The following is a 47210-nucleotide window of genomic DNA, read 5'->3' as shown; positions in this document are numbered from 1 at the left end:
GAAATCTAAATCCTGTACTTGACTTGGAAATGTCGGTATAGGACATTTCTATTTGGTTTTAAGGTAGGACATTTCTACTTGGGAATAACAGATTTTTAAAATATTATTGTTTGTCAAACACTTAAATCCATAAATCCCAAACCCAAGAGATCAAAAAACACACGTTTTAACAACTCGTGTATTTTTTAGCCGGATATGTAATGTTCTGTCAATTAAATTGATCAATAAAAATTCAATTTTATAATTTTTGGTGGGTTATTAATTCTTCCGGGACAAAAAGAATGCCCATATTTTATGGATGAAAAAATGTCCGTTTTTGTACGCTTTGGCGAACATCAATTTAAGGATTTTGCGGATGGGCGCAGCCGAGTTTTTTTCCTATGATGAATTCATACAGGAACAGGATGTTCTGGAACATAAAACAACAATAAAACGTTCATACACCAGGATTGTGAAGCAAGACAGGAGTCATGCTTAACTACCCCATACGAAAAAGCCCGACAGGATGTCGGGCTTTTTTATATCATTTTATTCAGCCACAATTACTTTGCTGCCTGTTCTACGGCAGGTAGTGAAGTTACAGGCTCTTGGTCAGCAGAAGCGGGACTTATCTTTTTATTGATGGGCCTATGATCCATCATTGTCCCGATGGGCGATACGCGCCAAATCATATTGCCCACATCATCAGCGACCAATATCGCTCCGAAACGATCAACCGCTACGCCAACCGGCCGTCCAAGTGCTTCACCTTGATCATTTAAAAAACCGCTTAATACATCTTGGGGCATACCCGAAGGTTGGCCATTTTGAAAGGGCACAAAAATAACCTTATAGCCGCTATGCGGTTTACGGTTCCATGAGCCATGCTGACCAATCAGCGCACCACTGCGATATTGCGGCATTAATTGAGCCGTATAAAATGTCAGGCCTAAGGAAGCCGTATGGTTACCCAGAGCATAATCCGGTTTAATCGCACGTGCGACCAGCTCAGGATTTTGAGGTTTGATCCGCGTGTCTACATGTTGGCCATAATAACTATAGGGCCAGCCATAAAAAGCACCATCCTTGACTGAGGTCAGGTAATCGGGCACCAGATCATTGCCAATTTCATCGCGTTCATTCACGACTGTCCATAACATACCACTCTGTGGTTGCCAGTCCATTCCATTAGGATTCCGCAGTCCTGTAGCAAAGGGCCGTGTTTTGCCACTGGCAATATCAAATTCCATAATTAATGCCCGACCAGTTTCCTGGTCTAGGCCATTTTCTGCCACGTTACTGTTTGAACCTACGGTAATATAGAGTTTGCTGCCCGCAGGGTTGGCAATGACGTTTTTGGTCCAATGATGATTGAGCGGGCCACCGGGTAAATCCAGTACTTTGCTGCCGCTTGCGGTAATTTGAGTTGCACCTTTTTGATAAGGAAAGCGCATTAAAGCATCCGTATTGGCTACGTACAGCGTATTGCCGACCAGCGCCATACCAAACGGAGAGTTCAGATTTTGTAGAAATATGGTTTTTTGATCAGCGACACCATCGCCATTACGATCACGCAGCAGGCTAATACGGTTGGCACTCTGATGCGATGATCCGGCACGTTTCATCAGCAGTTGCATGATTTTGCCCCTAAAGCCTTTACTGTCATCTGGTTTGGGTGGTGCATCGGTTTCAGCCACCAGCACATCGCCATTTGGCAATACATACAGCCAGCGCGGATGTTGCAGTTCTTTGGCAAAGGCCTGAACTTTCAAACCTGGAGCCGGGGTGGGCATGGTGCCGGCAGGCCAGCCTTTGGCTGGTGCGATATTCACTGTAGGAAACAGACTGGATTGGGGTTCAGGCAGATGAGGGTATGGACCATAACTGTCTAAGATTGGAGACCTGGATGACGAGGCACATCCGCTTAATGCCAGTACAATGGCAGCTCCCGCAAGGGGCAGTAAGAATTGAGCAGACATCTTTATTTCCAGCTTATTTTTTGCCGCTATCGCCTTACTTTAAAATTTTGTTGCGGCAGTCACCATGCTGTTCTTGTTTTTTCTGGTTGCCGATTGGTTATTGCGTTCGGTTTGAGCGAAGGTAGCTCTGCTGCATAAGCAAAAAAATCCCTCAAGCCGAGTCTTGAGGGAAGATTGGAGATGCCTTTGATTCTTGTTTTTTAGCTCATCAACTGTCGCTTAATCATTCAGCTTAAGCGGACTTGGCGGTCACAACGGATAGCTGTTGCGCTTCCAGTTCACGAACCAATGGCAATACTTTTTGTCCGAAATATTCCACTTCTTCAATGAAATGCAAGAAGCCAGACAAAATCAAGTCCACACCGACTGCTTTCAGTTCAACAATACGTTCTGCAATTTGCTGCGGCGTACCAATTAAATTGGTCTTAAAGCCATCGTTATACTGCACCAAATCTTCAAAGGTCGATTTTGCCCAGTTGCCTTCACCCTCTGCTGTTGCAGCACCCGCTTCACGGGTAGCATCAGCAAAAGATTTCACTGCCTGGACATTGGCTTTGGCCACAATTTCCTGCAGCACGGCTTGGGCTTCTTCTTCAGTATCACGGGCAATAATGAAAGCATTGACCCCAATTTTCACGGCATGGTTATTGGCCTTGGCTTTTTCACGGATATCATCAATCTGCTTTTTCAGCTCTTCCACTGTGTTGCCGTTGGTAAAGTACCAGTCCGATACACGCGATGCCATATCACGCGCTGCACGTGAGCTACCGCCTTGAAAAATTTCAATATGCGGTTTTTGTAGCGGTTTTGGACTGAGGGTGTAATCTTTGAATTGATAGTATTGACCATCAAAACTGAAATGATCCTGCGTCCAGATACCTTTAAGGCTACGGATAAATTCTTCTGAACGTGCATAACGCTGGTCATGTTCAGACCATTCTTCACCAATGGCATCAAATTCGCCGCGGAACCAGCCACTGACCACGTTAATGGCAATACGGCCATTGGTCAGGTGGTCAATGGTCGCCAATTGCTTTGCCGCCAGTGCCGGTTTCCACGGACCCGGCAAAATTGCAGCAATCACTTTGAGTTTTTCAGTTTTGGCCAGGATGCCATGGCTGAAGCTAACCGATTCATGCTGGTTTTCTGCGTTATAACCGGCAGTAAAACGAATCTGGGTTAAGGCATAGTCAAAACCGCTTTTTTCCGCAGCTTGCGCCAGACGGACATTATAGTCATAACTCCAGTCCGTACGCTGTTCAATATCGCTGACCACCAAACCGCCGCTGACGTTTGGTACCCAATAAGCAAATGTAATGTTCTTATCTTGTATCGACATTCTGTATACCCTCAGGATGTAATTTTTTAGCGCTCTTAAGCGACTTGTGACTTCGGTGCTTTTTTGCTGTGCAGGCGTGCTTCTGCGGCATCAAGGCTTGGCACTGCAGCAGAAGGAAGGACTTCTTCTTGTTCAATTTGCTTGTTGATACCCAGATTCTGGTTGGCTAGCTGAGATTTCTCTTTGACCACTTCAGCACGCTGGCCTTTGGCAGGAGCCCATTCAAGAATTGGCAATGCACGTGCTACTGCGAGGGTAATGCGGTCACGCAGCAGTTCACTGTGAATGGTATATTCAGGGGTAAAGTCACGGTCTGTTGCATAAACACCAATCGGTAAGGTTTGTGCCTGGAAGAAGCTGAATAATGGACGCAACTGATGTTCAAGCACCAAGGCATGACGCTCGCTACCCCCTGAAGCTGCCAGCAATACCGGTACATCGACCAATGCCGTCTGTTCTACAAAGTCAAAGAAGTGTTTGAAAAGCCCGGTGAATGAGGCACGGTAAACTGGTGTGCCGACAATCAGGGCATCTGCTGCTTCAACTGCGGCTAGATCATCCTGTACACGTTGTGGCAACTGGTTACGGTAAATTGCACCGCCCAGTAAAGAACCGATTTCGCTAAATTTGATAAAGTGAACATGAATGGGGGTTGCTTCACCGAGTTCATCAATAATGGCTTGTACCAGTGCCTCGGTTTTAGAAGGATTGTTTAAGCCGCCTGATACAGCAACAATATTCAACGGTTTTTGCGCATTTAAAATAGACATTTGGGGATAACCTAAAACATAAAATCTTGGAATAGCTTTATTAATCAACAGCAGGCATATTCTGTAAAATAAGCAAATCAAGAAAAGTTATCTTATTTTGAGATATAAAGGAAAAAGTCACCAAAATGTGCTTTTATATGATTTAGTACGTTGATTTATATATTTATATTGCTTATTGATAAGTATTTTAAATTGGCCGATAAAATTTATATCAAAATATGATTAGGTTTGATGATTTTGCGAAAAACCTTGAAAAAAGGGGATTTTTGAGAAAATAATCTCATATCAGATGAAAAAAGTTATTCATTGCATATCCTTAATAGCACTAGTGTGGTTAGAATAGCTCTTAATGTGCACAAGATCTTTCATGCTGCTTATGAATATTTTAATCGTTGATGATCATCCACTGTTTCGTCATGCCTTGATTCAAGCCGTTCGTTACAGCTTGCCGCAAGCGCAAATTCAGGAAACAGCTGCAGTAAATGAGTTTTATGAACGCTTAGATAATGGGCCGGAACCAGATTTGGTTTTACTGGATCTCAATTTGCCGGGAGCTTCGGGCTTTTCGGCTTTGGTGCATGTTCGTGCACAATACCCGTCCATTCCGATTATTGTGGTGTCTGCACATGAAGAAGTGTCAATTATTCAACGTGCCATAGCCCATGGTGCAATGGGTTATATTCCGAAATCTGCGCATCCAAGCCATATTGGTGAAGCGATCCGTCAGGTACTGGAAGGAGAAATCTGGTTACCGCCAAATTTACCTGCCAACATGAATTTTGACCCGCGTGCAGCGGATGAAACTGCACTGGCAGAACGTATTCAGTCACTTACACCGCAACAATTCCGTGTATTGATGATGGTGGCGGAAGGTTTGCTGAATAAACAGATTGCTTATGAGCTGGATGTTTCTGAAGCGACCATCAAGGCCCATGTCACGGCCATTTTCCGCAAACTGAATGTGCAAAACCGTACTCAGGCAGTATTGGCCATCAGTGCCCTGAATATTGAAGAAAAGAAAATGTAATCTGCTGAATACAGCATTCAACGAAAAAGGCACTTGATCAAGTGCCTTTTTTTGTAATCAGTGCTTTAGATCAGGCAACACAGCTTTGTCTGGGAGTACTGTCGGTGCAAAATAAAGGATTGAGTGCACATTGCAGATCATCAATTTGCTCTTGAGAGACATAGGCTTTCTCTTTCAGATATTCAGCCACACTGTCATCGCGTAAACTTAAAAATGCGGCATCATAAACGCCCAAATCGACAAACAACGCTGCGGTTTCCAGACTGTTAAAGCGGTCTAAATAGACATCACTGCCATACAGCAGGAAAATATGATCTTCATTGGCATGGGGATTGATTCCTAAATGCTTTGCCAATTCCAGTGGTGGGGTTTTAATAAACAGCAGATCAGAGAGTTCATCAAACTGGGTGGTATCGAGCAGATTCTGATCGGTTTTGACTTTTCCAAGCCATGCCTTAAACACCAGCACCGCACCACCACGCAATAGCATGCTCCAAATTTGGTGACGTACTGTATCTGTCAAGTCTCTAGCTTCGGCTGCTAAAGACTGAATCAACTTGTCTTCCTGTTCAGCGAGGCGATCAAATAAACCTAAACCTTGCGGTTTATAGGCTGCAGGGCTAAAGACATCAAAATTCAACTCATCGAAGACCTGTAAGGCAAGCGGGACAGCACTTTGATACAAGGTATTCAGGGCTTGAATATGAGTGTCCTTTAAGTGGCTGGGTTTAAATAGTTCGGTCCATTGAATTTCGGGTAACAGGGCATTGGCCCCATATTGACGATAAAATTGTTGCGATTGATCTATGCCATAACTTCCGGCTTCAGAAATGTTCATCTTAAACTCCTGTATTTTCTATGATGATCAGTTTCGTGGGCCGTGTTTTGAGGCAGTCTGATAGACAGATTAAACTGACCATTGATTACTCTCATATATGAGCTTGGCTGACCGCAAACGAAATACGACTAAAGTTATATAATGGATTTTTACTGTAAAAATATTTTTAATAATAATAACTTGAAAAATTGTAACTAATTATACAAATGTATATTTAAATTTTGATCATCTTTGCCATAGGAAATATGACATTGAATTTTCTGGTCAATAAAGCGGTAGCCAAAATAAAGAAATTGAGCAGTTTTGCCTAAAATGAAAAATAAATTGCCAGTTAGGTTAATAGAGGGTGTTTTTATGTAATGAAAACACCCATTTCACATACATGAAATGGGTGTTTGATCTGTAGTGATTTCTGAATAAAACGCTTAAGAACCGGAAATTTTTAAGCCCGATAACCAGGAACGCAGCGATGCTGGTTTTAACGGTTTTTTCAGCAGCACAATATTGAGATCTTTCAAATGCTGTGGCAGTTCAGGATCGGAATCTGCGGTAATCAATGCCACAGGAACCTGTTCCTGACGGTTGGCCAAAATGAAATCCAGACCAATTTTATTGTTGTTCAGGTGCTGATCGACCAGCCAGACCTGAATATTTTCTTGCTGGATCAGCTCTAGGGCCTGTTCGGGTTCAGTGGCTTTAAAGACCTGATAACCCCATTTGGTCAGTAAGGTCGTCATCCCTTCCAGAATGGTTTCATCATTATCTAGGCATAGAATCTTGTAGGCCTTGCTTTTCAGTGGGGTGGCCTGTACAGGTGCTGCCACGACTTTAGGTGCATCCACGATTGGCACTTCAATCATAAAACACGAGCCCTTGCCATATTCAGAATAGACATGTACCGGGTAGTCCAGCAGGCTGGTCATACGCTGCACAATCGCCAGGCCGAGTCCAAGACCTTGCTCGCCCCAAGGCGAAGTATGGCCACAGCGTTCAAATTCCTGAAATAGTTTAATGCGCTGTTCTTCGGCAATCCCGGGGCCGGTATCCCAAACCCCAATCCGGATATGGCGTGGTTTTTCGCTAGAGCGAAGTACACCAACTACAACCTTGCCTTTAGCGGTATAGCGCAGGGCATTGCTGACAAAGTTTTGAATAATCCGGCGAATCCACTGTGGATCGGTGTCGATCCAGAACTGTGCATCATGCACGCTGAATTTAATGCCACGTTGTGCGGCAATAGATTTAAATTGCAGTTCCAGATCACTTAACAGGTCATGTAAGGGATAAGGCTGACGTTTCGGCTGGATGGTACCGCCTTCGAGACGGGCAATGTCCAGCAGGGCAGACAGCATGCTTTCCGCACCATGCAAGGCACGGTCCAGCTGTTGCAGGGTTTTACGGTCTTCATCCGACTGTACGCTTTGTTCTAAAGCGGTACTGAACAGACGTGCTGCATGCATTGGCTGCAACAGGTCGTGACTGGCTGCTGCAATGAAACGGCTCTTGGACATGTTGGCACGGTCAGCCTGTTCACGGGCGAGTTGCTGCTCGGAAAGTGCATCGGCCAGCTGTTGGGTGCGGTCTTGTACCCGCGCTTCAAGTACGGCCTCATTTTCACGGAAAGCGGTAATATCGGCAAAGGTGGTGACGAAGCCGCCGCCTTCAATGGGATTACCTCGCATCTGGATGACGCGGCCATCTTTACGGATCCGTTCAAATTCATGCGCGCTGCCCATGGCCATCCAGTGAATCCGTTTGCGCACGTGTTCTTCGACCGAACCCGGCCCGCATTCACCGCGCTCGGCGTTATAACGGATCAGGTCGGCAATCGGACAGCCGACATAGACAATATCTTTAGGATAATCAAAAAGTTTAAGGTATTGATTGTTCCAGGCCACCAGACACATATTTTCATCGACCACGCTGACCCCCTGGGTCATATGGTCAATCATGGTCATGATCAGGTTCTGGTTAAAGCGTTGCCATTGTGAGGCCTGATCCAGAATATTGGCGACCTGACCGAGTGCCAGACCATTATTCACCATGGCTGTGGTGAGTAGGGTACGCGCCGAAGCAGCACCAATGGTTCCGGCCAGATACTGTTCGGTAAAACGCCACCACATGCCATTGGCATTGCTGTTTTCATTCAGGATTACGTTGTTTTGAGCACAGAACTGCTGAAAGGCATGAGTGGCCGGTCCTTCACCGGTAATCCTTTTGGCCAAGGTAATTAAATCGCCTACTTTCAGGCGGGCAACATCCTGGTGAGAGTAATTGATTTCACTTGAGGCATTGTGGGTCGGCAAAGGTTTGGTTTCATAATAGAAGAAACTTTCCGCCTGAATTTGCTCGGCAATACTGGGACGGAAAATTCGTGACACCCACACATACAGCACGATATTCAGACCCAATGCCCAGGTCACGCCATGGGTGAGGGGAGCAAAAGACTGAAAACCAAACAGTGCTTCGGGGCGTAACCAGTCCATGCCTAAAGGCCCTGCAAGCAAGAACTGCTGGCTAAAATGGCTGTATTCAGCAGGCAGGCTGCGCAGTACGGTAGGCAACAGCAAGGTATAGGCCCACATGACAAAACCGGCAATTAGACCTGCATATACGCCCTGTTTACTGCCACCACGCCAATACAGACCACCAATCAAGGCTGGAGCAAATTGGGCCACGGCACTGAAGGCCAGCAAGCCAAATACTGAAAGCTGGTCGATGTCATTAAAGAAATGGAAAAACAGGAAACCCAGCAACATGACCGCTAAAATACACACCCGGCGGGTAAATTTCAGCACCAGAGGCAGACGTTTGTCATGACGCGAAAGTATGCCGGTACGCCATAAGGCAGGCATAATCAGGTCATTACTAAGCATAATCGACAAGGCGACTGAAGAGACCAGCAGCATTCCCGTAGAAGCAGAAAACCCCCCCAGGAAAGCCAAAAGTGTCAACCACTCCTGATCATAACTGAGCGGCAAGGACAGTACAGCGACATCAGGAATCGCAAGAAAATGCGGTGCAGCATGCAAGGCCCAGCTGGCAATTGGAATAATCGCCACTGTGGTCAGAATCAGATAAGTGGCAAACCAGCGACGTGCACCGCGAATATGTTTTTCATCCCGCAGTTCAACCACCGCGACATGGAATTGTCGTGGTAAGCAGATAATCGCCAAGGCTGCGAGTAAGGTTTGCACCCAGAACGTTTCGGGAACACCAAACAGCTGAACCTGTTTAAAGGTTTCTGCGACATCCGTGGAAATTTGCCCCAGGTTTTCGGGGGCATCAAAGACAAAGAACAGAGCCACACACAGCAGGGCAAACAGTTTGACAAAAGACTCAAATGCCACGGCCAGCATTAAACCGCCATGCTGTTCGGTATTGGCAATTTGTCGGGTACCGAACAGCATGGCCAGAATGGCTAAAATTCCAGTCAAAAACAGCACACTATTGGTGGTGCTTTGTATGCCGGTATTCTGTTGCAACACTACAGCAGCACTCAAGGCAATCGCTCTGAGCTGCAAGGCTAAATAGGGAATAATTGCGATGACTGCCAGAATGGTGACCAAGGATGCCAGAGGGCCGCTTTTGCCATAACGTGCAGCCACAAAATCTGCAATGGAAGAAATGGCATGATGCTGGCGCACACGTCCCAAACGGCGCCAGATATCATAACCCACACCGACAAAAATCAGGGGACCAAGGTAAATGGGCAGGAATATAATGCCTTCACGCACCGCAGCCCCGGTTGCACCGTAGAATGTCCAGGATGAGCAATATACCCCTAAGGTTAGACTAAAGAGAAACATGCGACCGCGGGTACTTAGGCGACTGGCGTGTTTTTCACCAAAAAATGCACAGATAAAGAGTAACGCGATATAAAGGGCGAGCACGCCGATAATGAGCCAACTATTCATATTGCCTACAGCATAAATTTATGTCGTAATAATAACCTATCTAGTAATCTTGCCGCTTTAATTGATCAAAATTTAACACCAAAGTAGTAATTACAAGAACCTAATAAGATTGTTAAGTTAGATAACGAAATAATTCGAATTAAAAAAATCACCTATGGCTGGGTGCACACAGGAGCATGATTATGGATGAGGCACATGTAGAACGTATTCTACAGAATCCCAAATTTAAAGAAATGGTCAGCAGAAAAAGCAGATTAAGTTGGACATTAACAATCATCATGTTGATTGTGTATGTCGGCTTTATGCTTTTAGTTGGTTATAACAAAGAATTCTTAATGAGTTCGGTTGGCGGCGGCGTTACCACTTTGGGTATGCCACTCGGCTTGAGCATTATTGTATTGTCTTTCATTTTATGTGGTGTTTATTCGTATATTGCAAACAATAAACTGGATGCATTAAATGAAGAAGCGATGCGAGAAGTTGCAGCAATTGCGAATGAGAAAGGACAGTAATTAGATGAAATGGAATTCATTGAAAGCGAAAGCAGTTGCTGCTTCTACGCTACTGATGTCAGGTATGGCAATGGCTAGTCCAGATTTGGGTGCTGCTGAACAGCAAGCAACCAACTGGCATGCAATTATTATGTTCGCGATTTTCGTGGGCTTCACCTTGCTGATTACCAAATGGGCAGCAAGACAAACCACCAGTACTGCAGATTTCTATACTGCGGGTGGCGGTATCTCAGGTTTCCAGAATGGTCTGGCGATTGCCGGTGACTATATGTCAGCAGCATCATTCCTGGGTATTTCCGCAATGGTATTTAGTTCAGGCTTTGACGGTTTACTTTACTCACTAGGTTTCATGGTGGGCTGGCCAATCGTATTGTTCCTGGTCGCAGAGCGTTTACGTAACCTGGGTAAATTCAACTTGTCTGACGTGGTTTCATTCCGTCTGGAAGAAAAACCGGTACGTACTTTGGCAGCTCTTAGCTCTTTGGTTGTTGTTGCCTTTTATCTGATTGCTCAGATGGTAGGTGCAGGTCAGCTGATCAAATTACTATTTGGTCTGAACTACAACATTGCTGTCGTGATTGTGGGTCTTTTGATGATGGCTTACGTAATCTTCGGCGGTATGCTGGCAACCACTTGGGTACAGATCATCAAAGCGGTGATGTTACTTTCAGGTGCAACTTTCATGGCTTTCATGGTAATGAAAGGCGTGGGCTTCAGCTTCACCAACATGTTTGAACAATCGATTCAGGTATTCTCTAAAGTACATGAAATCAGCCTTGCAGAAGCAGGCAATATCATGGGCCCAGGTAAACTGGCAGCGAACCCGATTGACGCGATTTCTTTGGGTCTGGCATTGATGTTTGGTACAGCTGGTCTTCCACATATCCTGATGCGTTTCTTTACCGTAAAAGATGCTAAAGAAGCACGTAAATCAGTGGTTGTGGCTACAGGTTTCATCGGTTACTTCTATCTTTTAACTTTCATCATTGGTTTCGGTGCGATCCTTTACGTATCAAACAACCCGCAATTCATTGATGTGGCGAAAATGGCTGTAACTGGCAAGTTAGAACTTGTTGGCGGTAACAACATGGCTGCGGTTCACTTAGCTGATGCTGTTGGCGGTGACTTGTTCATGGGCTTCATTTCAGCAGTAGCATTCGCAACGATTCTTGCGGTGGTAGCTGGTTTGACATTGTCTGGTGCTTCAGCAATTTCACACGACTTGTATGCAAACGTATTCAAGAAAGGCCAAACTACACCTGAATCTGAACTACGTATGTCTAAAATTGCAACTCTAGGTCTTGCGATCTTTGCGATGATTTTAGGTATCCTGTTCGAGAAACAAAACGTGGCGTTCATGGTGGGTCTGGCATTCTCGGTTGCTGCATGTGCGAACTTCCCGGTACTGGTATTGTCAATGTTCTGGAAAGGTTTGACCACTCGTGGTGCAGTAGCTGGCGGTGTTGCAGGTCTTGTTGCTGCAGTAACTCTAATCGTACTGTCTAAAGCGGTTTGGGTAGATACTTTGGGTGTTTCTGAGACACCAATCAACCCATTCAATGGCCCAGCAATCTTTGCAATGCCATTATCGTTCCTATGCTGCTGGTTATTCTCTGTGACTGACAGTTCGGCACGTGCGCATGCAGAACGCAAAGCTTTCGATGCACAGTATGTACGTTCACAAACAGGTATTGGTATCTCTGGTGCATCAGATCACTAAGATACAGTTACTTTAAAAAAAGCCCCATCAGGGGCTTTTTTTATGACTTGAGCAAAGGGAACACAACGTGATTGCAAGGCTGGGCTTTGGTTCTCAATCCTATTGTTAGCATGGATGAGACTCTCTTTTATCAAACATAAATCTGGCAAAGAAGAGGGCGACTTTTATCATTTTTCTACAAATGTTTTACTTGCAGCTTCAAGCATTCATGCTAAGTTGATTAAAAGAAACATAAAAAATTCAGGCATAAAAAAGCAATATTCTGGAGCAGTACATGCAGGCGATTATGGATGTGTGGAAGGTATTTCGCGTATTGCCTTCAGCTTGGCTACTTTTATTACAATTTATTATTTTAATTCTGTCGGTTGCCGTCAATTACAGCACGCCTTACCGTACGCTCAGCTGGTTACTGGGGGTGCTGGTTTTACTGGTGATTGCCAAAGTCATTCGGCAAACACCGATGTTTACCATTTTGGGCTTAAGTTTTGTCAGTGGCGCCGTGATTTTTTCTTCCCTGATTATATTAGGTATAAAAAATCCATGGCTGCAAGTCATTGCCCATGGTTTTGAAGCAGCAGCTTACTTTAGCGCGGCCTATGGTTTGTTGCGTTATATGTTTGAAGACCGCTATTTAACCCGAGATGAACTGTTTGCTGCAGGTGCGGTATTTACGTTGCTGGCGTGGGCATTTGCTTTTTTATATAACGTTTGCCAGCTGTTGGTGCCGGGCAGCTTTCAGAACCCCAATGTTACAGGTTTACAAAACTGGCTTGATTTATTGTTTTTGAGTTTTAGTTTGCAGTCTGCAACCGGCTTATCGGATTTAATGCCCCTAAGTGCCCCTGCACGGGTACTGGCACTACTGCAAATGTTTTCCGGGGTTATGTATCTGGCCCTCATTGTTTCACGCTTGATTGCCTTGCAATATATTGCCCATTTACCCAAGCATTCTAAAGACAAAGAGCCATAAAAAAGGACGCATCAAGCGTCCTTTTTAAATTCTTTATCTAATTAAAAATTAGAAACGGAATTTAGCGTTAACGCCTACAGTTTGCGTATCAAGCGCAAGCTGTTCAGCATTCGCATTTACGTAAGAAGCGCCCACTGCAACGGCAGGAGTGATGAAGTAATTTACGTTTGCACCCCAAGCTGAGTCTGGTGTACCAGCAAAGCTAGATTCAGCATAAGAAGCACCAACGCTTAACTTAGGCGTAACGAAAAGAGTTGTACCTAGGTTATAAGCAGTGTCGTCACCGTAAACTAAACCAGATTCAAAACCGATTGCCATGTTGGTTCCGTCAATAGCACCAACATATTTGGTACGTGCAGTAATTGCATCTTGATCTTCACCGATCGTAGCAGTTTCACCAACTGATTTAACAACGCCATTAGCCATAACATTGAATGCATCAAGAGCAGTTTGATCAGCAACGCTCGTATAACCTACTGCAACCAAGAAATTAGGCGCAGCAAATGCACCAAGTTCTAAGGCATAACGGTCGCCTTGATCATCAGTGGCGTTGTTATTTTTGCTGTCTAAAATTGTGTGGCTATAAGAAGCGCTAGCATATACAGGTACAACTTGAGTTGGCACATAAGCTTCAGCTTTAACGCCATAGTTATGAGCGATAACGTCGATATCGTCTGAACCTAACTCGCCGTAATTATAAGCAACAGATACGTTAGATGCTTGGTTTAAGAAAGCTGCTTCAGCCAATGGGCCTTTAGAAGAGTCAACATCTTTAAGGTAATAAGTACCTTGCAAACCACCGGTGAAATCTTTGTCATTTGCTGTGGTGTCGATGTATTCAGACTGACCTTGTACTTCTACTTGATATGCTTGAGCACCGGTCATGGCTAATAATAAAGCAGTGGCTAAACCGAGTTTTTTCATATTAATTTCCAATTCTATTTTCTATTGCAGGTGAATTAAACTACTTTCATTGTATTGTAACAAAACATTAAGTCAATGAACTAAAAGAACATTATTTTGTTGTTTTTTTGTTATACATAATGTTATTGGTTAAAAAAAGTACGATTAAACTGTGTCAGGTCAACTTGAAAAATTTGTTTTTAGAACAAATGAATATGAACATTTTTAAAACTTATTTTTTCAGAAATATGCAAAAACTAGGGGCTTTGTATAATGTTAAATTGGATTAAATTTAAAAATTAATTGTAAAATTCAATTGAAATATACTTTATTGCACGATCTGTATAGCATTTTAAGGCTATTCATTTGATTCTAATAATAAAATTCACCTAAAACGGGATGGTGTTGATTGAAAAATACACAAATTGTAATTTATTTAGTACAAATATCGTGCTGTTAAGATGAATTTTAAATCTTACTGTTTTGATAGGCTTTACTTTTATAACGGTTTTTACGATAATATATCTATCAATTCATACTACATTGCAATAATGTGATAATGATCTGATTCTCCATAAACAAGTTTTTGTTTTATATGCCCAACTTTCCCCAAGGTTGGGTTTTTTTTATGTCAGAAAAATATTGCAGTTGGCTGCGAAGTAAGAACAGGCAATAAAAATGGAAGCATAATCATATTAATAGCAAAACTTATTTTTAGTCATTAGAGATTGAATCCTTAAGTAGAAACCCTAGAATTAACTTTTATTGCACTAATATGGTGCTTGATTTGTAGTAGGGGATTAGATTTTTCTTGAAATTTAAGTATAAAAAACCCCAATTTTCAAAGAAAACTGGGGTTTTTCGCCAAAATCTTCGGAAAAATTAAAAAATCTGCTGAGAATATATTTAATTTGCCCTAATGCAGTGCATTATGCACTTATTTGTGGCATGTGTAAATATTTTCTTATCATGCAAGTAGCAATATTTAGATAAGCAGGTAATTTAAACAATATAAATTGGGGGCTTCCTAGAAATAGTCCTGCATTATTTTGTCGAGATCTTTAAGGGAAACAGGATTTTCTATTTAAGCGGCTTGCTTAACTGTAATTTATAGATATGCAAAATTTTTAATTGCACTCAATGAAAAGCAGGTTGCTACTATCTGAAGGAAAGAATAAAAATTGAGTTGAAACCCTACAGATATGCACTGGATCTTAAAGCTTTATTAAAGAATTTAGATTTTTTTTAACTTTTATTTTAAAAAATATTATAAGTGATTGATAGAATGCAGATATTTAAAAATATTGATTAATTTTTAACTCTTTTTAGATCAAAATCGTGTAATATATTTATATATAATTTGAGTATGATCACAGGTCATTTGGTGTGTATGGTGAGTAATTAATTTATGTATAAATTACGCTCGGAACATATCAGCCGGCGACTGTTTTGGTCGATGATCATTATCGCACTGTCTCTTTTGTTTTTATCTGTTCCCTTAATTGTCAGTAGTTATCAGAGCTATCAGAAAGCAGATCGTGCCTTAACTGAAATTTCTGCGCTTCGTGCTGTAGCTGATTTAGCCAATAAAATTTCCCGTGAACGGGCACCTGCTAATAAGGTGATGTCGAGTAGTGCCGATGAACTCGAAGAAAATATAAAAGAATTAGAAGCTTACCGGAAAGAAGTAGATCTGCAGATTGAGCAGACAAGTGTAATTTTAGCTACGGCAGGTTTTTCTGTTCAGGCTCAAGCCTTATCTTCTCATGTAAAAGGGGCTTTGGCTCAAGGTCGTCATGCGGTCGATGTTTATAGTGCCTTGCCGCGATCTGAACGGAGTGCAAGACAGCTGGATCAGGCGATTCAGCAAATGTTTAAGGCATGGGATAGTTGTAAAGCAATTATAGAAAATGTATTGGTACATTCTGAAGCTGAAGGAACTTCAGTCTCAGACTACTATACGCTGATTTTAATTTTGGCTGATTTACGTGATCAGGCTGGTCGAACTGCCTCTAATATTATGGCAGCGGTGACTTTTAATGAAAAAATCCCCGAAGATAACTTGGCGCGGTCATTGCAGACGCAACATCAGGCCCATTATTTATGGGCTTTAGTGAATACCATACAGCCTGCGCAGGATAAAACCCCAGAATATCTAGCTTTACATCAGCAGGTAAAAGCACAGTTTTTAGATCAAGGTATTCCAATAGTTACTCGCCTGATGAATGAAAGTATCCGTAATCAGGCCTATTCATTGACCGGTACGCAACTCACAGAAGCAATGGTTGATAAATTCCTGACAGTAGTCAATTTGCAAAGCTATATTCTGGATTACAGTGTTACGGTCGCTCAAACCCAGAAGAAACAAGCCCAGCAAAAACTGATTTTAACTTTACTGGTGGCACTGATCTGTTTGGTTGCGGTTTCTTTTACCATGATCTATGCGCGCAATCATGTTTTTATACCGTTACTTAAAGCCAGAAATACCATTCTTCGACTGGCACAGCATCAGGTTATAGAGAGTAAACAGACACCATTATCTGCTAAGCCAATCACCTTATTAGACGCCCTTAAAGAATTAAAGCGGGTACTACAGCAGCGTGACGCACTGGAATTTCAGCTCAGAAATATTGCCAATACGGATAATTTGACGGGTGTATCTAACCGTTTGGCTTTAGAGGAATATATCCGTTATCTGGAGAATAAGCCGAATCAGTTCAAGCACACTGGCTTAATCATTATTGATATCGATGACTTTAAGCATGTGAATGATACTTTTGGGCATATTGTCGGTGATGAAGTCATTAAACTGATTGCAGAAAAATTGCAATTGAATGTAAGAGCTTCGGATTTAATTGTTCGTTATGGTGGTGATGAATTTTTGGTTTTAATCGAGCACATTAATTTTCCGGAGGCTTGGGCTATTGCCAATAAAATTCTTCAGGAGATTGGCAGATCTGAACTGTATATTGCTGAATTAAACCAGAATATTCGTATTTCTGTTAGTGCTGGAGTAGTGGTAGGGGGAGCATCGTGGATGTCACTACTGGAAAAAGCCGACAAATCATTATTTCAGGCTAAGGCAAATGGTAAAAATAAAGTGGCGGGGTGATCTAGTACAAATAAAAACCACCCTCACTATTTTAAATCTCCCAATCATCTAATGGTCGATTTAAGTTATTAGCTTCTACAGGTGCCCAAGAAACTAACTTTTCCCATAGTTTAGTATCGAATCTATCATCCAAATATGTATATCTTAATATTCTGATCAGCTCTGAACGATATCCTTTACCTCCAAACTTATTTTCTAGATCATAAAACGAGTATAGGTTTCCCTTGAGCCATTCTTCATCAATATAGTTAACAATTTTATTTATTTGCTCTGATGTAATTTTATAACAAGATATAAAAGGATCTTTGTCTCCTTCATGTTGAAAAAAAGGGAATAAATCATTTGCTATCGCATAAATATAGGATTGTGAAAAGCCAATTTTTTCTCCATAAATTCTATAATTCATAGTAATACTTAGTTTTCTATTTTCGTACAAAGCTTGGATTAGTTGCTCATTAGTCACCATCTTTTACGACTCCATCTATATTTCTTAAAATTTCATTGATTTGACTAACTATGCTTTGAATAGCTAATTGGATAGTTTGGACATCAGCATTAATATCGATAGTCTGAATATCCGATTGAATTTTTTTGATTTTATGTTCGTAAGGGTGGAAAATCACTTGACTAGAAATTTCATTTAGAAGGTGGTTAAGCTGACTTAGATGTGTATTTAATTTTGAGCCTCTATTGTTGTAATTTCGGGTATATTTTTCTGAAAGTATACTTCTAATTTCTTTTAGTCTCTGAGCATCTCTATCTAATTCTCTACGATTAATAACATTCTTAAGTTCTTGTTTTATATTTTTCGCATGTTTTTCTGCATCCAAAGCTGAATTCTTAGAGTTTTGTGAAGCTTTATATGATTTGTGAGCTTGATATATGCTAATTCCAGTTGCAATACAAGTAGCAACAACCCCAATAAAGGCTATCCAATTAAAAAAATTTTCAGGCATATCGAGTACAAAGAATAGTTATATTGGTTAATTCTTTGTACTCGATTTTTATTGTTATTTCAACAACGGCTTCAAGAACTTAGCTGTATGTGAAACTTTAGATTTCACCACTTCTTCAGGTGTACCTTCAGCAATAATCATCCCGCCACCAGCACCACCTTCAGGACCCAGGTCAATCACCCAATCCGCAGTTTTAATTACATCCAGATTATGCTCAATCACCACAATGGTATTCCCCTTGTTGCGTAGCTCATGCAGAATGTCGAGCAGCTTGGCAATATCGTGGAAATGCAGACCCGTAGTCGGCTCATCCAGTACATACAAGGTTTTACCGGTATCACGTTTTGCCAGTTCACGCGCGAGTTTGACCCGCTGTGCTTCACCACCGGAAAGGGTGGTTGCAGACTGACCTAAGCGAATATAACCTAAACCCACCTGATTCAAGGTTTCCAGACGGCGGTGAATCACCGGGATGGCCTCAAAGAAATGCATGGCATCTTCAACGGTCATTTCCAGTACGTCGGAAATGTTTTTGCCTTTATAGCCGACTTCTAACGTTTCACGGTTATAACGCTTGCCATGACAGGCATCGCAAGGCACATACATATCCGGTAAGAAATGCATAGCTACTTTAATCATGCCATCACCTTCACAGGCTTCACAGCGGCCGCCTTTCACGTTAAACGAGAAACGTCCTGCGGCATAACCGCGAGCTTTGGCTTCAGGGGTTTGGGCAAACAGTTCACGAATCGGGGTGAACAGACCCGTATAGGTTGCCGGGTTAGAACGTGGGGTACGTCCAATCGGGCTTTGGTCAATGTCCACGACTTTATCAAGGAATTGCAGACCATCAATCGAGTCAAATTTTTCTGCGGTTAACGTGGTTGCACCGTTCAATTGTGTTGCGGCCAGTGGTAACAGGGTACGGTTAATCAAGGTTGATTTACCCGAACCCGATACACCGGTGACACAAGTCATCACGCCTAAAGGAATGGTTAAATCGACATTTTGCAAGTTATGACCGGCCGCGCCCATCAGCTTGATTTGCTGTTCCGGTTTTGGCGGCTGAGTTCTGACTTTCGGTACTTCAATTTTTAACTTGCCGGACAGGTACTGACCCGTTAGCGAATTTTCATTGGCTGCCAATTCTTCATAGGTGCCTTCGGCAATGATATGGCCGCCATGCACACCCGCACCCGGACCAATATCAATAATATGGTCGGCGGCACGAATCGCATCTTCATCATGTTCAACCACCAGGACAGTATTGCCTAAGTCGCGTAAGCGCACCAGGGTTTCCAGCAGACGGTCATTATCGCGTTGATGCAAGCCGATGGATGGTTCATCCAGCACATACATCACGCCCATCAGGCCGGCACCAATTTGAGAAGCCAGACGGATACGCTGTGCTTCACCGCCAGACAAGGTTTCGGCAGAACGGGACAAACTTAGGTAATTCAAACCGACAGAGACCAGGAAGTGCAGACGTTCACGGATTTCCTTGAAAATCTTGTCGGCAATTTCGCCTTTAGCCCCTTCAAGATTTAAATCCTGATAATAGCTTTCGGCATCACCAATCGACATTTTGGTGATCTGGGCAATGGTCTTGTCTTTGACCCGGACATTGCGGGAAATTTCATTCAGACGTGAACCGCCACAGGCATCACAGGCTGCATTAGACAAATATTGTGCTAAATCATCACGGACATAGTTCGATTCTGTTTCACGGTAACGGCGTTCCAGATGCGGCAAAATACCTTCAAAAGGTTGCACCCGGTTATGTTTACGACCGCGTTCATCAACATAACTTAAATCGACTTTTTCTTTGCCGGTCCCATACAGGAATTTCTTTTTGGTCTCAGCATCCAGCTCATTCCACGGCGTATCCAGCGAAAAGCCAAAATGGGCGGCGACTTTTTCAATCATGCTGTAGTAATAAGGACGCTGTCTGTCCCAGCCACGAATCGCGCCTTGGCTAATCGAAATTTCAGTATTGGGAATCAGCTTTTCTGCACTGAAATGGCTACGCGTACCTAAACCATCACAGACCGGGCAGGCCCCAAAGGGATTGTTGAACGAGAACAGGCGTGGTTCCAGTTCGGCAACCGCACGGTCACATTCCGGACAGGAGTGTTTGGCAGAGAATACGCGCTCAGGTTGCTCGCCTTTCATCCAGGCCAAAATGGCAATATCACCGCCCAGGCGCAGCGCAGTTTCAAAGGATTCGGCAATCCGGTTACCCAAGTCATCACGTACTTTAAAACGGTCAACCACCACTTCAATGGTATGCTTTTTCTTTTTGTCCAATTCCGGTGGAGTATCAATTTCAACAATTTCACCATCCACACGCGCACGGACAAAGCCCTGACTTTGCAGCTGTTCAAACAGGTTGCTGTATTCACCTTTACGCTCACGCACCACAGGGGCCAGCAGCATCAAGGCTGTACCTTCTTCCAGACTTTTTACCGCATCGACCATTTCTGATACGGTTTGTGCCACCATCGGCAAGTCATGTTCAGGGCAATAGGGTGTGCCGACACGAGCATATAGCAGACGTAAATAGTCGTAAATTTCCGTGATTGTTCCCACAGTTGAACGCGGGTTATGGCTGGTCGATTTCTGCTCGATAGCAATGGCCGGACTTAAACCTTCAATCGAGTCGACTTCCGGTTTTTCCATTTGCGAAAGGAACTGGCGTGCATAAGCAGACAGTGATTCCACATAACGGCGCTGACCTTCGGCATATAAGGTATCGAAGGCGAGGGATGATTTACCTGAACCCGAAAGTCCCGTAATCACCACAAACTTGTCGCGTGGAATATCGAGAGACACATTTTTCAGGTTATGGGTACGTGCACCTCGAATACGGATGTGACTTTGGCTCATGCAATGATCCTAGAAAATTCATCAAAAACCTATATATGATAGCGCATGAAAAATGTTCAAGCTGTATTAAAAAGAATTTAAACGACATTTTGTGTCGGACTGGTCAAGGATTGAAACTCAATGCATGGAAATGGTCTTTCTCTGTACCTGCAAGTCATAGATTTAGATATTGAAATTCAGTATTTCGACCGATTCACCGTTAAAATGCAAAATATCGTCTGAAAAATAAAAAACGGAAATCTCATGATTATTACAAAAGTTCTGATCGCCCTGATTGCGGTGTTGCATCTTTATATTTTAATTTTGGAAATGTTTTTGTGGGATAAACCTCTGGGTATGAAAGCCTTTGGCAATACTGCAGAAAAGGCAAAACTCACCAAGGTGCTGGCACAAAATCAGGGTCTGTATAATGGTTTTTTAGCCGCAGGCCTGATCTGGTCGCTACTTGCGCCTGCAAGCTATGCACTTGCACTGGCAAATTTCTTTTTGGCTTGTGTGCTGGTTGCTGGGATTTATGGCGGTATTACCGCAAGTAAAAAAATTATTTATATTCAGGCATTGCCTGCACTGCTGGCTTTGATTGTGCTGAACTTAGTTTAAGTAAACGATATTTTTCAGCTTAGACTATGCGGTTTAATAAATTGATCAGTTCGGATGGGTCGGGATGCTGGCTTTATTTTTGAAATGTATTTTAGGGTAGCGGTTGTACTTATTATTTTCCTTCTGTCCAAGAGTAAAGCGTTTTATATCGCCGGTCTGGTGTCACTCTTTCCGACTTTTGCCCTGATTGCCCATGTGATTGTGTCGCAACAGTAGGGTGCAGAAGCTTTGCGTAAAATGGCATATTGGGTTTATGGTCTTTAATTCCCTATGCCATTTATTTGCTGATGATTTATATGCTGGCAAGCAAAATGTTGATGTGGTCCTGTTTAAGCATAGCAACCCTTTGCTGGATTGTGGCTGCGGCAGGGCTGATTTATGGCTGGCAGATGTTTCAGCAGTAATGATTTAATAAACAAAAATTAAAGCATCAAAAATATTTGCTATCGCGGAAGAGCCATTCGCAACTGTTCGAGGCAGAACTACTTTTTTAAAGTAATGTTTCTGCGAAAAATTTTATATTTTTCGGTAATCGGCGAGTTTTGCGAATGGCAAATGCCTTTGGTTACTTTGGGCGAAACCAAAGTAACGAATGAGCTGTTTCAATTTATGTTATAGCTGTAAGACTCCGCCGAAAAGAAATAGGTATTTTGGATTAATCATCCACACCTAACCACTGACGTTGATCATAAGCACTATCCCAGAACAGCCATTCCAGTTTGGCAGCCGTGGTATAGGCATGATGCATTTTCTCTAAAGTATCTGCATCACAACGAGCAGCTACGCTATCAACCGTCGCAATTACGTTACGAACTGCCTGATTAAACTCTTCACCGGCATAGGTATCAATCCAGGCCTGATAAGGATTATTCGGAATGGAATGTTGAACAATCGCTTTACCGACTTCAGCATAAATCCAAAAACAGGGCAGTAAAGAAGCCAGAACCACCGGATAGCTTTCTGACCAGGCTGTGGCGGTTAAAAATGAAGTGTAATGATGACAAGCCAGAGTCAGTGGCGTGGTTCTAAATTCTTCTTGGCTAATGTCAAATTCCTGCATAAAGTCAGCATGCAGGCTGCGTTCTACCACAATGGCAATCCTGGCAGCATCTGAAAACTGCATGACATCCTCTGCTGTAAATGCTTTGGCAGCACAGACCGCCAATGCACGGCCATAAGCCAGTAAATAATGCGCATCCTGAATGACATAATGACTAAAAATATCTTTGCTCAAAGTCCCTTGTGCAAGTTCTTGGTTAAATGGCAGGGCTAAAGTTTTTTCGTATAAAGCCAAGTTGCGTTGCCATACATCTTGAGAAAAGCTCATGTCATCATCCTGTCGATGTTAAAAGAAGAATTTACAGAAGGCGGGACTATAACAAGAGTTTTCAGCTCAAGATATGCAGTAGAAAAAATAGTGTATTTGTACTCAAAAAAAATCATACCAAGAACTTTGGATTAAAGTAAAAAAAGCCGTCATAATTGAAGCGATCAAATTTCAAGTGCTCTCTTTTAGGTTCTGTCCAATGCACTTGATATAAATTATTTGTCTATAGGTCGATTTATCATAATGAAACATTTTGGTTTCTCCATTATTTTTACCATCGTGTGTCTGGCTATATCTGCATACTGGGGTTTTACCCATGGCCCGGAAGCAGGTTTAAAGACCATGTTCACGGCATTGACCATTACTGCCATTCTCGCAGTCATGGAAGTGTCACTTTCTTTCGATAATGCGGTGGTGAATGCCTCGGTACTGCGTGGCTGGGATCATTTCTGGAAAATGATCTTCTTGACGGTTGGTATCATCATTGCCGTATTTGGTATGCGTTTGGTGTTCCCGATTGTCATTGTGGCCGTGACTGCTGACATGGGTATGTTCGAAGTTGTGAAAATGGCCCTGAATGATCCGATCAGTTATTCCGAAAAGCTGATGGCCCATCATGCCGAAATTGCAGCCTTTGGTGGCTCATTCCTATTGCTGGTATTCCTGAATTTCTTTCTGGACAGCGAAAAAGATACCCACTGGTTCAAATGGCTGGAAGCACGTTTATCCAATCTGGCGAATGTACCGGCAATGTCAGTTTTTCTGGCTTTAATTGGCTTGCTGATTATGGCAGCCAATGTAGAAGAAGCCACACGTTTAGTGGTGACCATGGCCGGGATTTGGGGAATTGTGATTTACATTGGGGTTCAAGTATTGAGCCACTTGTTAGGCGGTGAACCTGAAATTGATGAAGATGGCAATGCAGTGGCACATGATGCCAGTGGTGCATCTACAGGTGTTATTAAAGCCGGTTTAGGTGGTTTTATTTACCTGGAAGTGCTGGATGCATCGTTCAGTTTTGATGGTGTAATCGGTGCTTTTGCCATTACTTCAGATGTAGTGATCATTATGCTCGGTCTGGCGATTGGTGCCATGTTTGTGCGTTCAATGACCATTTATCTGGTAGAAAAAGGCACCTTGGATGCTTATATCTATCTTGAACACGGCGCGCATTATGCTATTGGGGCTTTAGCCTTCATTATGCTGGCCAGTGGTACCGGTGTGCATGTGCCGGAAGTAGTCACCGGTTTAATTGGTGTAGCGTTTATTGTGTGGGCAGTCATTGCTTCCATTCAATATAGCAAACGTCAAGAACGAATCCATTAATGGTTTTTTAAGAAAACCGAGTACAATAGGGATGCATGAAAATGCGTCCTTTTTTATGGTGGTTCATTCCTGAAAAATCAGCATTTATAATATGAATGTTGTAGGATAATCCATCGAAATGAAATTTATAGACCCAAGCCAATTAATATGATGAATGCTTTAGAACGCCGTTCAACCTTTGCCTTAAGCAGTATTTTTGCACTGCGTATGTTGGGCTTGTTCATGATTATTCCTGTGTTTTCGGTGGCAGGGCAGTCATATCAAGGGGCAACCCCTGCACTGATTGGTTTAGCTGTTGGGGTCTATGGTTTAACTCAGGCCATTTTACAAATACCATTTAGTTTGCTGGCCGACCGCTTTAGTCGTAAGCCTTTGATCATTATTGGTCTGTTGCTGTTTGCCCTTGGTGGTGCGGTTGCGGCGATGTCCGAGACCATTTATGGCGTAATCATTGGCCGTGCCATTGCCGGTGGTGGTGCTGTTTCTGCGGTGGTGATGGCACTTTTGGCCGATGTGACCCGTGAAGAACAGCGCAGTAAAGCCATGGCAGTCATGGGCATGAGTATTGGCGTATCCTTTATGGTGGCCTTCAGTTTGGGGCCTTGGCTGACCAGCCTGGTGGGAATTTCTGGCCTGTTCTGGGTGACGACTATTATGGGTGTGGCTGCCATATCGATGCTGTTATTTGTTCCTAAAGTGACTCGTCATCATAAAAATTACCAGCAAGGTTATGCTGCACAGTTGAAACAGGTATTGAAAATGGGCGATTTAAACCGTCTGCATGTTTCAATTTTTGCCCTGCACCTGTTGCTGACTGCAATGTTTGTATATATGCCATCGCAACTGATTCAGTTTGCTGGTATTCCTTTATCCAGTCATGGTCTGGTTTATCTGCCCCTGCTCGTTATTAGCCTGTTTTTTGCTTTTCCGAGCATTATTCTGGCTGAAAAATATCGCAAAATGCGCGGCATTTTCCTGACGGCCATTGCTGGAATCGTATTGGGTTTGCTGGTACTGATTTTTGGTTATGAATCCAAATATGTTTTATTGGCAGGCTTAGGATTATTCTTTATTGCCTTTAACGTCATGGAAGCATTGTTACCTTCATGGTTATCCAAATCTGCACCAATCCAGTCCAAGGCGACAGCCATGGGTGTAAATTCCAGTAGCCAGTTTTTAGGGGCATTTTTCGGTGGCATGATTGGCGGTCAACTCTTGTTACTCAATAATACCTCATTGGGCTGGAGCATTTTGGCGGGGATCGCGGTGGTCTGGTTATTAATCAGCTTTGGTTTGGCCCAGCCGCGTTATCTTTCTTCATTGGTATTGGCCTTGCCCGAGACAAAACAAACGGATGAGTGGACTTCTCAACTTTTGGCAATTCGTGGTATTGAAGAGGTTGTGGTGATGTCCGACCAGCAATTTGCTTATGTTAAAATTGATAAACAGCTGATAGATGAAGCTGCGCGACAAGATTTAACGCAGTTGTTGGGTAAAGAGGTAGCCATTTAAGCATAACTCTTATAAAGTAAAATATAGAAATGAATAGGAAGTGTACGTCTGATGCGTGGTGTTAATAAAGTTATTTTAGTTGGAACTTTAGGTAAAGATCCTGAAACCAAAACTTTTCCAAATGGTGGGTCTCTGACTCAGTTCTCGATTGCAACCAGCGATTCGTGGACTGATAAAAATACCGGTGAGCGTAAAGAGCAAACCGAATGGCATCGTATTGTGTTGCATAACCGCTTAGGTGAAATTGCACAGCAATATCTACGTAAGGGTTCAAAAGTTTATATTGAAGGTTCACTGCGTACGCGTCAGTGGACAGACCAAAGTGGTCAGGAACGCTACACCACAGAAATTCGTGGTGAACAGATGCAAATGCTGGACAGTAACCGTCAGCAAGGTGAACAAGCTGCGAGTGGCGATAACTCGGGTTATAACCAGCCACGTTTCAACAATAATCAAGGCGGCTATAACAACAATAATAACAATAATAACAACCAAGGCGGTTATGGCAATCAGGGTGGTTATAACAACAACCAGAACAATCAGGGCAATAGTTATGGCAATAACAACCCGGGTGGTTTTGCACCAAAACAACAGCCTGTACCAGCAGCAGCTGCACCGGCAGATTTAGATGATGATTTACCGTTTTAAGTTGTAATTAGAACGGCAAGTCATCATCCAAACCCTTTGTAACAGCAAAGGGTTTTTTATCGGCTAAAACAATCCACTTTAAAAACAGGATAGAAATTATAAATCTAAAAATCCGATAATTTTTATAAAAAAGTACGGTTTTACCTATTTTAGAATCTTTCTTATTCTAGCTTCACCAAATAAGCAATCCCGAAAACGAGCTAGAGGAATATCTCATGAGTTTAATTAATACTGAAGTGAAGCCATTCAATGCAACAGCATATAAAAATGGTGAATTCATTGAAGTGTCTGAACAGGACATGATCGGAAAATGGTCAGTAGTATTTTTCTATCCTGCAGATTTCACTTTCGTTTGTCCAACAGAACTCGGTGATTTGGCAGATAACTATGCTGAATTCCAGAAAATGGGCGTAGAAATTTATTCAGTATCGACAGATACCCATTTCACTCACAAAGCCTGGCACGATTCTTCTGATGAGATCAAGAAAATCCAGTACACCATGCTGGGTGACCCAACCTGGACCTTGGCGAAAAACTTCGAAGTGTTAATTGAAGCGGAAGGCCTGGCAGACCGTGGGACTTTCATCATTGATCCGGAAGGCAAAATCCAGATTATCGAAATCAATGCTGGTGGTATTGGCCGTGATGCGCAAGAACTTTTACGTAAGGTCAAGGCTGCACAATATGTCCATGCTCACCCCGGTGAAGTTTGCCCGGCAAAATGGAAAGAAGGCGATGCAACCCTTGCACCTTCAATCGACCTGATCGGTAAAATCTAATCTTAAGTTAAAATACTCTCTTAAAAAAATCCAGGACTTCGATTCTGGATTTTTTTATGCAGGTTCTGGGTAAAAGAGCAAGATAGATCATTCTGACTATATGACAATGATGATATTGATCTGAATGAAATAATTTTTTGTATTAAATTTGAGGGGAAAAAATCCATTATTCCATTCTTGCGACGCTGTATATTGCGCTGTGGCTAGGCTGGAATCTTTAAAAAATCTAAGATAAGTGCATATTGTTTCCTAGAGATAGGAGTTTGAAATGAAAAAAATAATTGGCGTTTACCGCAACCAGAACATGCATTGGGTGGGTGACGGTTTTCCAGTAAAAAACCTGTTTTCCTATGATCGCCTAGGGCAGGCAATCAGTCCATTTTTACTTTTGGATTATGCAGCACCCTACCATTTTAGCCCAACGACGCAGCAGCATGGGGTCGGCTCACATCCACATCGCGGCTTTGAAACCGTGACCATCGCCTATCAGGGTGAAGTGACACATAAAGACTCGGCAGGTGGTGGTGGAACCATTCAAAGCGGTGATGTGCAATGGATGACGGCAGGAGCAGGTCTGGTACATGAAGAATTTCATTCAGCCGAATTTGCCCAAAAGGGTGGCCTGTTTGAAATGGTGCAGCTTTGGGTCAACCTGCCTGCAGCAGACAAAATGACCGCACCGAAATATCAGGCCATTACAGCAAAAGACATTCCAGTCATTAAGTTTGAACAGAATGCAGGGTATATCCGGGTGATCGCCGGAAACTATGCCGGGCATACAGGTCCTGCTTCAACCCATAGTCCGGTCAATGTCTGGGATGGTGAATTAAAAGCCGAGCAGATTCAGCATCTGCATGTACCTGTCGATCATAATGTGCTGCTGGTGTTGCTGTCGGGTGAAATGCAGCTGAATGGAACGCAGCAGGTACAGGACAGCTCGATTGTGATGTTTGCTCAAGATGGCGAAATTGATATTCGACTTGAGGCACTGCAAGACAGCAAATTCCTGCTACTGACTGGCCAACCGCTCAATGAGCCAATTCAAGGCTATGGACCCTTTGTGATGAATAGCAAAGATGAAATTATTCAAGCATTTAATGATTTTAATAGCGGTAAGTTTGGTGAAATTCCGGTTACAGATTAAGTCGGTATTCACTGGATTGATTCAAAAAGAAACAGCCCCTAAAAATTGAGGGGCTTTTTTGCGAACTGAATTTTTTGTTGTCGGTATATTTGTATAGTTGTGGCTGATGAAAACGTGATGGAGTTATCAGGTTTTAACTTTTTCTATCATAAAAATATTGAAGGGTTTTGTAAAACGTTAGTTAAAAAAATGGTTAATATATATTACTTTTTTTAAAGGTTTTTTGTTTTTTATGCTTTAAAAATAAAATAATTTATTAAATTTATTTCAAGGTTTTTTCTATATAAATAAATGTAATTTTTGACTTTATGTGCATCATGATGAGTTTTGTTAAAAACATACATTCTGGAATATTTTAATACCGCCTTTTAAGCTGGCTTGGTTCATAATTTCAATAATCTTATGTGTAACTGACGGATAATAATTTTGGATATTGCAGTTATTGGCAGTGGCATGGCTGGGCTAGCTACCGCAAGAATTCTTAAAGATGCAGGACATAGCGTTACTATTTTTGAAGCCTTGGCAGGTCGTGGTATGGATAGCCATAGCATTGAATTCGAGGGCGGCCTGATTGATGCCCCCCTGCGTGTCATGAACCCGCATTTGTGGAAAAACACCCTCAGTCTGGCGGCCTATCTGGGTATCCAGACCTTTCCTGTACGTACCTATATGGCATGCAGCTGGTTATTTGAAGATCGCACCGAAACCTGGCTGACCACCTCACGCAGCCGTATTGGTAATTTTCCGATTATTAATAACCGTAAAGGCATTCAGCAATATGGCTGGCGCATGGTGAAAGGCATGCTGCAGTTGAAGACGGCGATTGCGAAATTCTTCAGATCGAAGCACCAGGACATCACCTTGGCTGAATTCATTAATCATAATGATATCGAAGAAGTGTTCTGGCATGGTGCCGTAATGCCGGTGCTGTATACCATTTGTACTTGTAACCCGAAAACCATTGGCGAATGGCCTGCCAAACCCTTGCTGGTTTTCTTGCGTCAATTGACCGATGGCGATGCCTTGCTGCGTCTGCAGGGCGGTACACCAGCCCTGGTCGACAAGCTGATTGAAGGCATTGAAATTCGTGGCGGTTCTGCCATTACCCATATTCAACAGCAACAAGAAAGGGTATTGATTGAAAATGAGCAAGGCGAACAGCAGCTGTTTGATCGTGTGATTGTCGCCACACCGACCAATAAAATTGAAACATTCCTGGATAACCAACAATTCGCTGATGATATTGCGCTGTTAAAGAAATTTAAATTTGAGCAGGGCCAGCTGGTGATTCATACCGATCAATCGGTAATGCCACCAAAACGCAAAGATTGGGCCGTACTCAGCTACATGATGGACCGTAAATTTACCCGTCAGCAATTTACCGTCTGGCTGAATTCGGTTGAGCCAACCTTGGTCGGTAAATCGCCAGTATTCCAAACCTGGCAGCCGGTGACAGAGATTGATCCGAAAAAAATCATCTCCTCAGTGAGCTTAACCCGTGCTGTAGTAGATTCACAAACAGTAGCTTTAAATAAAGAACTGCAAGCCCGTCATCATGATTTAAACCGCAAAGTGTTCTATTGCGGTTCATGGTCTTGTGATGGATTGCCTGTACTGGAATCTGCCGTAACTTCAGCCATGCATATTGCAGAGATTTTAGGTGCACCATTGCCGTTTGCCGGATTAAAACCTAAAGTTGAGGTTGCTCCACAACTCGGCTACTAAGATATGAAATGGCTTCAAGCGATTCGGCAGAAACTTCCTCAACATAAATACGCAATCAATGCGAAACAGTTAGGAGATGATGCCGTACTCGCCTGGAGCAATCTGGGCTATTGGGATGATGCAACGTCATCCTATCCAGAAGCTTGCCGTCAGTTGGCAGATCAATTGGCGCAAGCTGTATCTTTAAATGCCAAAGATCGACTGCTGGACCTAGGCTGCGGGCAGGGGGCAAGTTTACTGTACTGGCAACAGCACTATCGGGTTAAGCATATTGAAGCCGTGGAACTGCAAGCCAGTTGTGTCATGCAAATTCAAAAACATTTTCCGCACATTACGGCCATTTACCCGCAATCCTTTTTAAATTTCAAACAGATTCCTTTTCAACAGCGCTTTGATGTGGTGCTGTGCATTGATGCTGCTTACCATTCCAATTTAAATTCATTTCTCGATTCAGTGGACAGTGTTTTAAATTCAAAAGGACGACTGGGTTTTCATTATTTAATCTTGTCCGGGCAATGGTTGAATTTAAATGCATTACAAAAGCAGAAATACAAGTGGCTACTCAAGGCTGCAGATGTGAATCTGGAGTATTTGATGACCGCATCGGGATTAGAGCAGACCTTGCAGCAGCATGATTTTAGCAACATTGAAATTCGTGATTTGTCCAAAGCCGTTTTATACGGATTTGCAAACTACTTTCAACATTTGCGGCAATCGCCAAAGCAGGGCACAGGTGTGGATGCCTTTAAAATTCGCATGACCGCAAAGCTTTGTCAGCAGCTGTATCAGGATGGGTTGGTCAATTATGTACAGATTAGTGCAACAAAGAATGCCTGAGCATGGTGCAATTTTTAATTTTTAAAAGCTAAGTGCAAAAACAACAAAGCCTCACTAAAAAGCGAGGCTAAGTATAAAATGGTGCCGGCACACGGATTCGAACTGTGGACCTACTGATTACAAGTCAGTTGCTCTACCAACTGAGCTATGCCGGCAACGTGCAGAGAATAATAGCGAATTTTGTTGAAAACGCAAGCCAAAAAATGAGCGGTTGAAAGAGATGACTTGGTCTTGATCTGTTCAATTTTTCCCGGTCATCTCGTCAATTGAATAATTGGTTCTCAATTTAAAAGATTATTTACTCCTTAAAATCTGGTCCAGATCTTGTGCACATTCTTCCAGGGTTAAAGCCATATCGATTTGCATTTGAGGGTTAAGTTCGCTGGCCAGTTTGCGCCATTGTTCGATCAGTCGGAGGGCTTTTTGAATTTTATGTTTATTCATATCCTTGGCAATCGTTGGAGTATAACCACCACGTTTAGCATTCTTAATTTGTTTGACATAATTATTGCTGGTATTCATATCTACTCCCGAATAGCAGTTTTTCTATGTGTTTAATGTGCTGTTACAGGTCGACTTAAGGCTCTGTTATATGATTGTTATCATGGAAATATTGCATTTATATGATCATATCTCAACAGGTTTTTTACTTTCTGAGCTTGAAATAATAACGTGCAGTAATTGTGCCATTTAGGTGACATGTTAATGAAAGATCGGACTTTGCAGGCTTTTGGTAATCAATGTGAAGCTGATTTCATCGCGGTTGTTGCAGATCAATCATCTAGAGATATTACATTTACAATGATGGAAATTGAAACATGGCTGGAGTTGGAAGATTAAATTTAAGGCGTAGATTAATGCTGATGTAGCGCAACTGATTAATGGTAATGCACAGGATAGATAACCATGACTGAACAAGATAATTCACAACCAGATCAGCAGAAACACCCTAATCCACCCAACCCACAACCGGACCAACCCGACCAGCATATCGGGACAGCCAATCCGCAAAAAAATCCGGACGAACAGCCTGAAAATCCAATCAGACAACAAAAATAAAGGATTTTCTGTGGGTCTTGAATGAGGCATTTCGTTCTTATCATTTCATCGGTAGGGATAAGTAACTTTTTTCTGGCAAAGTGCTCTGATGAGGATTGTTTATCAATAGGCTCAAGGAAAATATATAAGATGACAAAATGGACCAAAATGATCAGTACTGTCGTGGTACTTATGTTTATCGCCATTGCTGCATTGCTGTATTTTCAGTCCAACAAGGAACAGGAATTTGGTGGCTTTGAGGAGGGGACAGAGCAATACTATGGCTATCGCTATGCACAAGACAATCTTAAATCTGTAGATCAATGTGATGATGATAAAGATGATCCGTCCATGAATTTCAACGAGGAATTTTTTCAGGGATGCCAGAAATATTTTGAAGATAAATAATGTTTCAAAAGCAGAGAATATAAAAACCTCAATCTTGACGATTTTTCCCAGTTTATTTTCATGGTTTTAGAACTGCTGGGTATTTTTGCTGAATAGTATACGATAAAAAAAGGCCTAAACCATTATAGTTTAAGCCTTTCATCACTGCTTTGGATTGCAGTTCTTTCGAATTTGGCGAAAGAGGGAGTCACATTATTAATTTAAGTTATTGAAATAGAAATACATTGATATAGCGCATTTTTATTTTTACCCCCAATTATACCCCCAGATAAGTTAAGGTACTTCAGTTTATTTGAATTCATTTATTAGTAAATGATTAAAGGTTTTGTTATGGCGATACTGGTTACCTAAGTTCTTGATATAAATTAGCAATACTTGTACTGATTGTTGGTTTGGATTAGAAAAGATCTAGACGTAAGCATTTTACTGTCATGAGAGAGGGCATACAAGTAAATTGCCTATTTGTATTTTAGGTTCTGATTAATATTGGATCATTAGAAACAATCTACATTAAATTTTATAAGAAAAATGAGATAAATATAAAAATAGTTAAGTTTTTCTAAATTTAATTTAAGACAGAGTAGTCCCATCAAAAAATAATCTGCATTGGCTAATCTTGAAATCGGTGGGTAGTGATTTTTAATGATAGATGAAGAAGAAGGAAGTGATTGAATTGTTCTATGGGCATACTTTTAGATTTTATTAAATGTTAATGATTATCAATTTTTTTTGTTAATTAATTTCATTTAATAATTTATTTTATTATTTATAGCTTTTATAAAAATTGAAAGTATAAAAATATAACACAATTATTTATGTCAAATTAAATACAAACTTATATGTTTAAACATATAAATTTTTGTTTTATAGTACGTTATTTTTAAGTGAAATTAGGCTTGAAAGCTATGAATTCAGCGGAAATTAACTATGTATTTGATGAGTTGATAAGTAAATATCAGCAACTTAGTAATTCCGATAGCAATCATCTAATAGAGTATTTACAGAAAACAAAAAACAAAGAGCATTTTATTGCTGATATTTTTCGCTCAAAAGGGGTGATGGTACAAAAGTCAAAGTTACAAGAGGGCGTAGATTTTAGTGAGCCTGAAAATGAATATATTCCAGTTTTTAAATTCAGACCAACAACCTTGGCAAAGAAATGGTTTCCTTACGAAATTATTTTTGAATCTTTTGATGTTAATAAAGAAGAGGGGTTTGATAGATACGAATTATCTATAGAATTGGTAAAATTTTTAAGAATAATTAATAAATATGTGAGAGGGGCAGGAGCTAATTTTACGAATGGAAAAGCCTCAATAAGTGATATTTTATTATTCGAAGCTATTGATAATAGGATTGGTCAACTTAAATTTGAAGAATTATCTTTAGCCGAACTGCAGTTGGTTGAGAAAATTTTATGTGTGTTTATTGAAGAATTAGAAAAACCAATGATCAAAAATTATTTGCAATACGAACGTGCTAGGTTCAATAAAAAAATACGTGAATATAAATCTTATATACAAAATCTTTTAAATAATTTTGGTGACTTATATGCCGTATCAATAAATTTTTGGTGGGATGGGCATATCAATCATATGGATAGCCAGAAAAATAATCAAAAGAAACAATTTTTTAATAATTTAAGGTCTTATCCTGATTTCGAAGCAATCAAAGGTCATGTTGGTTTATGGGAATATAGTGATGAAAAAGGATTATATTTCAGATGTATATTTTTTTGTGCTAATAGTAAAAAGTACAATAAAGATTCTCTGATTGAAGGGCTACTAAGGTGTTGGGAGCAAGCTTTTGCGCTAAAAAGTAATGGACGTTTAACGGGTAAAGTAATTTATTCAGCAGAGTTATCGCATTTAGCTTATACAAAATCCAAATCATTAAATCAGCCAATTACCCTTTTAAGCCAGAACAATAAAGTTTTGCTTGAGGAATTTTACAATATAGTTCTGAATTATATAATTATTTCTGAAAAGTACTATTATCCACTTGAATTGCAAATGGAACTTTTAGTCTTAAGTCCAGTATTGAAGCAGGGAGAAAATAAAAATGAAGATAAAGGTTTTATATTGAAAAAATATGGGCCATCGAGATCTTTTAGAGGTCATCTGAGAAAACCTAAAAATTAACTTTAGCTTTACACTGTTAGGTTAATTCATGTGTTCTAAGCTCAGTCGGTCTAATCGATTCGCTGTTAAGTCGTAGATGGAGCTTAGCGGGTTATTAAAATTATTATATCTATTATTAATTATATAATTATCAATATCTTATTTTGTTATTGATTAATTCTTTACTCATATATATGGGTGAACAATTAAAAGATTACAGACATGCGTGTGATATGAATCCTAACATGATGAGTATCACAACATGAATTTGACTACAGTTATCTGGAATGAATCTAGTCTTTGTACTGCAATAGAAGACTTTGTGTATAGCGTTTGCTTTGAACAGATGAGTGAACAACAATTCAAGCAATCACTCAGTACATTATATGAAGCCTTTCAACACTTCTATTCAGCACAGCTTCAATACACAGTATCTATCCAATATTTTATTCAGTGTAAGTACTGGATTGATAATTTTCTAAATGGTCAACCTATATCACACATTTTAAATTTCAATACTCAGCAATTTCAAACCCTATGCTTTGTACTCTATCAATATCAAAATGATTATTGGAATGAGTTGAATCGTTTCATTCAGCAAGAACAGCAGAATCGCAATTCACTGTATCAGTATCTGACTAAACTCATTACCCATTATTCTGAGCTGTTATTTGTACGTGTCGATTTGGGTTATCTCGAAGAACAACAGGTTTATGTAGGTATTCAAGATGTTCAACAGCATATGGATATTTTAAGAAATCGTATCACCAATCAAGATGGCTGTTTCATGGGTTTACGGGGCTATGCATGGGCATTAGAGCAGGGGGTAGATAAAGGCTATCATTGCCATTTATTGCTGATCTATGATCCATCTAAACGTCAGAATGACTGGTATCTCGCTGATCAGGTTTGGCAAATGTGGAACAGTATTACGGGCAATATTGGCATGCACTTTAATTGTAATACTACGGAGCATAAGCAGAAGTTTATGCGGAATAATCGCTTAGGGGTAGGGCCTATTCGATGTGGTAATCCTCAAGAAGTAAGTAATGCTTTGACTGCTGCTATGTATCTGGTCAATCCTGAAAAGTATGCACAGCATTTACGAGCAAAGATCCCGTATATGCGTAGCTTTGGAACAGGTCAATTTGAAGTGCATTGGCGTAGAGGTGTCGCACAAACCTTACAGCAATGTGGGTTCTAGGTTAGATCACCATTAAAAAGTTACGGCACTCCTAAGTCTATGAAATAAATAGCTTAGGATGTGTTTTACCATGATGACTTACAACGAATCTCAAACATTTTGTGAAATTGAAAACTTTATTCAAGCAATCTTAGCCAATCAAATCAGTGTTGAACAATTCAAACAGCAGATCATTCCATTGATTAAGAAATCCAGACGTTTCTTTGTGGACGGAAATAATTACATCGCAGCCATTATTGTGTTTAAGTTACTTGAGCAGATCATCTTTAAAGCCAATGCGTTTAAGTTCTATGATTCTATTCAAGACTTACCTGATCATGTGGTGGAAGGTTTTATCAAATACGTACAAGATCAAACTGGGTTGATTGAAGCGGATTATCAAGCCGATCAGAAGCAGCATAAGACCGAGGTGAAAAAGGCTGAACGCTTTCTATTAGAATCTATGCAGCAGCAGGATCAATTGACAATCTTCCCGATTTGCTTGGGTATTCATCCAGAAGCTTTATCTGTGATTCGCTTATATGATCTTGATCTTTACCTCAGTGCTTTCCTAAAGTTAATTCGATCCAGAGATACTGAGCTGTTTCGTTCCATTCATTCGGTGATTTGGCAGATTAAACATGATCCAGAGCAGGGCTACTATGTTCAGTTATTCTGTATCTATGCTGGACAGGCACAAGCTGTCACTCTAACGGATCATGCCCGCAGAATCGGTGAGCAATGGTTGGATGTAACCAATGGTTATGGAGCCGTTTCATTTGAAGAGCATGATTTAAAAGGTATCGCAATAAATTGTTTGGATGACAAGCAGATTCAACGTGCTTTGCAAGTTGTAAAAACCCGTTTAAACAACCATGCTAGAAATCATTACTTAAGAGTGACAAGGCATCGTAGAAAGACCTTTGATTGTCAGCGGATAGGATTGAATCCAATTTGATGATGGAAAGGGATAGCAAGACCATCAATCTTATTATCAATGGATAGTTTAGGTTAAGTATTTAATCGAATAAAAAGATGATGCGATAATTGTTTTGAACAGGTATCTGGAAGACCATAATTTATTGATTATTCAGATACCGACATTTGGGTATTGGCTTGTTACATTATGAATCTAGTTTACTGAAGAGATTTCGTCATGACTGAACACTTAGAGTCAATAGCTGTAAAAATTTGTGAAGCTATTTTACTTAACCAAAAGCAACATTATATTGAACAAGATATTCTTGGCAGTGATATTAAAATTATTGATCGGTTGTTGTATCGCAGAGATGAATTGAAAGATGCTTATTCAGAATTATATGTAAAATTCAAGAATGATCATACATTACTTGAGATAGCATTAAACTTGTTTATTGACGCTGCTTCACAATGGAATCCAGAAGAGGTTAAGGAAGCAAGAGAAGATCGTCGTAAATTAGAGAATGTTAATAAACAAATCTCAATCAAGGCAAATGAACTGGCTGATTTGTTAGCATTGAGGTCTGAATTAGAGAATACATCATCTTTTAGTTCAGCAACTTATTGTCATATTGCCAATGTTATTTATGATGCATCTAATGACAATTCGTTTTTTCAGTATGGTTTAAGAGATAAATTGAAAGGTCTTCAAGGGCAATTTGATTTGAAGTATTGGCCTAGATTGGATCAAATTATAAGAACCTTGGCTGAAGATGCTGATCATGCAGAGCTATCAGCAATTGACTCTGTCACTGAAAGTGCAACAAAAAGCCAGACATCATCAAAAGCTGATTATTTTAGAGCGTTATTTGAGATAATCGAAAATAATCTTCAACTCAATTATGGGTTTCTTCCAGATGATTTTCGTTTAACAGATAATACTATAGCTACAATGGCAAATTGCACATTAGCTTTAGCACCTAATGATATGGTAGATAGCTTATATGTGAAAAATATCCGTCATCGTAAGTGAATGATTAGCTAATTAAGGGAATAAAAATATTCCCTAAGACAAATAGACAGAATCAATTTTCATCGTTTTTAATGACTAAAAATTATAGGTATAGGTCAATCCGCTGTTGGTGGTGACGGTTACCTCACGCACATTTTCAGCAGCACAACCGAGATACACCTGCGCTACTGAGCCATAGCGCATATTTTGATAATCATAAAACCCTTTGGTTCTACAATTACCACGATTGATTGATACGTTGGTCAGGCTGGTTGGATCATCATTTAGTGACATGATATTGAGTTTATCGACATAACCTGTCATGGAATATTGTGATTCATCACGGCGAACACGGACTTCAAACTGTTCCTGTAAGGGTGGTTCCTGTGACAATTCCGTCATTTGCTCAGCATCAGCACCATTTTCTAAAAATGATTTATCAACGACAAAATCATCCTCGGATTGATTGCTCGTCTGAGACTGATCAGAAGTGGTATTCGCGCTAGAGGCTGTATTTTGATCTGCTGTTGCTTTGGGTTCTACTGTGGCTTGAGATTCTTTGGCTGGACTACATGCGGTTAAGCCCAGTATTAGTACACTGGATAAAAGAATCGGATGAATCAGTTTCATGGCTGAGTTCCTAAAATGCTTATTTCATCTATGAATAAAGTCGTTGTTGTTTGTTATTGGTTATTTACATTTGCCTTTTTGAACCGATTGCACCAGACGCGGTTCAGTTTTGTCTGCATCTAAACGTAGGCAAATGGCTTTCTTGCTTTTGATGGAATTAGCAATCAGTTCTTCACCCTGAATTGGACTGGCACCACCTGCGTTATAAACTTGGTAGCGTTTGCCAGTGGTGGTTTTAAAACTAAAGGCATCACCTGATTCACTAAAACCTTCGATCTTTTTAACAATCACAGTTGCTGAATTGGATTGTGCAAACAGTGAAGTACAGATTAGACTGAGGCCACAGGCCAAGATCATTTTTTTCATTTTGTTATTCCTATAGTTTAGTTCTTAAAAATGGTCACAGGCCAAACCACGGCTTTACCAAGGTTGTAGGCATAGCTGTAATGTGCGGTACTGCTGCAATTCTTGAAATATACTGAGCAAATCAGTGCGATCAGCACATAGCCGATAATTAAATAGTTTTTCATGTGTTTCCCCAGATGCTTGAATTTATGACTGGCATTGCTGAACAGCGTGTGCCATCACCACATTGAAATCTTCTGGTGGCTGCATGGTTTCTCGAACCGTGACATCCGCCATTTTTTCCATGAATTCAGGCGAGTAATGCGCTTCGACTTTGTCGTAAATACAGCCGCAAGTAGAGCGGTCTAAACCACCCGCCTGACAGCCTGCTTTAAAGTCACGTTTGACTTTGCTGTCACAGGCAGTCAGCAGGGTGCTACTCAGGACAATAGTTGTTAGCCCAAACCAAGTTTGATATTTCATTTCTGTTCCAAATCATTGTTATCTATTGTTCTAAAGTCATACGGATGGGTTTATTTATGCCAGCCTGCCAGATAAATCAGCAGCCATAGTCCGCCAAGCACAAAAACAAAGGGGCCTAGCATCGCCACCACGACGACAATTAAAATGAGCTGTGCGATCAATTTCATCATGTTGTTCCAGCACAAAGCAGCCCCTGAATTAAAAACTCAGTGGTTGAACAGTGCGGTGAAATGAATCAGTGCACAGAAGTTAAATAAAATGTTGGAATCGGGATGAAATGCCGAAGTCGGGAAGTAGGTATAAATGAGGCGAGTGCAGGGGAAGCACACAAATTGAATAGCGTCATAGATGACTCCTGTATGTATAGAAGTTCTACCGAATCACTGTCAATTGATTATGGTGGCAGAACGAAAAGGGGTTGACAGACTGGACATACAGAACCAGCACGCGCGGACGCGTCCCCCTCCCGTTCTACCGCAAAGGGGGACGAGAAGGTTTTACGCACGTAGAGAATACTCAGAAGAATAAACTCTGATGCGCTGTATGAAACGGTCTGTCAAAACCGACTGGCAATGTAGGCCAGTCCTTGCATCATAATCGCTGATAAAAATCAGGTCAATTGATCCCTGTATCCAGTCGTTAAAATTGATCTAAAAAAACATCGATTCAAATCACATTCTAAAAAAATACAGATACATATCATCTGAATGAGAAGCATGTGGCTCTTTCAAAACAGCCCTATGTAATAACCCGATTCACGTTTTGCCTGTTTTCCCCCAAAGCAGGCTTTTTTATTTCACTCATTTTTTATTACAGGAATTATTCAGATGAGTCTGCCATGTCCTTATTGTCAGTCCCGAGACACGGTACTGCTGGAATCCCCACAACATTTAGTTAGCAACAGTCATTCACCTTCAGCGCAAAACAATGTGATGTCACCTCTGGCATTGGCAACTTTAGGTATCAGTGTTTCGAAAAGTTTAAACATCCCCCCGATTGCAGGCGCCTTGGTGGGTGTCCTGATCGGTGGCATTTGGATGCTGGTGACGGAGGATGAATTTCAAAACAGCTCGCATCCTGTTTATACCCGACATTATTACTGCAATGACTGTGACCGCGATTTTAGTCCAAGCATCCGTAACTAATTTTTAAATCAATTTATCAAATGACCTTTTACAGCAATTCAACTTTTTATAGGAATTAACATCATGGCACATCAAATTGAACAAATGGCTTATGTCGGTGAAACTCCTTGGCACGGCTTAGGCAACCAGCTTATGCAAAACCAACCGATTGAAGTCTGGGCACAACAAGCGGGTATGGACTGGCGGATTGAATCCTCTGATGTCAGCTATATGGCTAAAAATGATCGTGGACAAAGCATCATCATGCCTTATGAAGAACAACGGGTGTTATATCGCTCTGATACTCATGCTCCTTTATCGGTAGTCAGTCAGCGTTATCAGGAAGTGCAACCCACGCAGATCTTAGAGTTTTACCGAGATCTGACGGAACAATCAGGCTTTGAATTGGAAACCGCAGGCGTGCTCAAAGGCGGTAAAAAATTCTGGGCTTTGGCGCGAACAGGGCAGACCTCGGCACTCAAGGGTAAAGATGTCAGTAATGGTTACATCCTCTTAGCGACTGCATGTGATGGCACCTTAGCGACCACGGCACAATTCACCAGTATTCGTGTAGTGTGTAACAACACTTTAGCGATTGCCTTAAAGGGTCAAAACTCAAGTGCAGGTGTAGTGAAAGTCCCACACAGTACCAAGTTTGATGCACAAAAAATTAAGCAGCAACTGGGTATTTCAGTCCGTACATGGGAGGATCACATGTATGAAATGAAACAACTGAGTCAGCGTAAAGTCACACAAACTGAAGCGGCAGCCTATTTTGATGGGGTGTTTAACAACACTAGCCTGAGTCCAATTGAACAGGAGGATGGCATTATTCAGTTTTACCGTAATGTCGCTACGCAAGCCACGAAAGCCGAAAACAAAACTGAGCCGAATGGACGTGCCATGTCTAAAGTCATGACTATGTTTAACGGGCAGGGTCGGGGAGCAGAGCTGAGTTCAGCCAAAGACACCGCGTATGGTTTGCTGTGCTCAATCACAGAGTTTGCTGATCACGAACGTCGTGCCATGAGTCAAGATCACCGTCTTGATTCTGCATGGTTTGGGGCAGGAGCGGGTCTCAAACAACGTGGGCTCGAACAAGCTTTACGCATGTTGGCCTAATTTCAAAGCATCTATTGATTAGCCTAAGCAGACTCATCGCAATACTTAAACGCTCAACCTAATAACTAACTTAACTCTTTTTATTCAAAGCTGTGTCTACGGACATGGCTTTTTTTATGCCCAAAATTCAACAATGACAGGAAATTACTATGAACTCAGCCGTAATTCAACCAAACAACGCAACACTGAATATCCATACCAATCGCCCAAAACTGTTTACTGCAAAACGTTTCGTAGAGACTAAAAATATGACTCAGGCCGAATGGCTAGAAGTCAGACGCAAGGGCATTGGCAGCAGTGACTGTGCTGCTGCTTGTGGACTCAATCCTTATATGTCGATGTTGGAACTGTGGATGATCAAAACAGGTCGTATCCAGCAAAACATTGAAGATGAAAGCGAAGGCCATGCACCCTTGTATTGGGGTAAAAGGCTAGAGCCACTCGTTGCGGAATACTACAGCATGCATACCCAGCATAAAGTCCGTCGAGTCAATGCCGTATTACAACACCGTGATCCAGATAAGCATTTTATGTTAGCCAACTTGGATTACTCAGTTGTTGGAGATGCCGATGTACAAATACTGGAGTGTAAAACCGCAGGGGAGTATGGCGCCAAGCTCTGGCGAGATGGTGTGCCTTTATATGTGCTGTGTCAGGTGCAACATCAATTGGCAGTGACAGGCAAGAAAGCAGCTCATATCTGTGTATTGCTGTGTGGACATGAAACTCGTATTTTTAAAGTCACCCGTTCTGAATCCGTGATACAACACATCGTTAATGCGGAACGCTACTTCTGGGACTGTGTAGAAAAGGATACCCCACCTGATGCGGATGCCAGTGAATCGGCAGCCAAAGCACTACAACTGTTGTATCCAGAGCATGTACCACTCAGTACCACAAACTTATCTGAAGATGAGCAAGCCAATCAACAATTTGAGCAACTGATTCAAGTACGCAATCAAGTTGAAAAACACCAAGAGCAATTTGACTTACTTAAACATCAGCTTCAGGCCAAGATGCAAGAGGCTGAACGCGCCACCTTTAAAACAGGTTCGGTGACGTGGAAAAAGGCTAAAGACACGGTCAGTTTAGACAGTAAAGCGTTACTCAAATCACATCCTGAGTATCTCAATCAATTTCCACAAGCCAAGCAAGGGACACGGCGTTTTCAGATTTATGCCAATGGTGCATAAGTCTATTTTTATCCATACAAGCATCAAGTGAAATATCAATAAGCAAGCTCATATCAGCCCATGTTCACGGCATGGGCTTTTTTATACGTATTCAATTTACACAAAAAGAGGAAATCAACATGATCAAAGGTTTAGCAATTACACCGCCCATACTCGGACGGATCAGTATCGGCAAGATGGTCGAGAAAAATGGTAAACGCGTCCCTGAAAAAGATGATCAATTTACCTTGACCTCTCAAATCCAAAATAAAGAGGGCTGGGTGAAACATCCACTGGATGAGCAGCTTCGAGCCAAAGCACCCAATCAAAAACTTAGAAGTATTCCCGTACGGATGATCTTCAATGATCCTGAACTTAACCTTCGAGCAGAGTACAGTTTATTTGATCGACAAACAGGCCGTCCTGTCTGTGTGGGTAATGGTGAAACTTGCCAACGGCTGACCAATCAAGGGGTTGAGCAACATCCCTGTCCATCCCCTGATTTATGCACATTGGCGCAAGGTGGACTCTGTAAGCCTTATGGGCGGCTCTATGTGAATTTGGATGAGTCAGATGAACTCGGCACCTTTATTTTTAGAACCACAGGTTTTAACAGTATTCGAACTTTGGCTGCTCGATTGTCTTACTACCACGCGTCATCGAATGGCTTGCTTTCATGTTTGCCGTTACAGCTAACACTTAGAGGTAAATCAACCACACAAAGTTATAGAACCCCTGTGTATTACGTGGATTTAACTTTGCGGGATGGTGTTCATTTACAGGAAGCCATTCACACGGCCAAAGAAATTGATCAGAAAAGTAAGCTGTCAGGTTTTAATCAAGCTGCTTTAGATCAAATGGCTCGCCATGGTTATAGCAATGCACAGTTTGAGGTGAATGGGGAGGAATGTGTGGATATTGTGGAAGAGTTTTTTAATGAGGAGGCCAATTTTCAGCAAGAGAATAAAGGAAAAAATGAACAAGCGCATGACCTGTCATATGTTCAGGACATGCAGCATGGATTGCAAAATAATGTGAAGGCAGTGAACTGATTACATCCAAAAGTTAATTTTTACAGAGGGCGCTATGATTTGAGCGAATTGCCGCTCGCATCAATGATTAGGAGTAAACATCATGAATGCGTTCACAGGTCAAACTTTTCAGATGAATCAGATTATCAATATTAAAGAAGTGATTCAATTTACAAGTATCAGTCGGGCAAAGATCTATGAAATGATCAACATTGATTCGAAGTACTATGATCCAAGTTTTCCAAAACCAGTACGGTTGAGTGAATCTCGTATTGGGTGGGTGGCATTGGAAGTCCATCAATGGATCGAAGCTAAGATACGAAGTCGATAAGCATGGGGGCGAAAGCTCCCTTATTTTTATATTGATTATATTCGGATTAAAATCAGTAAATATTCTTATCACTATTCCTTATGTAAAATTCTATCAACAGATAAAATAGTAGTTAGGCGGCTCCCTATCCGTATGCATGCAATCATCAATAAAATTGTACAAATAGAAATAGCTATTATATAGCTGCCGTACCATTTATATGTCCAAATCAAAGATATTAAAAAAATGCTAAGTAATAAATAGATATAAAGAATATTATTTCTTGTGTTTTTTATATTTTTTAATTCAAACGGTTGTGTAATTTTTATATTATTTTCTTGATATGTAATATCTAAAAGTGGCCAAGCATCAAGAATTGATTTAGCAGCTTGCTCTATGTCAGCAAAATTACCTTTTATGAGTAAGAAAATTAACCGGTGGTCATACTTGTCTGTGCCTAGGCAAGCATTTACTTGAGCATCTAAAACAAAAGGGGGTAATTTTTTTTCTGAATCAATTTGGCTTTGATATATTTCATGTAGATTTTCAATACCGATCTGTTTTTCTTCAAATTTTTTCTTATTCAGTTGAAATCTATAATGAGGTGAGAAAATATATTTAAGTCCAGTTCCAAATAAACTAAAACCAAATAATGCGATAAGGATTTGGACTATAGCACTTTGCATTTCAATCATGTTCCAAAGATTATTCTAGGATATATACTTTTTGTTCAGGGAAAAGTAGCATTAAATTTTTAGGATTAATTTTAAATAAAGGGCCTTTCTCCGCGGCAGCTCCAGTTTTATTTTTTCGCTTGATCAAATGATCCATTGTAATAATACCTTCATCTAGTAATTGCATAAATTGCCCAATCAAAGGGTTCTTAGTATGTATGATTGACTTCAAAATGAAATATTCATGGCCATCTATGAAAATAGATTCTGCTTGAATCCAAAAAGTTTCTTTATGTTTTTCTAGTAAGCGTGCACGTAAAGTAGCTCCTTGCCAATAGGCAATATCACCATCAGTAGTGTGCTTCTCCACTAATAAGTCTTCATTTGCTCTATATTCGAATTGAAGCCCTTGTGAGTTAGGAGATTTGGTATTTATTGTACAATATAGCTTTAAGTCAGTATTACGCATATAACCATACTTATCAACAATTTCCCCACTATTTTTAAGAGGGCTAAGTTTCCAATCTGCAACTTGAGCGAAAATAGTTGAACGGTTTTTCTGAGCCTTGGCTTTTTCCCTAGCGGACTTAAGCTCAATTCCTTTATAGTCAGGTGTTTTTAATGAATTAGCTTCAATACCTAAAGCGTGCTCAATGGTCATGCCAATAGCTGTATCGCCTGCCTTAACTGCCTTTAGTGGACCTTTTCTTGCTAATGACTTAAGTTTTTCTAGAAGTTCTATGGCTACAGATTCTTTTTCTGATACAAATGTAGCCAGTAAGTTTTCATAATTTTCCAAATTTATTTTAGAAATATTAAAAACGTACAGTAAATCATTTACTAGAACTAAAGCTAAAGTATCATTTGGTTCAGCATGTTTATTGAGTTTATAAACCCAAATACGAGGGTCACCTAATTTTGTTCTAGGGCGGTATAGACTAACTTGAGTATCTATAATTGCTGTAGACGTAACAAGTTTTGCAGGCTTCCGTTCAATAATGCCTTGTTCTTGGATTTGATAATTATGGTATCCATTTAAAACAAAATATTCTCGTAGTGTTGAAACTGCATCCATAATCGATTTGACTAGACCAGTTGCAGTAATTGCAAGGAGTGAATAATCAATACCAAGTTTGGCTAAAATTTGTCTATTGTGTAATACAACGCCAGCGTCATTATTCGAAAACCTTGGTAGTGGTGGTTGCTTCTTTTCTTTCTGATTAGATATAGAAGTAGCTTGTACTAATTCTTGCCAATTGCTGTAACCTTCTGCTTGGGCAATAAGGTCTTGTGCTTGGGAAAGTTGAATATTTTTCTCTTTCTTTAGCTTTTTAGCATCATCTTTTAAACGGGTTATCGAACGTTTTAGTGGGAGTTTTTCTTGGCTCATTGAAAATTACTTTTTGTGCGTATGAATGCTTACCCCGCAACTAAGCACCAGATACAAACAAAAAGGACTGGTATATTTTCAATGAGATGACCAAAAGGGGTCTTTACAGAATGCGGGCTGAAAGCTTATCTCAGAAGCCTATAGTCTTATATTTCCATAGCTTAATAAAAAGATCAACTTAGCAAGAATTTAAAACGACATTTCATGTCGTATGCTGCCTGGACTTTTATTTTTTTTCTGATTACAATGTTTGTGATTTTTTTAATGCTTTTAAAAGGAATATCCTAAGTTGAACCATATTGAATTGTTTGCAGGCTGTGGTGGATTATCATTAGGTCTTGAATCCGCTGGCTTTAAATTAGTGATGGCAAATGAGCTATCACCTATGGCAGCAGAAACTTTTGCCTACAATTTCTTTAATGAAAACTTAGAGGAATCATGTCCAGAAAGTCGTGTGATGTGGTTGAGCAGTAATTATGCAAAGGAAAATAGAAAAGCTCGTTTAAGAGAGGATCCTAGAAAATTCCCTGAGCTGAGTGAAAATAAATCAGATTTTTCAGAAAATACTGAATTAAACGGAAAATTGGTCGTCGGTAATATAGTTCAATTAAATCAATGGTTAGATAGAAATCCGAAGCAGGTTATTGAATTAAGAAATGCTTATGGGAGTGAAGGTGGACTGGACTTAGTGTCTGGAGGCCCACCATGCCAAAGCTTTAGTATGGCGGGATTGAGACAATTTAATAATAACCGCAATACCTTACCGTGGGAGTTCGCAAAATTTGTGAAAACAACCCAACCTAAAATTGCTTTACTGGAAAACGTTACTGGTATCTTGAGAGCTTTTGATGTTGATGGTAAGAAGTTCTATGCTTGGTTTGAAGTCGCAAAAGCATTTGCGCAAATAAACTATATTCCTTTATGTCTTCATATCAATGCCAAGTATGCTGGTGTTGCCCAGAACCGCCCACGTTTTATATTCCTAGGGGTTCGACACGATGTATTTGATAATATTTATATAAAACTGAATGAAACTGAAAAAAAGTTATATAAACAATCAATAAGCCTTGTGAATGATTTAAAGAAAGGCATCGATGTTGAGTATGGGGCATTACCATATTTTGATGTCACTTATGATGAACATCAGGATCTATTTAGGAATACCTTTTTAAGCCCTTTAGTCAAATATAAAGATAAGGAATTTACAGTTAAGGATGCCATTGATGATCTACGCGAAGAAGGTTCAGTAAAATCTCAATATATAGAATTAATTAATACTTCGCTTATGCAAGATCATAGGGGAAGCAAAAACCTTATGAATCATGACCTGAGAAATAATGGTATCCATGTTCAAAGGCGTTTTAGGATTTACCAGATTCTTCAATTGTTGGATAACCAAACCAAGAAAGAAGCCTTGGATTTATTGAAAGGAAAAATTAATATT

General features: G+C 40.9%; 43 protein-coding genes, 1 tRNA gene and 1 pseudogene (1 of these 45 only partly in view). 27 read left to right on the top strand and 18 right to left on the bottom strand.

Annotated features, from left to right (window positions below):
• Window positions 1–542: 542 nt before the first annotated feature.
• The 3 genes from GTU69_RS12055 to msuE all read right to left on the bottom strand — a co-directional run bounded on the left by GTU69_RS12055 (window position 543) and on the right by msuE (window position 4067).
• The gene (locus GTU69_RS12055; protein ID WP_166170784.1) at window positions 543–1958 is read right to left on the bottom strand and encodes a sorbosone dehydrogenase family protein; all 1416 of its coding nucleotides are present in this window, start codon (window positions 1956–1958) and stop codon (window positions 543–545) included.
• A 232-nt stretch (window positions 1959–2190) separates the two neighbouring features.
• Window positions 2191–3297, bottom strand: coding sequence for a dimethylsulfone monooxygenase SfnG (sfnG, locus tag GTU69_RS12050; RefSeq protein WP_166170782.1), 1107 nt, complete (start codon window positions 3295–3297; stop codon window positions 2191–2193).
• Window positions 3298–3332: 35 nt separating this feature from the next.
• Window positions 3333–4067, bottom strand: coding sequence for an FMN reductase (msuE, locus tag GTU69_RS12045; RefSeq protein ID WP_086196511.1), 735 nt, complete (start codon window positions 4065–4067; stop codon window positions 3333–3335).
• A gap of 376 nt (window positions 4068–4443) precedes the next feature.
• Between msuE and GTU69_RS12040 the strand changes: the two genes are divergently transcribed.
• Window positions 4444–5094, top strand: a complete 651-nt coding sequence (locus tag GTU69_RS12040) for a response regulator transcription factor (RefSeq protein WP_086196617.1) — start codon at window positions 4444–4446, stop codon at window positions 5092–5094.
• Window positions 5095–5164: 70 nt separating this feature from the next.
• On the opposite strand, the gene GTU69_RS12035 is transcribed toward GTU69_RS12040, so the two are convergent.
• Both GTU69_RS12035 and GTU69_RS12030 read right to left on the bottom strand, forming a co-directional pair.
• On the bottom strand, window positions 5165–5932 hold the full coding sequence (locus GTU69_RS12035; RefSeq protein WP_166170780.1) for a hypothetical protein: 768 nt from the start codon (window positions 5930–5932) through the stop codon (window positions 5165–5167).
• 425 nt (window positions 5933–6357) lie between these two features.
• Window positions 6358–9849 carry a PAS domain-containing hybrid sensor histidine kinase/response regulator gene (locus GTU69_RS12030; RefSeq protein ID WP_166170778.1) on the bottom strand — a complete coding sequence of 1164 codons (3492 nt, stop codon included), beginning with the start codon at window positions 9847–9849 and terminating at the stop codon, window positions 6358–6360.
• Between the two features lie 182 nt (window positions 9850–10031).
• On the opposite strand from GTU69_RS12030, the gene GTU69_RS12025 reads away from it, so the two are divergent.
• The 3 genes from GTU69_RS12025 (at window position 10032) to GTU69_RS12015 (ending at window position 13051) form a co-directional block, all read left to right on the top strand.
• Window positions 10032–10361, top strand: coding sequence for a DUF485 domain-containing protein (locus GTU69_RS12025; RefSeq protein WP_086196508.1), 330 nt, complete (start codon window positions 10032–10034; stop codon window positions 10359–10361).
• A 4-nt stretch (window positions 10362–10365) separates the two neighbouring features.
• Window positions 10366–12081 carry a cation acetate symporter gene (locus GTU69_RS12020; protein WP_086196507.1) on the top strand — a complete coding sequence of 572 codons (1716 nt, stop codon included), beginning with the start codon at window positions 10366–10368 and terminating at the stop codon, window positions 12079–12081.
• A 274-nt stretch (window positions 12082–12355) separates the two neighbouring features.
• Window positions 12356–13051, top strand: coding sequence for an ion channel (locus tag GTU69_RS12015; protein ID WP_200223353.1), 696 nt, complete (start codon window positions 12356–12358; stop codon window positions 13049–13051).
• A 48-nt stretch (window positions 13052–13099) separates the two neighbouring features.
• Here GTU69_RS12015 and omp33-36 read toward each other — a convergent pair whose 3' ends face one another.
• Window positions 13100–13975 (bottom strand): porin Omp33-36, encoded by an 876-nt coding sequence (omp33-36, locus tag GTU69_RS12010; RefSeq protein ID WP_086196505.1) that lies wholly within the window; start codon window positions 13973–13975, stop codon window positions 13100–13102.
• 1387 nt (window positions 13976–15362) lie between these two features.
• Here omp33-36 and GTU69_RS12005 point away from each other — a divergent pair.
• Entirely contained in the window at window positions 15363–17066 is a 1704-nt protein-coding gene (locus tag GTU69_RS12005) for a GGDEF domain-containing protein (RefSeq protein ID WP_166170776.1), read from the top strand.
• Between the two features lie 31 nt (window positions 17067–17097).
• Here GTU69_RS12005 and GTU69_RS12000 read toward each other — a convergent pair whose 3' ends face one another.
• The 3 genes from GTU69_RS12000 to uvrA are packed head-to-tail and all read right to left on the bottom strand — an operon-like array spanning window position 17098 to window position 20908.
• Entirely contained in the window at window positions 17098–17532 is a 435-nt protein-coding gene (locus tag GTU69_RS12000; RefSeq protein ID WP_166170774.1) for a hypothetical protein, read from the bottom strand.
• Window positions 17522–18022 (bottom strand): hypothetical protein, encoded by a 501-nt coding sequence (locus GTU69_RS11995; RefSeq protein WP_166170773.1) that lies wholly within the window; start codon window positions 18020–18022, stop codon window positions 17522–17524. The genes GTU69_RS12000 and GTU69_RS11995 overlap by 11 nt, the downstream gene beginning before the upstream one ends.
• Before the next feature lie 54 nt (window positions 18023–18076).
• Window positions 18077–20908, bottom strand: a complete 2832-nt coding sequence (gene uvrA, locus GTU69_RS11990; RefSeq protein WP_166170771.1) for an excinuclease ABC subunit UvrA — start codon at window positions 20906–20908, stop codon at window positions 18077–18079.
• 246 nt (window positions 20909–21154) lie between these two features.
• Between uvrA and GTU69_RS11985 the strand changes: the two genes are divergently transcribed.
• Window positions 21155–21508 (top strand): DUF1304 domain-containing protein, encoded by a 354-nt coding sequence (locus tag GTU69_RS11985; protein WP_166170792.1) that lies wholly within the window; start codon window positions 21155–21157, stop codon window positions 21506–21508.
• Window positions 21509–21572: 64 nt separating this feature from the next.
• A pseudogene (locus tag GTU69_RS11980) lies at window positions 21573–21912 on the top strand (GlpM family protein).
• Window positions 21913–22163: 251 nt separating this feature from the next.
• Here GTU69_RS11980 and tenA read toward each other — a convergent pair.
• Window positions 22164–22835: a thiaminase II gene (tenA, locus tag GTU69_RS11975; protein ID WP_166170769.1), complete on the bottom strand. Its 672-nt coding sequence runs from the start codon at window positions 22833–22835 to the stop codon at window positions 22164–22166.
• Window positions 22836–23075: 240 nt separating this feature from the next.
• On the opposite strand from tenA, the gene GTU69_RS11970 reads away from it, so the two are divergent.
• From GTU69_RS11970 to GTU69_RS11940, 7 genes are all read left to right on the top strand, one after another.
• Window positions 23076–24161, top strand: a complete 1086-nt coding sequence (locus GTU69_RS11970) for a DUF475 domain-containing protein (RefSeq protein ID WP_200224892.1) — start codon at window positions 23076–23078, stop codon at window positions 24159–24161.
• Window positions 24162–24308: 147 nt separating this feature from the next.
• Window positions 24309–25673: an MFS transporter gene (locus tag GTU69_RS11965; RefSeq protein WP_166170765.1), complete on the top strand. Its 1365-nt coding sequence runs from the start codon at window positions 24309–24311 to the stop codon at window positions 25671–25673.
• Window positions 25674–25724: 51 nt separating this feature from the next.
• Window positions 25725–26321 (top strand): single-stranded DNA-binding protein, encoded by a 597-nt coding sequence (ssb, locus tag GTU69_RS11960; RefSeq protein WP_166170763.1) that lies wholly within the window; start codon window positions 25725–25727, stop codon window positions 26319–26321.
• Between the two features lie 215 nt (window positions 26322–26536).
• Window positions 26537–27100, top strand: coding sequence for an alkyl hydroperoxide reductase subunit C (ahpC, locus tag GTU69_RS11955; RefSeq protein ID WP_166170761.1), 564 nt, complete (start codon window positions 26537–26539; stop codon window positions 27098–27100).
• Window positions 27101–27368: 268 nt separating this feature from the next.
• A complete protein-coding gene (locus tag GTU69_RS11950) occupies window positions 27369–28244 on the top strand; it encodes a pirin family protein (protein ID WP_166170759.1) in 876 nt (291 codons plus the stop codon).
• Window positions 28245–28670: 426 nt separating this feature from the next.
• A complete protein-coding gene (locus tag GTU69_RS11945; protein ID WP_166170758.1) occupies window positions 28671–29969 on the top strand; it encodes an FAD-dependent oxidoreductase in 1299 nt (432 codons plus the stop codon).
• 3 nt (window positions 29970–29972) lie between these two features.
• Window positions 29973–30806, top strand: a complete 834-nt coding sequence (locus GTU69_RS11940) for a methyltransferase domain-containing protein (RefSeq protein ID WP_166170756.1) — start codon at window positions 29973–29975, stop codon at window positions 30804–30806.
• 79 nt (window positions 30807–30885) lie between these two features.
• Here GTU69_RS11940 and GTU69_RS11935 read toward each other — a convergent pair.
• A tRNA-Thr gene (locus GTU69_RS11935) sits at window positions 30886–30961 on the bottom strand.
• 139 nt (window positions 30962–31100) lie between these two features.
• On the bottom strand, window positions 31101–31328 hold the full coding sequence (locus GTU69_RS11930; RefSeq protein WP_166170754.1) for a hypothetical protein: 228 nt from the start codon (window positions 31326–31328) through the stop codon (window positions 31101–31103).
• Between the two features lie 183 nt (window positions 31329–31511).
• Between GTU69_RS11930 and GTU69_RS17315 the strand changes: the two genes are divergently transcribed.
• The 7 genes from GTU69_RS17315 (at window position 31512) to GTU69_RS11900 (ending at window position 37506) form a co-directional block, all read left to right on the top strand.
• Entirely contained in the window at window positions 31512–31646 is a 135-nt protein-coding gene (locus GTU69_RS17315; RefSeq protein ID WP_257230586.1) for a hypothetical protein, read from the top strand.
• Between the two features lie 66 nt (window positions 31647–31712).
• On the top strand, window positions 31713–31865 hold the full coding sequence (locus GTU69_RS11925; protein WP_166170752.1) for a hypothetical protein: 153 nt from the start codon (window positions 31713–31715) through the stop codon (window positions 31863–31865).
• Window positions 31866–31994: 129 nt separating this feature from the next.
• The gene (locus tag GTU69_RS11920; RefSeq protein ID WP_166170750.1) at window positions 31995–32252 is read left to right on the top strand and encodes a hypothetical protein; all 258 of its coding nucleotides are present in this window, start codon (window positions 31995–31997) and stop codon (window positions 32250–32252) included.
• A gap of 905 nt (window positions 32253–33157) precedes the next feature.
• The gene (locus tag GTU69_RS11915) at window positions 33158–34393 is read left to right on the top strand and encodes a hypothetical protein (protein WP_166170748.1); all 1236 of its coding nucleotides are present in this window, start codon (window positions 33158–33160) and stop codon (window positions 34391–34393) included.
• A 241-nt stretch (window positions 34394–34634) separates the two neighbouring features.
• Window positions 34635–35576 (top strand): inovirus-type Gp2 protein, encoded by a 942-nt coding sequence (locus GTU69_RS11910; protein WP_166170746.1) that lies wholly within the window; start codon window positions 34635–34637, stop codon window positions 35574–35576.
• Window positions 35577–35646: 70 nt separating this feature from the next.
• Window positions 35647–36513: a hypothetical protein gene (locus tag GTU69_RS11905; protein ID WP_166170744.1), complete on the top strand. Its 867-nt coding sequence runs from the start codon at window positions 35647–35649 to the stop codon at window positions 36511–36513.
• A gap of 198 nt (window positions 36514–36711) precedes the next feature.
• Window positions 36712–37506: a hypothetical protein gene (locus GTU69_RS11900; protein ID WP_166170742.1), complete on the top strand. Its 795-nt coding sequence runs from the start codon at window positions 36712–36714 to the stop codon at window positions 37504–37506.
• A gap of 75 nt (window positions 37507–37581) precedes the next feature.
• Here the strand turns inward: GTU69_RS11900 and GTU69_RS11895 are convergent, their stop codons facing one another.
• Genes GTU69_RS11895 through GTU69_RS11880 form a run of 4 tightly spaced genes read right to left on the bottom strand, consistent with a single transcriptional unit; the run spans window position 37582 to window position 38943 of the window.
• Window positions 37582–38115, bottom strand: a complete 534-nt coding sequence (locus GTU69_RS11895; RefSeq protein WP_166170740.1) for a hypothetical protein — start codon at window positions 38113–38115, stop codon at window positions 37582–37584.
• 60 nt (window positions 38116–38175) lie between these two features.
• Window positions 38176–38481 carry a hypothetical protein gene (locus GTU69_RS11890; RefSeq protein ID WP_166170738.1) on the bottom strand — a complete coding sequence of 102 codons (306 nt, stop codon included), beginning with the start codon at window positions 38479–38481 and terminating at the stop codon, window positions 38176–38178.
• A 17-nt stretch (window positions 38482–38498) separates the two neighbouring features.
• Window positions 38499–38645 carry a hypothetical protein gene (locus GTU69_RS11885; protein WP_004984451.1) on the bottom strand — a complete coding sequence of 49 codons (147 nt, stop codon included), beginning with the start codon at window positions 38643–38645 and terminating at the stop codon, window positions 38499–38501.
• Window positions 38646–38667: 22 nt separating this feature from the next.
• The gene (locus tag GTU69_RS11880; protein WP_166170737.1) at window positions 38668–38943 is read right to left on the bottom strand and encodes a hypothetical protein; all 276 of its coding nucleotides are present in this window, start codon (window positions 38941–38943) and stop codon (window positions 38668–38670) included.
• Between the two features lie 827 nt (window positions 38944–39770).
• On the opposite strand from GTU69_RS11880, the gene GTU69_RS11875 reads away from it, so the two are divergent.
• From GTU69_RS11875 to GTU69_RS11855, 5 genes are all read left to right on the top strand, one after another.
• Entirely contained in the window at window positions 39771–40088 is a 318-nt protein-coding gene (locus GTU69_RS11875) for a hypothetical protein (RefSeq protein ID WP_166170735.1), read from the top strand.
• A gap of 63 nt (window positions 40089–40151) precedes the next feature.
• Entirely contained in the window at window positions 40152–41189 is a 1038-nt protein-coding gene (locus GTU69_RS11870; RefSeq protein ID WP_166170734.1) for a DUF932 domain-containing protein, read from the top strand.
• Window positions 41190–41338: 149 nt separating this feature from the next.
• The gene (locus tag GTU69_RS11865) at window positions 41339–42382 is read left to right on the top strand and encodes a lambda-exonuclease family protein (RefSeq protein WP_166170733.1); all 1044 of its coding nucleotides are present in this window, start codon (window positions 41339–41341) and stop codon (window positions 42380–42382) included.
• Between the two features lie 119 nt (window positions 42383–42501).
• Entirely contained in the window at window positions 42502–43413 is a 912-nt protein-coding gene (locus tag GTU69_RS11860) for a hydrolase or metal-binding protein (protein ID WP_166170732.1), read from the top strand.
• 82 nt (window positions 43414–43495) lie between these two features.
• Window positions 43496–43723, top strand: a complete 228-nt coding sequence (locus tag GTU69_RS11855) for an AlpA family phage regulatory protein (protein ID WP_166170730.1) — start codon at window positions 43496–43498, stop codon at window positions 43721–43723.
• A 71-nt stretch (window positions 43724–43794) separates the two neighbouring features.
• On the opposite strand, the gene GTU69_RS11850 is transcribed toward GTU69_RS11855, so the two are convergent.
• Window positions 43795–44397 carry a hypothetical protein gene (locus tag GTU69_RS11850; RefSeq protein ID WP_166170728.1) on the bottom strand — a complete coding sequence of 201 codons (603 nt, stop codon included), beginning with the start codon at window positions 44395–44397 and terminating at the stop codon, window positions 43795–43797.
• Between the two features lie 10 nt (window positions 44398–44407).
• Complete coding sequence (locus tag GTU69_RS11845) at window positions 44408–45766, bottom strand: MvaI/BcnI family restriction endonuclease (RefSeq protein WP_166170726.1); 1359 nt, start codon at window positions 45764–45766, stop codon at window positions 44408–44410.
• Between the two features lie 289 nt (window positions 45767–46055).
• On the opposite strand from GTU69_RS11845, the gene GTU69_RS11840 reads away from it, so the two are divergent.
• Window positions 46056–47210, top strand: partial view of a DNA cytosine methyltransferase gene (locus GTU69_RS11840; protein WP_166170724.1) — the 5' portion only. Its footprint extends 414 nt past the window's final position; the window shows 1155 of its 1569 coding nt (coding positions 1–1155); the start codon lies at window positions 46056–46058; its stop codon lies beyond the right edge, outside the window.

This window comes from Acinetobacter sp. SA01 (assembly GCF_011319235.1).
Lineage (GTDB): Bacteria > Pseudomonadota > Gammaproteobacteria > Pseudomonadales > Moraxellaceae > Acinetobacter.
Note: the sequence above shows the minus strand (reverse complement) of the source record. Positions and strands in the feature narration are given on the sequence as shown.

Excerpts from the sequence above, each read along its gene's own strand:
- GTU69_RS11875 (WP_166170735.1), top strand. The coding sequence starts at position 39,771 with ATGAGTCTGCCATGTCCTTATTGTCAGTCCCGAGACACGGTACTGCTG.
- GTU69_RS11950 (WP_166170759.1), top strand. The coding sequence starts at position 27,369 with ATGAAAAAAATAATTGGCGTTTACCGCAACCAGAACATGCATTGGGTG.
- GTU69_RS11965 (WP_166170765.1), top strand. The coding sequence starts at position 24,309 with ATGATGAATGCTTTAGAACGCCGTTCAACCTTTGCCTTAAGCAGTATT.
- GTU69_RS11865 (WP_166170733.1), top strand. The coding sequence starts at position 41,339 with ATGAACTCAGCCGTAATTCAACCAAACAACGCAACACTGAATATCCAT.
- GTU69_RS12035 (WP_166170780.1), bottom strand. The coding sequence starts at position 5,932 with ATGAACATTTCTGAAGCCGGAAGTTATGGCATAGATCAATCGCAACAA.
- GTU69_RS11910 (WP_166170746.1), top strand. The coding sequence starts at position 34,635 with ATGAATTTGACTACAGTTATCTGGAATGAATCTAGTCTTTGTACTGCA.
- GTU69_RS11870 (WP_166170734.1), top strand. The coding sequence starts at position 40,152 with ATGGCACATCAAATTGAACAAATGGCTTATGTCGGTGAAACTCCTTGG.
- GTU69_RS12030 (WP_166170778.1), bottom strand. The coding sequence starts at position 9,849 with ATGAATAGTTGGCTCATTATCGGCGTGCTCGCCCTTTATATCGCGTTA.
- GTU69_RS12040 (WP_086196617.1), top strand. The coding sequence starts at position 4,444 with ATGAATATTTTAATCGTTGATGATCATCCACTGTTTCGTCATGCCTTG.
- GTU69_RS11850 (WP_166170728.1), bottom strand. The coding sequence starts at position 44,397 with ATGATTGAAATGCAAAGTGCTATAGTCCAAATCCTTATCGCATTATTT.
- omp33-36 (WP_086196505.1), bottom strand. The coding sequence starts at position 13,975 with ATGAAAAAACTCGGTTTAGCCACTGCTTTATTATTAGCCATGACCGGT.
- GTU69_RS12055 (WP_166170784.1), bottom strand. The coding sequence starts at position 1,958 with ATGTCTGCTCAATTCTTACTGCCCCTTGCGGGAGCTGCCATTGTACTG.
- GTU69_RS12015 (WP_200223353.1), top strand. The coding sequence starts at position 12,356 with ATGCAGGCGATTATGGATGTGTGGAAGGTATTTCGCGTATTGCCTTCA.
- GTU69_RS11855 (WP_166170730.1), top strand. The coding sequence starts at position 43,496 with ATGAATGCGTTCACAGGTCAAACTTTTCAGATGAATCAGATTATCAAT.
- sfnG (WP_166170782.1), bottom strand. The coding sequence starts at position 3,297 with ATGTCGATACAAGATAAGAACATTACATTTGCTTATTGGGTACCAAAC.
- GTU69_RS11905 (WP_166170744.1), top strand. The coding sequence starts at position 35,647 with ATGATGACTTACAACGAATCTCAAACATTTTGTGAAATTGAAAACTTT.
- GTU69_RS11915 (WP_166170748.1), top strand. The coding sequence starts at position 33,158 with ATGAATTCAGCGGAAATTAACTATGTATTTGATGAGTTGATAAGTAAA.
- GTU69_RS11845 (WP_166170726.1), bottom strand. The coding sequence starts at position 45,766 with ATGAGCCAAGAAAAACTCCCACTAAAACGTTCGATAACCCGTTTAAAA.
- GTU69_RS12005 (WP_166170776.1), top strand. The coding sequence starts at position 15,363 with ATGTATAAATTACGCTCGGAACATATCAGCCGGCGACTGTTTTGGTCG.
- GTU69_RS11930 (WP_166170754.1), bottom strand. The coding sequence starts at position 31,328 with ATGAATACCAGCAATAATTATGTCAAACAAATTAAGAATGCTAAACGT.
- GTU69_RS11885 (WP_004984451.1), bottom strand. The coding sequence starts at position 38,645 with ATGAAAAACTATTTAATTATCGGCTATGTGCTGATCGCACTGATTTGC.
- GTU69_RS11995 (WP_166170773.1), bottom strand. The coding sequence starts at position 18,022 with ATGCCTGAAAATTTTTTTAATTGGATAGCCTTTATTGGGGTTGTTGCT.
- ahpC (WP_166170761.1), top strand. The coding sequence starts at position 26,537 with ATGAGTTTAATTAATACTGAAGTGAAGCCATTCAATGCAACAGCATAT.
- GTU69_RS11860 (WP_166170732.1), top strand. The coding sequence starts at position 42,502 with ATGATCAAAGGTTTAGCAATTACACCGCCCATACTCGGACGGATCAGT.
- GTU69_RS11890 (WP_166170738.1), bottom strand. The coding sequence starts at position 38,481 with ATGAAAAAAATGATCTTGGCCTGTGGCCTCAGTCTAATCTGTACTTCA.
- GTU69_RS17315 (WP_257230586.1), top strand. The coding sequence starts at position 31,512 with ATGAAAGATCGGACTTTGCAGGCTTTTGGTAATCAATGTGAAGCTGAT.
- GTU69_RS11940 (WP_166170756.1), top strand. The coding sequence starts at position 29,973 with ATGAAATGGCTTCAAGCGATTCGGCAGAAACTTCCTCAACATAAATAC.
- GTU69_RS11895 (WP_166170740.1), bottom strand. The coding sequence starts at position 38,115 with ATGAAACTGATTCATCCGATTCTTTTATCCAGTGTACTAATACTGGGC.
- msuE (WP_086196511.1), bottom strand. The coding sequence starts at position 4,067 with ATGTCTATTTTAAATGCGCAAAAACCGTTGAATATTGTTGCTGTATCA.
- uvrA (WP_166170771.1), bottom strand. The coding sequence starts at position 20,908 with ATGAGCCAAAGTCACATCCGTATTCGAGGTGCACGTACCCATAACCTG.
- GTU69_RS11920 (WP_166170750.1), top strand. The coding sequence starts at position 31,995 with ATGACAAAATGGACCAAAATGATCAGTACTGTCGTGGTACTTATGTTT.
- ssb (WP_166170763.1), top strand. The coding sequence starts at position 25,725 with ATGCGTGGTGTTAATAAAGTTATTTTAGTTGGAACTTTAGGTAAAGAT.
- GTU69_RS12025 (WP_086196508.1), top strand. The coding sequence starts at position 10,032 with ATGGATGAGGCACATGTAGAACGTATTCTACAGAATCCCAAATTTAAA.
- GTU69_RS11925 (WP_166170752.1), top strand. The coding sequence starts at position 31,713 with ATGACTGAACAAGATAATTCACAACCAGATCAGCAGAAACACCCTAAT.
- tenA (WP_166170769.1), bottom strand. The coding sequence starts at position 22,835 with ATGAGCTTTTCTCAAGATGTATGGCAACGCAACTTGGCTTTATACGAA.
- GTU69_RS12000 (WP_166170774.1), bottom strand. The coding sequence starts at position 17,532 with ATGGTGACTAATGAGCAACTAATCCAAGCTTTGTACGAAAATAGAAAA.
- GTU69_RS12020 (WP_086196507.1), top strand. The coding sequence starts at position 10,366 with ATGAAATGGAATTCATTGAAAGCGAAAGCAGTTGCTGCTTCTACGCTA.
- GTU69_RS11900 (WP_166170742.1), top strand. The coding sequence starts at position 36,712 with ATGACTGAACACTTAGAGTCAATAGCTGTAAAAATTTGTGAAGCTATT.
- GTU69_RS11880 (WP_166170737.1), bottom strand. The coding sequence starts at position 38,943 with ATGAAATATCAAACTTGGTTTGGGCTAACAACTATTGTCCTGAGTAGC.